The sequence below is a fragment of the Streptacidiphilus neutrinimicus genome (assembly GCF_000787815.1).
GTDB classification, from domain to species: domain Bacteria; phylum Actinomycetota; class Actinomycetes; order Streptomycetales; family Streptomycetaceae; genus Streptacidiphilus; species Streptacidiphilus neutrinimicus.
This window is the reverse complement of the sequence record NZ_BBPO01000036.1, coordinates 12539-69966: the sequence shown is the minus strand read 5'-3', so window position 1 is coordinate 69966 and position 57428 is coordinate 12539. Positions and strand designations below refer to the sequence as shown.

The window sequence follows — 57428 nt, the reverse complement described above, 5'->3', positions numbered from 1 at the left end:
GCTTCGATGGTGCTGGGGAGAACACGTGAGCGTCCAGATTCCGCCTGTGACATCAAACTGCCGGGTAGTGGCATGAGATGCACGGTCACTCGAGCTCTGAGCTTGTGAGCAGCCCCAACTGTGCCGCTTTGACCCCCGCCTCGAACCGGCTCTCCGCGCCGAGCTCCTGCATGATGGAGGCGATGTGACGGCGGCAGGTGCGCACGGACATGCCGAGCCGCTTGGCCACCACCTCGTCCTTGAGGCCCTGCGCCAGCAGGCCGAGCAGGGCGACCCGGAGCTCGCTGGAGACGTTCTGGTAGCCGGGGCCGTCGGTGATGAAGGGCATGGCGTTCGCCCAGAACTGGTCGAAGAGGGTGCACAGGAAAGAGATGAGCACCGGCTCGCGGACCACGACGGCGCCCGGCGGCTGACCGGGCTGGCTGCGTCGCGGGATGAACGCGAGCTCGCGGTCGAATATGAACATGCGCTCGGCGAGCTGGTCGGCGGTGCGTATCTGGGCGCCGGCCTCGGCCATCGCGGAGACGTAGGAGCGGATGCTGAGCTGGGTGCGGGTGGTGTGCTGGTAGAGCGAGCGCACCCGGACCCCGCGGTGCACGGCCTCCAGGTCGCGCGGGAGGGCCTGCTGCAGCGCTATCGGGTCCCGGGCGCCCCCGGGCTGAACGGAGAGCCACTCCTTGCTGCAGGTGTCGACGGCGTGGTTGACCAGGAGCTGGACCTCGGCCGCCTCGGTGATGATCTCCAGGCCGCCGGAGGCGGAGCCGGACGCGGTCCGTCCGAGGTAGGCGGGCATGAGCAGCAGGAGCCGTTCCCGGGTGCTCTCCATGGCCTGGCGGTAGGAGCGGATCGTGCTCTCGATAGGCTCCGCCAATCGTGCTATGGCGAGCTCGGGATTGACGGGCACCAAGGTCCCGGGGCTCTCGGAGGACGGCTGGAGCAGCTGGCTGGCCACGAGGGCGTCCCGGCACTCGGCGACCTGGTCACGGGGCAGACCGGACACCGCCACGGCGTCCTCGAAGCGGAACTCTCCCTCCTCGAGGGCCCGCCGGTAGACGTTCACCGCGGCCGGACTGAGCTCCGGGGGAAGCAGTTCACTGGGCGACCTTGATTCGTCCACTTTGATCCCGGAATCTCCTCTGGCCATTTCAAGACCTGCCACTTGTTGCCACTGACCCGCAGCCCGTCCTGTCACGTTCGTGCCCCATTGTGATGGATGACGGTCTCGGGGGAGCAGCTTTGGTCAAGCATCGTAAGATCCGGTGACCTGCGCTCGGAAGGAAGTTGTGTCATGCGTTCCACGCGTCGCGGTTTGAGATTTGCTGTTGTGGCGTTGTCCCTCAGTGCTGCGGTGTTGTTCGGCGGCGTCGCCACGGCCTCTGCGGACAGCGTGTGGGACGGCGGCCACATGACCGCCACCGCATCTCGCTAGAACCTTAAAGTCTCCCCGGTCGATCCTCCTCGACGACCGGGGTCTGCAAAGACCGAGGGACCGTGCCTCCCCGGACACGGTCCCTCGGTTCTGCATGCCTGTCGCCTGCATGTCTAGCGTGCGCCGCCGTCCGGGCGCGGCTTGGGCCGCCAGACGACCAGAGCGGAGCTCTGCTGGTACGGCACCAGGTCACGACGGTACGAGGCGTGCACCGCGGCGGCCGCGGCCTCCGCCGCGCCCTGCAGCTCAGCCACCCGCGCCTGGAGCGCGGCGACCTGGTTCTCCAGCTCGATGATGCGCTTGATGCCCGCGAGGTTGATGCCCTCTTCCTGAGAGAGACGCTGAACCTCGCGCAGCTGCTCGATGTCCCGGGCCGAGTAGCGCCGCCCGCGACCGGCCGTGCGGTCGGGGGAGACGAGGCCGAGCCGGTCGTACTGCCGCAGGGTCTGCGGGTGCAGACCGCTCAGCTCCGCAGCCACGGAGATGACGTACACCGGGGTGTACTCCGTCAGCTGGTACGCCGCCCTCCGGCCGCCGCCGGGCCCGTCCGTCATGCCTGGCATCTCACGCCTCCTCCGCCGCCTTGAACAACGCCGCCCGCGGGTCCTCCGCGGAGGTCGCGTCGCGGTACTTCTCCAGGGCCTCCTTGGCCTCGCCCTCCGTCTTCGGGGGGACGGCCACCTCGACCGTCACCAGCAGATCGCCACGCGTGCCGTCCTTGCGCACGGCGCCCTTGCCGCGGGCCCGCATGGTGAGGCCGTTGGACGTGCCGGAGGGGAGCTTCATGGTCACCGGCGGGCCGCCGAGCGTCGGTACCCGGATCGTGCCGCCGAGCGCCGCCTCCGGGAAGGAGACCGGCACGGTCACCGTGAGGTTGTCCCCACGGCGCCCGAAGACCGGGTGCGCGGTGACGTGGACCGTGACGTACAGGTCGCCCGCGGGGCCGCCGCGCTCGCCCTGGGCGCCCTTGCCCTTGAGCCGGATCCGCTGGTCGTCCCCGACACCGGCCGGGATGCGCACCTGCATGGTGCGCGCCGAGGTGGCCCGCCCGCTGCCGTGGCAGACCTCGCACGGGTCATCGACCAGCAGCCCGCGGCCCTTGCAGTCCCGGCAGGGCTCGCTGAGCGCGAAGTTGCCCTGGCCGCGGCTGACGTAGCCGGTGCCGACGCAGGTCGGACAGACGCGCGGGGTGGTGCCCGCCTTCGCGCCGGTGCCCGAGCAGACCTTGCAAGCCGCCTGACTGGTCATCCGGATCGGGACGGTGGCGCCCTCGACCGCCTCGACGAAGCTGAGCGTCACCTCGGACTCCACGTCCGCGCCGCGTCGCGGCTGCGTCGTGGTGCCGCGCCCGCGGCCGCCGAAGAGGCCGCCGAACAGGTCCCCCACGCCGCCGCCGAAACCCCCGCCGCTCTGGGTCGTGGTCTGGCCGGTGCCGCCGAAGAGGTCGCCGAGGTCGAAGTTGAAGCCGCCGCCGGCGCCGCCGGGACGGAAGCCGCCGTTGGCGAAGAGGGCGCGCGCCTCGTCGTAGTCCTTGCGGCGCTTGGGGTCGGACAGGACGTCGTTGGCCTCGGAGATCTCCTTGAAGCGCTCCTCGGCGGCCTTGTCGCCCTTGTTGGCGTCGGGGTGGTTCTCCCGGGCCAGCTTCCGATAGGCCTTCTTGATCTCAGCGATGGAGGCGTCCTTGGGCACGCCCAGGATCTTGTAGTAGTCCTTCTCCACGTAGTCCTTGCCGCTCAACGCGCTCCCTCCTCACCGCTGCTGATCGTGATCGTACGGTCCGGGGCCGGCCGGGACGCCCGCTCTCGCGCGCCCGCGGCCGACCCCGGTCGGCTACTTCTCTGCGTCACTCTCGTCCTTGGAGCCCTTGGCGCTCTTGGCGCCCTCGGAGTCCTTGGCTGCACCGACGGAGTTGTCGCTCTTGGCGTCCGTCTTCTCCTCCTTGGCGCCCTCCGAGACGGAGGAGCCGCCCGGCTCCGGCTCGGCCACGGCCACCCGCGCGGGGCGGATGATCCGATCGCCGATCTTGTACCCGGGCTGGAGGATCTGCACGCACGTCGTCTCCTCGACGTCCGGCGAGTAGCTGTGCATCAGCGCCTCGTGCAGCTGGGGGTCGAAGGCCTCCCCCTGCTTGCCGAACTGCTGCAGGCCCAGCTTGGCGACGACCGTCTCCAGCGACTCGCCGACGGACTTGAAGCCGCCCGTCAGCTCGTCGTGGTCGCGGGCGCGGCCGATGTCGTCCAGGACGGGAAGGAGGTTCTCCAGGATCGCCGCGACGGCGATCTCACGGACCGTCACCCGGTCGCGCTCGACGCGCTTGCGGTAGTTCTGGTATTCCGCCTGGAGCCGCTGCAGGTCAGCGGTGCGCTCGGTCAGCTGCTTGCGCAGGTCGGCGACGGACTCGGTGCCCGCCTCCGTCTCCTCCGCCGCGGCCGGGGCCGCGGCGGGCTTTTCGCCCGCCGCGCCCCGACCCTTGGCGGCCTTGCCGGAAGCGGCGCCGGGCTCCTCAGCGTTGCCCCGCGTCTCTTCCGTCACTTGGCACCGCCCTCGCGCTTCTCGTCGTCGACGATCTCGGCGTCCACGACGTCGTCCTCGACGTGGGCGTCGGCGTGCGGCGCGTCCTGCGGGCCGCCGGCCGCGGCGGAAGCCTCGCCGGCCTGGGCGTAGAGCGCCTGGCCGAGCTTCTGGGAGACGGTGGACAGCTTCTCGGAGGCCTCGCGGATGGCCGCGCTGTCCTCGCCCTTCAGCTTGTCCTTCAGGTCGACGACAGCCGCGTTGACCTCGTCCTTGATGTCGCCGGGGACCTTGTCCTCGTTGTCCTTGATGAACTTCTCGGTCGTGTAGACGAGCTGCTCGGCGGTGTTGCGGGTCTCGGCGGACTCGCGGCGACGGTGGTCGTCCTCCGCGAACTGCTCGGCCTCGCGCATCATCCGCTCGATGTCCTCCTTGGGGAGGGCCGAGCCGCCGGTGACGGCCATGCGCTGCTCCTTGCCGGTACCGAGGTCCTTGGCGGAGACGTGCATGATGCCGTTGGCGTCGATGTCGAAGGTGACCTCGATCTGCGGGACACCGCGGGGCGCCGGCGGCAGACCGGTCAGCTCGAACATGCCGAGCTTCTTGTTGTACGCCGCGATCTCGCGCTCGCCCTGGTAGACCTGGATCTGCACGGACGGCTGGTTGTCCTCGGCCGTGGTGAAGATCTCGGAGCGCTTGGTCGGGATCGTGGTGTTGCGCTCGATCAGCTTGGTCATGATGCCGCCCTTGGTCTCGATACCGAGGGACAGCGGGGTGACGTCGAGCAGCAGGACGTCCTTGACCTCGCCCTTGAGGACACCGGCCTGGAGGGACGCGCCGATGGCGACGACCTCGTCCGGGTTGACGCCCTTGTTGGGCTCCTTGCCGCCGGTCAGCTCGCGAACGAGCTCGGCGACGGCCGGCATACGGGTGGAACCGCCGACCATGACCACGTGGTCGATCTCGGACAGCGCGATGCCGGCGTCCTTGATGACGTTGTGGAACGGAGTCTTGCAGCGGTCCAGCAGGTCCGAGGTCAGCTGCTGGAACTGGGAGCGGGAGAGCTTCTCGTCCAGGTGCAGCGGGCCCTCGGCGGAGGCCGTGATGTAGGGCAGGTTGATCGAGGTCTCGCTGGACGAGGAGAGCTCGATCTTGGCCTTCTCCGCCGCCTCGCGCAGACGCTGGAGCGCCATCTTGTCCTTGGACAGGTCGACGCCGTGGCCGTTCTGGAACTGCTTGACCAGGTGGTCGACGACGCGCTGGTCCCAGTCGTCACCACCGAGGTGGTTGTCACCGTTGGTGGCCTTCACCTCGACGACGCCGTCGCCGATCTCCAGCAGCGAGACGTCGAAGGTGCCACCACCGAGGTCGAAGACCAGAATGGTCTGGTCGTCCTTGTCGAGGCCGTAGGCCAGGGCGGCGGCGGTCGGCTCGTTGACGATGCGCAGGACGTTGAGGCCCGCGATCTCACCGGCCTCCTTCGTCGCCTGACGCTCGGAGTCGTTGAAGTACGCCGGCACGGTGATCACCGCGTCGGTGACCTTCTCGCCCAGGTAGGACTCGGCGTCGCGCTTCAGCTTCTGCAGCACGAAGGCCGAGATCTGCTGCGGCGTGAAGTCCTTGCCGTCGAGGTTGATCTTCCAGTCGGTGCCCATGTGGCGCTTCACCGAGCGGATGGTGCGGTCAACGTTGGTGACCGCCTGTCGCTTGGCGACCTCGCCGACGAGGACCTCGCCGTTCTTCGCGAAGGCGACGACGGACGGTGTGGTCCGGGCGCCCTCGGCGTTGGTGATGACGGTGGGCTCACCGCCTTCGAGGACGCTGACGACAGAGTTCGTCGTACCGAGGTCGATTCCGACCGCACGAGCCATCGTGGAACCCTCCAAGAGAGGAAGTTGAGCTGAACAGACTCAAGAGTGCCTGACGCCTCGCGGTTCGTCAACAGACATGAGTGGGAACGGCTCAAGTTTATGTCGCCCCTACGCCGCATGGGCGGTGGTGCGCTATGTCACCTCTGGTTCGACTGGGGATTGGGTACCTGAATCGCTACGCTCAGCTTGAACTGAGATAAGTTACTGCTGGGTAGTTGTCGCTCCGTGGTCCTTTGAGGAGCCCGCATGCAAATCGCCGCGATCATCGTGTCGCTGGTCCTGGCCGTGGTCGGCGTGGCGCTCTTCGCGCGCGCGTTCCTCCAGATCTACGGTTTCGTCCGGCTCGGACAGAACGTGCCCGCCGGCTCGCGCACCAACGACTGGAAGGACCGCACGGTCACCGTCGTACGCGAGTTCCTCGGCCACACCAGGATGAACCAGTGGGGCATCGTCGGTGTCGCCCACTGGTTCGTCGCCGTCGGCTTCTACACGCTGGTGCTGACCCTGGTGAACGCCTTCGGCCAGCTCTTCTCGGCCGACTTCACCCTCCCGGTCATCGGCAAGTGGGCGCCCTACGAGGTCTTCACCGAGCTGATCGGCGTGCTGACCACGCTCGGCATCATCGTGCTGATCGTGATCCGCCAGCTCAGCAAGGCGAACAAGCCGGGCCGCAAGTCCCGCTTCGCCGGCTCCAACGCCGGTCAGGCCTACTTCGTCGAGTCGGTCGTCCTGATCATCGGCCTCGCCATCCTGACCCTGCGCGGACTGGAGGGCGTGCTCCGCGGCGTGCACTCCTACGAGGTCAACTTCCTCTTCTCCTACCCGCTGACGGTCGCCTTCCGCGGCCTGTCCACGGGCACGGTCGAGAACCTGGTCTACCTGGTGGCGATGATCAAGATCGCCACCTCGTTCATCTGGATGATCGTCGTCTCGCTCAAGACCAACATGGGCGTCGCCTGGCACCGCTTCCTCGGCTTCCCGAACATCTGGTTCAAGCGCAACGCCAAGGGCGAGGTCGCGCTCGGCGCGCTGCTGCCGATGCACTCCGGCGGCCAGCCGATCGACTTCGAGGACCCGGCCGACGACGCCGTCTTCGGTGTCTCCCAGGTCGAGGAGTTCTCCTGGAAGGGCATCCTCGACTTCTCCACCTGCACCGAGTGCGGTCGCTGCCAGTCACAGTGCCCCGCGTGGAACACCGGCAAGCCGCTGTCGCCGAAGCTGCTGATCATGAACCTGCGCGAGCACGCCTACGCCAAGGCGCCCTACCTGCTCGCCGGTGAGGACAAGTCGAACGTCCCGGCCGCCGCCGCTGCCGAGGCCGAGCGCCCGCTGATCGGCACCGCCGAGGAGAACGGCGTCATCGACCCGGACGTGCTGTGGTCCTGCACCACCTGCGGCGCCTGCGTCGAGCAGTGCCCGGTCGACATCGAGCACATCGACCACATCGTCGACATGCGCCGCTACCAGGTGATGATCGAGAGCAACTTCCCGACCGAGGCCGGGACGATGCTCAAGAACCTGGAGAACAAGGGCAACCCCTGGGGCCTGGCCACCAAGGCGCGCCTGGACTGGGTCAAGGAGCTCAAGAAGGAGACCGGCATCGAGGTGCCGGTCATCGGCGAGGACATCGACCCGGCCGAGGTCGAGTACCTCTACTGGGTCGGCTGCGCCGGCGCCCTGGAGGACCGGGCCAAGAAGACCACCAAGGCCTTCGCCGAGCTGCTGCACACCGCGGGCGTGAAGTTCGCGATCCTCGGCAAGGAGGAGACCTGCACCGGTGACTCCCCGCGCCGTCTGGGCAACGAGTTCCTCTTCCAGATGCTCGGCGCGCAGAACGTCGAGACGCTGAACGCCGCGCCGGTCAAGCGGATCGTCGCCACCTGCCCGCACTGCTTCAACACCCTCGCCAACGAGTACCCGCAGCTGGGCGGCCACTTCGAGGTCATCCACCACACCCAGCTGCTGCAGCACCTGATCGACGAGGGCAAGCTGCTGCCGGTCAACCCGGTCGAGGGCCTGATCACCTACCACGACCCGTGCTACCTGGGCCGCCACAACAAGGTCTACACGCCGCCGCGCGAGATCATCGAGAAGGTGCCGGGGCTCCGCAACGAGGAGATGCACCGCCACAAGGAGCGCGGCTTCTGCTGTGGCGCCGGTGGCGCGCGGATGTGGATGGAGGAGCGCATCGGCAAGCGCATCAACACCGAGCGCGTGGACGAGGCGCTGTCGCTCAACCCCGACATCGTCTCCACCGCCTGCCCGTTCTGCCTGGTGATGCTCTCCGACTCGGTCAACGGCAAGAAGAACGAGGGCGCGGCCAAGGAGACCCTGCGCGTCGTCGACGTCGCCCAGCTGCTGCTGGAGTCCGTCAAGGCCGACCCGGCCGCGCCGGAGGCCGAGGCCGAGGCACCGGAGCCGGTCTCGTCCTGAGCCCGGAGCGCCCTGCTCGCACCATGGACGGCCCCCGATCGCTCGAGCGGTCGGGGGCCGTCGGTGCGTTCGTGACTGCTCATTAGGATCTTCCCCATGAGTTACGGCGGTTATCAGCCCCCTCCGTCCGTCCGGCCCCCGGAGCCGGACTGGAACGCGCTCGCGGACCGGCACGACGAGGAGCGGCGGCGCAACCGTCTGCGCCTGATCGGCGGCGTCGGCGGTGCGTTCCTGCTCGGCGCGGTGGTCGGCGGGGCGGGGATGAAGGCCGTGGACGGCAGCGGCGGCAGCACACCCGTGGCGTCGGCGTCCCAGGCCCCGGTGCGCGCGTCCGGGTCGGCCGGCGCCGCACCCAGCGCGTCGGCGAGCGCGGCTCCCGCCGCCACCGTCCTCGAGGACTCGCTCGGCGGGGTGCCGCTGACGTACGCCGCCGGCGCGCAGGTGCGTCCGGGCAACGGCAGCAAGGTGCTGTGGCTGGACGGCTCCCCGGACGCCTACGCGACCGCGCCGGGGCCCGTGGTGGACACCACCCGCAGCTTCACCGTCTCCGCGTGGGTGCTGCTGAAGCAGGCGCAGGGGGCGGCCATGGTGCTCAGCCAGGGCGCGGGCGGCTACTACACCTTCGCGCTCGGCCGCGACTACTGGCCCGGCCACCACGGCTGGGTCTTCAAGGTCCAGACGCGGGCGGGCAATTCGGACGCGTACACGCGCGCCGCCTACAGCCCCGGCGAGGCGAAGCTCGACTCCTGGGTCTTCCTGACCGGGACGTTCGACGCCGTTCACCACGCGCTCGACCTGTACGTGAACGGCAAGCTCGCCGACACGAGCCCGGCGCCGGGCGTCTGGCAGAACGACGGGGCTCTCCAGCTGGGCCGGATCCGCTACAAGAACGTGTGGGGCAACAACTGGGACGGGGCGATCGCCCACGTCCAGATCTGGGACAGGGCACTGAGTGCGAGCCAGGTGGCGGAGGCCGTGCACGACGCCTCCGGCGTGAAGCCGGTGCACTCCTGGTTGGTCAACTGAGGGCGCGGGCACACCGTCCCGCCCGTGTCACAGCTGTGTTCCGGGTGATCCCGCGATCGGTCGGCCGTCCCCCGGGCGGGTACCGTCGGATTGTGCGTCTACGAGGAATGAAGATCGGCGGGGGCGAGCGCCGGCGGCAGGCCGAGCCCGCCCCGCAGCCGGTCGCGGTCGATCCGGCCGACGAGCGCGGTCACACCCGTGCCTTCACCGTGCCCGAGATGCCGGCGGCCGGCTACGCCGGCTACGGCCCGGAGGGTTACGGGCCGGACGGGTACAGACGGGACGGTTACGGACCGGACGGCCGTGACGGGTACCGCGGCTTCGACGGTTACGGACCGGACGGCCGTGACGGGTACCGCGGCTTCGACGGTTACGCCGGTCCCGACGGACAGGGGGCCGACGAGCACGTCGCCGTCTACCAGGCGGGGCAGCCGCACCCGCAGGTCGGCTCGGAGCGGCTGCCGTGGCGGGAGCTGCTGCGCGGCATCGTGCGGCACCCCACCCGGACCTTCGCGCAGATGCGCACCCACCACGCGTGGGGCCCGGCGCTGGCGGTCTCCGCCGGCTACGGGCTGCTGGCCGGGTTCGCCTTCGGCGGCACCAGCGACGACGTGCTGCACTCGACGTTCACCGTCGCCCTGATGATCCTTTTCAGCAGCGCCGTCGGGTTCGTCCTGTGCGGGCTGATGCTCGGCTCCGTCACCCACGCCCTGGCCCGCCGCCTCGGCGGGGACGGCGCCTACGCGCCGACGGTCACCCTGGCCATGCTGATCTCCTGGCTCACGGACGTGCCGCGCCTGCTGCTCGCGCTCTTCCTGGGCACCGGCAACGGCGCGGTGCAGACGCTCGGCTGGGCGACCTGGGTGCTGTGCGCGTGGCTGCTGGCGGCCATGGTGCGCCAGTTGCACGACCTGCCCTGGGGCAAGGCGCTGACGGCGGGCTCGCTGCAGCTGATCATGCTGCTGTTGCTGATCAAGCTCCCGACCCTGGGCTGAGGCCGGAGCCGCCCGGTCGGCGCGGATTGTTGTTCAATGGTCGGCAGACCCTCGATCGTACGATCGCACGGCGGCGACCCCGCCGTGCGAGCCGCCGACCGTGCCACCCCGACCGTGCAACGGAGCCCGCTCATGACCGCGCCGTCCCTTCCCGCCGCCTCCACCCAGGTGACCTTCCCCGCCGGAGGCGTCGCGGACCGGTCCACGGTCGTGGCCTGCCTGGCGCTCCCCGACGGCCGCCACGGCGTCGTGGTCGAGCGCACGCCGTTCCACCCGCTCGACCACACCTGGCCGGACCAGCCCGCCGACACCGGCACCCTCGGCGGTCTGGCGGTGCTGGACTGCGTCACCGGCGGCGTCGGCCCCGAGGGCGAGTTCGCGGTCGGTGCGGACATCCCGGTGCGACGCGGCGACGCCGACTGGGCCTGGCTGGTCGTCCACGTGCTGGCCGAGCCGGTCGCGGTGGGCGAGGAGGTCGAGCTGCTCGTCGACGCCGACCGCAGGGCCGCGCTGAGCGCCTCCCACACCGGCTGCCACCTGCTGGCGCTGGCCCTCAACGCGGCGCTGGCGCCGCGCTGGCGCAAGGACCCGGGCCGCGCCGACTCGCACGGCAACCCGGACTTCGACTCGCTCGCCATGGACACCTCGCGGATGGACACCGCCGCAAGCTACGACGTGTACCGGATCGGCAAGTCGCTGCGGAAGAAGGGCTTCACGGCCGAGGGCCTCGCCGAGGACCTCCCGGCGATCACGGACGCCGTCAACGCCCGCCTGGCCGCCTGGGTCGCCGCCGACTCCTCCGTCCGCATCGAGGCGCCCGGCCCGGAGCTCACCGCGCGCCGCGAGTGGCACGCGGAGCTGCCCGAGGGCCACGCGTCGATCTTCTGCGGCGGCACCCACCTGCACCACCTGGGCGAACTGGCCGCACTGAGCGCGGAGCTGCGCCTGAACGAGGACGGCACCGAGCTGACCGTGACCACCACGCCGAAGCGAGCCTGAGGCGTCGGTCCTAGACCTTGGTCCGGTGGAAGTTCATGTACGACCGGGACGGGGTCGGGCCACGCTGGCCGAGGTAGCGCGAACCGTAGCGCTCCGACCCGTAAGGGAACTCGGCCGGCGAGGTCAGCCGGAACATGCACAGCTGGCCGATCTTCATGCCCGGGTAGAGCTTGATCGGCAGTGTGGCGACGTTCGACAGCTCCAGCGTCACGTGGCCGCTGAACCCCGGGTCGATGAAGCCCGCGGTGGAGTGCGTCAGCAGGCCCAGCCGGCCGAGGCTGGACTTGCCCTCCAGGCGCGACGCGATATCGTTCGGCAGCGTCACCACCTCGTAGGTGGAGGCCAGCGCGAACTCGCCGGGGTGCAGGATGAACGGCTCGTCCCCCTCCGGCTCGACGAGCCGGGTCAGGTCGGGCTGCTCGACCGCCGGGTCGATGTGGGGGTACTTGTGGTTCTCGAAGACCCGGAAGAGCCGGTCGAGACGCACGTCGATGCTGGACGGCTGGATCATCTCCGGGTCGAAGGGGTCGATGACCACACGACCGGACTCGATCTCGTTCCGGATGTCCTTGTCTGAGAGCAGCACGGGTCGAGCCTACGTGCATGGCAGGACCCCCGCCCAATCCGGCACGGGGGTCCGTTTCTCGTTTCCCTCTCGCCACGCGCGCTACGCGAGGAAGTCCACAGCCTCCCGCCGCAGCGCCTGCGTGATCTGCTCCGTCGACAGCACCGCCAGGTCCGCGGGTACCGCGCTGCGCAGTCGTGCGCACTGAGGACACCGCATCAGCCGTCCAGGGCCGATTCGCGCGGGTCGCAGATTCTGCAGCGGGAAACTCGCGGTGCTGAACAGGTGCCCTTCGGCACAACGGACGACAGTGCGCTCCATTGCATCCTCTCCCCAAGCCGTAGGCCAGCCATGCCACATTAGGGGATCTTCCGGACATACCGCCCACAGGCTCGCCGACCCGTCCCCCGGCCGCCCAGGGCGTCACAGTACGCCCACGGCACACGGAGACACCACCGCTGCACGTGAGGTACACGATGGGGTAGAGTGAAGATGGATCGACCGTTTCTGACGGGTGATCAGGCGGGCGTAGTTTAATGGTAGAACATGAGCTTCCCAAGCTTAGAGCGCGAGTTCGATTCTCGTCGCCCGCTCCAGCAGTAAAGGCCCAGGTCAGGGACATGATCCCCAGCCTGGGCCTTTGTCGTTCCGTGGGCCGCTCGCCCAGGGTCGGTTCATCTCGCCCAGGGTCGGTTCATTGGGCGGAGCGTTAGACTCCCCCGCGAAACGGAGATCCTGGGGGTTTTCTTGCGCACCACCCGTGCGGCGTTGCTCGCGCTGCTGCTCCTGTTCTGTGCGGGCTGTGCCCAGTCCGCGGACGGGGCGGCTCGTGGCGGGGGCCGGGGATGGGGCGCCGGTGGCGCGGCCAGTGCGACGGCGGCGAAGCCGGACGTGCCGACGGTGGCGCAGCTGTTGCGTCCGGACGGGGACTACTTCGGGGTGAGCACGGTGGGCTCGCCGCAGCCGCAGGAGACGGCGTCGGTGGCCGCCGCTGCCGGGCAGCATCCGACGATCCTGGAATACTTCCGGAACTGGACACAGCCCTTCGACGCCGACGCCGTGCGGGAGAGCTGGAACGAGGGCGCGGTACCGCTGCTGACGTGGGAGCCCGCGTCGGAGTCCAAGGCGTCGGACCAGCCGCAGTACGCGCTCAAGCGGATCGCCGACGGCGCGTTCGACCCCTACATCACCCAGTACGCGCTGGCCGTGAAGGCGGTCGGACTGCCCGTCATCATCCGTTTCGCGCACGAGATGAACGGCAACTGGTACCCCTGGGCCGAGCAGAACAGCGGAAACGCCCCGGGCGACTTCGTCAAGGCATGGCGCCACGTGCACGACGTCTTCACCAACGCCGGTGTCACCAACGCGATCTGGTTGTGGAGTCCGAACACCGTCCGGGGCACCCCGGAGCAGTCGGTGGAGCCGTACTTCCCGGGCGTCGGCTACGTCGACATGGTCGGCGTCGACGCGTACGGGTTCGGCGAGAAGACCGCGCAGGAGGTGCTCGACCCGACGGTGGTGCAGCTGGAACAGCTCACCCGCAGGCCGATCCTGATCGCCGAGACCGGGGCGCAGCCCGGTGCGGAGCAGGCGGGTTGGACGGCCAGTCTGTTCACCTGGCTGCACCGGCATCAGCAGGTCATCGGGTTCGTCTGGTTCGAGCACAGCGTCGCCGAGGGCGCCTGGCACGACTACCGCTTCACCGTCGACCCGGCCACGAAGTCGGCGTTCCGGGCCGGCTTGGCGGGGATGGCACTGCGCACGTGGCCGGTGGCCTCCGTGCTCCCCTCCGCCGCCGCGTCGAGCGGCTGAGGGGGGCATCGGGCGTCAGCGCTTGGCCGCGGCGCGGGCCTTCTTGACCGTCGGCGGCCTGACCGTAGGGGGCTTGTGTGCCGGTGGGCGGCGCTCCAGCAGTACCACCCGCAGCTCGCCGGTGAAGCGCTGCTCGCTCACCACCCGGAACTGCTGGGTCAGCACGGCCCGTTGCTTGTCCGGCAGGCCGTCGTAGAAGGAGGCGGTGGTCGACGTGGAGACCAGCCAGATCCGCTGCATCCCCAGCGCGCAGGAGGCTGGGACCGCGCACGGCTTGCCCTCGTACGTGCCCGAGGCGGCCGGGGACTGCTGCAGGAAGACGTCCCGGGGCTGGGCGCCGGACCCGCGCACGTCGTAGGCCATGGTGCGGATCGGCACGCCACGGGTGCCCGCGAAGGCGATCCCGTCGCCCGGTCGCTGCTGGCCCAGCAGCCAGGCGGCCGCGGTCCTGAAGTCCGGCTGCCCCGCGAGCGGGTCCGCCCGGACGGCGCGCTGGTCCGGCAGGCAGACCGCCACGAGCGCGCCGACCAGCGCCACCCCGGCGACCAACTGGCGGACGGTCAGGCCCCTCTGCCGCGGACCGACCAGACCGGCCAGCCCGCAGACGCCCACGGCCGCGAGCAACGCCCAGGCCGGCAGCGTGAAGAGCAGGTAGCGGGGCAGGAACAGGTTCAGCACCGACCGGGACAGGAACAGCAGCACCGGCGGCACCAGCGTCCAGGTCAGCAGTACGAACGTGTACCGCCGCGCGAAGAACACGCCCAGCATCGCCGCGCCCACCGTCACGTACATCCCGAAGGTGGACAGGAAGAACTGGCCGGGGAACTGCGGGAGGTCCTTCAGATCGGTGGAGATCCAGGAGACCTGCGCGGACTGGCTGTGTCCGAGCAGCGCGATCAGCAGCACCGGGACGACGCAGAAGCCGACCACCGCCGCCCACGCGCCCCAGCGCTTCCTGGCGACCACCAGGACCAGCATCAGATGGGCCACTAGGACGAGCGCGGCCACCAGGTGGAACATGCCCGTGAACGGCAGGGACAGGGCGTAACCGCCCCACCGGTCCGCGCGCGGGTCGTCGAGCGCGCGGTAGAGCAGCAGCGTCGCCGCGAGCACGGCGAGCACGGTCAGCGCGTAGGGACGCGCCTCCTGCCCGTACCGGCTGGTCACCGGCAGCACTGCGAAGATCAGGCCGGCCACCATGCCGACCCGGGAGTTGAACATCCGGCGGCCCAGGAGGGCGAGCAGTCCGGCCGAGAGGCCCATGGCCACCAGCGACGGGATCCGCAGCGCGACCACCGAGGTGCCCGCGACGGAGACCCACAGGTGCATCAGCGCGTAGTAGGGCGCCAGCACGATGTCGATGTTGCCGAGCAGGTGCAGCAGTTGGGACCAGGAGAGGGTGGCGGCCCACCAGGACGCGGACTCGTCCTGCCACAGCTGCCGGTGCCCTAGCTGATAGCCGGCCACGACGAGGGTGACCGCCGAGGGGACGAGCAGCAGCGCGGCGGTGCGCCGGGCACGGGCGGCACCGCCTGTGGCGCCTTGCTCCGCGGCGTCGTTCTCGTCGAGCGGTTCTGGCTCCGGTTCCGACTCCGAGACGGGATAGAGCGGTTCCTCGTCCGGGTGGGTCCACATGTACGCGTCGTCGCCCGCGACAGCCTCGGTGGCCACGGCGCCGCTGCCGACGGTCTCCGCGCCGCCGATCGCGCGGGAGGGGCCGGAGTTCTGTTCCTGCTCGGGGTACGGCTGCTGCGGGGGGATGTGGTCCGTGCGGGTGCGGGTGAACCAGCCGTCCTCGGACTCGGGGGTCATCGGGTGCTCCCGCTCGAAGGTTGGGTGAGGCTGCCCAGACCGGTCACCAGCGGCGCGGTGCTTATACCGGCCTGGAACGCGTCCTCGCTCTGCGGGTCGCCGTTGAAGCGCCAGTCGGACAGGGCTCCCGAGGTCTTGGTCTTCTCCGTCCACACGAAGCCGATGATGTCGTGGTTCTGCTCGAGCCACGGGAAGAACGACTGCACCCAGGAGACCTTGTCGCGGTCGGGCTCGGCGCCGGTCTCGGTGATCAGGACCGGCTTCTTCGTCAGCGCCCGGACCTGACGCAGCGTCGGGTCGAACGTGGTCGCGGGGGTGCTCTCGCGCACGCCGTAGCCGGTCAGGCCGACCCAGTCGACGTAAGCGTCACCGGGGTAGAGGCTGCTGAGCTTCGTGTGCGGCGCCGGCCGGATGATGTTCGGGCTCCACACCCAGATGACGTTGGTGGCCCCGGCCTTCTCGAACAGGTCATGGACGTGCCGCCAGGCGGCGGCGTACTGGCCGGCCTTGTTGCCGTTGGTCTTCTCCGACCACGGGTACCAGGTGCCGTTCATCTCGTGCGCGAAACGCAGCGCGACGGGCCACTTGGCGGCGGCGACACCCTGCGCGAAGGCGGTGATGTAGGAGTCGAAGGAGCCGTCGATGATGTTCGCGAGCCGGTACGTGGGCTGGTCCGCGTTGTTCTTGGGGACCTGGCCGACCCCGATGTTGTTCTCCCTGCCGCCGGCCCAGGGCTCCCAGGAGATCACCGGAAGGGTCCCGTGGTCGTAGGCCGAGGTGACCATCGCCGGACGGAAGGACTGGGTCCAGTTGACGAAGAACTCGGTCATCGTCGGACGCACCCCGCCGGCTGCCTCGGCCACGTCGGAGACCTCGGTGGAGCTGTACGGCGCACCCGGCGTCGCCGCCCCGAAGTACACGCCCTTGGGGTCGAGGAAGACGGACTTGTCCGGGACGGTGTTCTGGGGCTTGGCTCCGCCGCCGCCCAGCCGCTGGAGCAGACCGGGCGCGGTGGGGGTGACGCCGAGGCCGGCGAAGGACGTTCCCTCTGCCTTGGTCTGGACGGCGGCGTAGACGCCGTAGCTGATGGTGGCCAGCAGTAGCACGTTGACCGCCATCCAGACCCGGAGGCGGATGCCGCTGCCGCGGTTCCACCAGTGCAGTCGCTTGCTGCGGCGCTGGGCGGACCTAGACACTCATCACCACCGAGCCCGCCAGCATGACGGCTCCGATCAGATAGGGCACGAGAACGAGGGGGCTGCGGCTCTTCTCACCGGCGAAACTGTCCTGCCGGGTACCCCAACTCGCGTTGTGCGCGCAGCGGAAGAACCCGAGCAGGCGCACCGGGAGCAGCAGCAGGGTATTGATGATCATGAATGTCGGCAGGAACAGCAGGTCCTGCGGCCGGTAGGCGAAGTGGCGCCCGAACCGGATGGCGATCGACAGCAGCGACATCACCGCGGCCAGCACGATGACCAGCACCAGGGATCTGGTCGGGTCCCCGGGCAGCGGCAGCGCGTTGTAGATGCCGGGCCGGGAGCGGTGGAAGGCCGCGGCCACCCAGGAGCCGAACGTGCCCAGCAGGACGAACGGCACGGCGATGTCGGTCAGGTAGAAGAGGCAGAGCACCTTTGCGTGCCGCAGCATCCAGGGAAGCATGCGCAGCGTGTTGTACTGCGAACCACGCGCCCAGCGGTACTGCTGCTTGGCGAGCTTGGTCACTCGCAGCGGGGCGTCGGTGTAGACCAGGGAGGTGGACTGGTAAACCGTCCGATATCCCCGCTTCAGTGTGTAGTTGGTCAGCGTTCTGTCGTCGCTCACTTCGAGGAAGACGCCGAGGAACTTCTCGGAGAGGAAATCGTCGAGGCAGTCGAAGAGAATGCTGCTGCGAAAGGCGATGGTCCGGCCGGGCAGGCACCCGACGGTGCCGAGGACGCTCATCGCGGGCATCGAGTACTGGCAACGAACGCTCTCGAGCCAGTCGGCCCAACGGGTCAGCACCGCTCGGCTCGGTTCGAGGATGCGCTGGCGGGTCGTCACCCCGCCGACCTCCGCGTCGCGGAAGGGCTTGATGAGCTCGCTCAGGGTGTTGTCGGTCCAGATCGTGTCGGAGTCGACGAGGACGGCGATCTCGCCGCTGGACTCCTCGAGGCCGATCTTCAGCGCGTTGCGTTTTCCGGGGATCTCCGTCCAGACCCAGTGGACGCCGACATCCGCGCAGATCTTCTCCAGTGCGGGATTGCGGCGGCCGTTGATGACCACGATGATCTCGGTCGGACGCTGGACCAGGATCCGTCGTAGGACGTCGCGGAAGAGCTCCTCCGGCTCGTCCACCACCGGGATGATCACCGAGGTGGTCGCGGAGTACGGCTGCTTCCACGGCTTGTAACGGCGTGCCAGCACGATCCTGACGACCCATAGGAACCAGATGAGCGCCATGAACAAGGCAAACGGGTAGACCGAGCCGTCGGTCCACCACCTGCCGAGCTCGAGCAGGAAGGCCAGCATGTCCGTCCGTTCTTGCCTGCGGCTGACCGCATTGAGTCCGAAGCCGCGACCGGCGGCCCTCAGGATGGTATGACGGTGACGTGTGGCAAACTTGGACAAATCTGTGCAGATCAAAGGTCATTCAGCGAACTGTTATGCATCGGTGATGAAGGGTCAGGGCATGATTTCGGAATGAAGACGGTGGGATTGGGGTCCCTGCCGCTCTTTCCTGCCAATTCACCTCCGACGCGGACGCGTCGTCAGTGCGGGTACCCGGGAGACTCGTTGGACGGAGCGGGCGAGGGCGACGGGTGACAGGGGTTCGCTGCAAGCCCGATCGCTCCCCGATCGCCTTCATCAGGACCGGTATCAGTCAGACTCGTCCTGGCACCGAATGTCATCGATGGAGGAACCGCCATGTCCGAAGCCTCGTCAGGCTCGTCCTCTCCGCCGGATCCGCGGCTCTACCAGCAGCCGCCGGTGCCGGCGCAGCCCCAGCAGCCCCAGCCCGTTCCGCCGCCGGTGCCGCCGCAGCAGTACGTACAGCCGGCGCCGCAGCAGCCGATACCCACGCAGCGGGTCCAGCCGGCCGCGCCCGCCCAGCCCGCGCCGCACGGCGCCCCGACGCAGCCGGGAGCCCCGGCGCAGCAGTTCGGCGCGTCCGGTTACGGCTATCCGCAGCCCCAGCAGTCCAACAACCCGCCATCGCAGCAGATGTACGCGCCACCGCAGGGCGGGGCCGCCTTCGGCGGTCCTGGCGGTCCTGGCGGTCCTGGCGGTCCCGGGGTGCACGGAGAGCCGGACTGGGCCGGTATGGCCGCCGACTACGAGCGCACCGGCAAGCGCAAGCGCCTGGTGATCCTCTCCGGAGCGCTCGTCGCGGGCCTGGCCGTGATCGGCGGCGTGGTCTGGTACGGCCTCTCGGGCTCCAAGGGTCCCACCGATGCCGGGTCGTCCACCTCGCCCGCCCCCGTGGCTTCGGCGAGCTCCTCCCCCTCCGCCCCGGGCTCGGCCTCGTCGGACCCGTCGCCCAGTCACACGCCCCCGCTCGCCCCGGCCGACGTCTTCACCAAGAAGACGCTGACGATCGACGGCAAGACCTTCACGAAGACCAGTGACGACAACGCCGACCCGTGCTGGAAGGCCAGCATGGACGGCCTCGGCACGGTGCTGACCAAGAACGGGTGCGCCCAGGTGCTGCGCAGCACCTACGCTTTGGGCAACCACGCGGTCACCGTGGCGGTGGTGGTCTTCCACAGCAAGTCGGACGCGCAGGCCGCAGGCGCGTCGTTCGTCGGCAAGGTAACCCCGCTCTACGGCGACAACGTGGACTCGTTCTGCGTCGGCAAGGCGGGCTGTGCCGTGACGCACGCGGTCAGCGGCCGCTTCGTGTACATCGCCGAGTCCGGCTTGACCGGCACCTCGGCGAGCAAGCCGGACGCCCTGGCGAACACCGCGGGGCACGCCGCCGCGAGCTACGTGCTCAGTTCGCTGCTCAAGATCGAGCAGAACAGCTGACCGGCCGGCCGCGGCCGGGGCGCGTCGTCGCCCCGGCCCGGCGCTTCGGTCAAGGCCGAGGTCAGGGGCGGCCGAGGGGGCGGACGGTCCAGCCGGCGGCTCGCCAGGACGGGGCGTCCAGGGCGTTGCGGCCGTCGATGAGCCGCGGGGCGGAGACGACCTCGGCCACCGCGTGCGGGTCCAGGGTGCGGTACTCGGCCCACTCGGTCAGGTGGACGACCAAGTCCGCGCCCTGGGCCGCCGCCAACGCCCCGGTGGCGTAGTCGAGTTCCGGGTAGCGCTTGCGCGCGTTGTCCAGCGCCCTGGGGTCGTGGACGCTGACCTGCGCGCCGCGGCGTCGCAGCCGGGCGGCGACGTCCAGCGCGGGCGAGTCGCGGATGTCGTCCGACTCCGGCTTGAACGCCGCGCCCCAGACGGCCACCCGGCGTCCGGTCACTTCGCCGCCGCAGAGCTCCTCCGCGAGCGCGACCACGCGGTCGCGTCGGCGCAGGTTGATCGCGTCGACTTCGCCCAGGAAGGCGAGCGCTCGGCCCGCGCCCAACTCCTCGGCCCGCGCCCGGAACGCTCGGATGTCCTTGGGGAGGCAGCCGCCGCCGAAGCCGACGCCGGCGTTCAGGAAGCGCCCCCCGATACGGGTGTCGAAGGAGAGCGCCCGGGAGAGCTCGGTGACGTCGGCGTCGGTCGCCTCGCAGACCTCGGCCATGGCGTTGATGAACGAGATCTTGGTGGCGAGGAAGGCGTTGGCGGCGGTCTTCACCAGCTCGGCGGTGGGGAAGTCGGTCACGACGACCGGCACGCCCTCGGCGAGCGGCGTGGCGTAGACCTCGCGCAGCACCGCCTCCGTCCCGGGCGCGGCCGGGTCGATGCCGAAGACCAGCCGGTCCGGGCGCAGGGTGTCCTCCACCGCGTAGCCCTCGCGCAGGAATTCGGGGTTCCAGGCGATCCGGGCCGCCGCGCCCGCCGGCGCCAGCTCGGCGAGGCGTGCGGAGAGCCTGGCCGCGGTGCCGACCGGGACCGTGGACTTGCCGACGACGATCGCCGGGCGCTCCAGGAACGGTGCGAGGGTCTCCACGACGGCGTCGACGTACCGCAGGTCCGCGCCGTCGCCGTCCGCGCGCTGCGGGGTGCCCACGCAGCAGAAGTGGACGTCGGCGAAGGCCGCGGCCTCCTGGTAGGAGGTGGTGAAGCGCAGTCGGCCGGAGGCGACGTGCTTGGCGACCAGCTCGTCCAGCCCGGGCTCGTAGAAGGGGAGCCTGCCTGAGCGGAGGGCGGCGATCCGGTCGGGTTCGACGTCGACCCCGAGGACCTCGTGCCCCAGTTCGGCCATGCACGCCGCGTGGGTGGCGCCGAGGTAGCCGGTGCCGATCACCGTGAGCCGCATGCGACAGGTCCTTCACAGCTCGTTGGTCATTTCATATGAGTTTGGTGAGCCTAGTCGACCGGCCTGGGGAGGGCGGCGGTGGGTGGGCCAGGCTCGCGACCCGGCGGGAGTCTTGGCATCGCCCGCGCCGTGAATGGTACGTTCGCGCATATCGTTCATAGCTAGAATGATTCATGTGGGGATTCAGTGGCGGTTCTGATGGTCGCCAACGCGCTCGCGTCGCTGGCGCCGGGTCAGCGTCGCCGGGGTGGTCCGGCCCGGGCTGCTGCTGGCGCAGGGGGAGCCGGTTACCGTGGGGACAGGGGCTGTGCGCGCAGGCCCACGCGGCGCGGGCCGTTCCCCTCGGCCTGGCCATGGCGGTGATGCTGCTGGCGGGCACGCCCGACGCGCCCTGGCCGGCGCCTTGGTCTCCCGGTGAACGCGGCCGTCCGACAGACCTTCACCTCCCAGCCCGGCCACGCGTCCGCGTCGCTCCTGTGGGCGGCGCTGCTGGAGGCGGGCGTGCTGCGGGCGTTCTGCGGCGCGCTCGCGATCCGGTCCGAGCGCGGGTAGTCGGCGCCTTCGAAGATCACACCCCTGGGCGGGGTTACACCCCCCCGGTCGGGGGGTGGTGGGATCAGCCGGCCATGCGGCAGCATCGTCCGCACTGTTGCGGCGGCGCCGCGGCTCGGGGGTGGGGGTGACGTGCTTTCAGCAGCTTTCGGTTTTCCAGGCTTTCCCCCGGTGCTCGCGTGCACGCCACTGTGAGCCTGAGGAGAAGCATGGGTCGTTCCATCGCACGTTCGCGCACTCTCCGTGCGGCCTCCGCGGTGACCGCGGGAGCCGCAGCACTGCTCACCTTTGCCGGCGCTGCCCCCGGCACCGCCGACGCCTCGGCGGCTCCGGCCGCGCTGCCGAAGCCGGTCCCCGCCTCGCAGGGGCACCTGCTTGCGTCGGGCATGAGCTCCGTCCTGCCGACGAGCACCTGCCTCACCAAGATCCACATCCGCTGTTACACCCCGCTGCAGTACCGCAAGGCCTACGACCTGTCGCCGCTCTACAAGTCCGGCGTCACGGGCAAGGGCCGCACCATCGTCATCGTCGACTCCTTCGGGTCGCCGACGATCCAGAAGGACCTGACCGCCTTCGACAAGAACTTCGGCCTGCCCGACACCAAGGTCGACGTGAAGCAGTGGGGCAGCGTCCCGAAGTTCACCGGGACCCCCGACCAGCTCGGCTGGGCCGGCGAGACCACGCTGGACGTCGAGTACGCGCACGCGATCGCCCCCGGTGCGAAGATCGTGCTGGTCGAGACCGGCGTCGCCGAGACCGAGGGCACCACCGGCTTCCCGGAGATGATGGCCGCCGAGAAGTACGCGGTCGACCACCACTGGGGTGACGTCATATCCCAGAGCTTCGGCGCCACCGAGAACACCTTCCCCGGCTACGGCAAGAACGGCACGCCCTCGCTGCAGGCGCTGCGCTACGCGTTCGCCGACGCCCTCAAGAGGGGCGTGACCGTCCTCGGCGCCTCGGGAGACGCGGGCGCCACCGACTCGGACGCGGCCGGAAGCCTCTACACCCAGCGGGTCGACTCCTGGCCCTCCGCGGATCCGATGGTCACCTCCGTCGGCGGCACCCAGCTGACCCTGGACGACAACGGCAACCGCCTCAAGCCCGACGTGGTGTGGAACGACGGCTACGGCGCGGGCGGCGGCGGCGTCTCCGGCGTCTTCAGCCGGCCGTTCTTCCAGAACGGCGAGGCCAAGGTCACCGGCGACCACCGCGGCACCCCGGACATCAGCATGACCGCGGCGGTCAACGGCGCGGCCTGGGTCTACCAGACCTTCGACCCGAACCCGAAGAACGACGGCTGGGGCCTGGTCGGCGGCACCAGCGAGGCGACCCCGATCTTCTCCGGCATCGTCGCGATGGCGGACCAGAAGGCGGGCCACGACCTCGGCCTGATCAACCCGAAGCTGTACCGGATGGGCCAGGTTGACGCGGCTCGCAACGGCATCGTGGACGTGACCTCCGGCAACAACTCCTTCAACAAGGTCACCGGCTACAACGCCACCAAGGGCTACGACCTGGCGAGCGGCTGGGGCACCATCAACGGCCCGCTCTTCGTCGACGCGCTGGCGCGTCGCTAGGCGGCTCCAGCAGCCGTGCTGAGCACATGAGCTGACGGGGCGCAAGGGTGACTGTCCACCCCTCGCGCCTCGTCCTTTTCTGTCCGGGTCCTTTCTGTCCGGCTCTGCCGTTCTCGTTGCCGCTCAGCCCGACTGGTCGGCGAAGCCGGTGCGTCAGGACGGCCGTCGCGGCGTCCAACCTCGGCTGCGGGCCAGCGAGTTCGACGCGCCCCGCTCTCAGGCGGCGGGCGCGGCGGGCGAGGCTGCGGGAGCGGGCGCGTGCAGGGCCGCGGCGAGCACCGGCAGCCAGGCGGCGGCCGGCGCGGGCTCGTCGTCGACGATGTTGACCGGGCCGCCGGCCAGTCCAGCGCGACGAGGACCGCCGCGGCCGCGTCGTCGACGTGCACGAAGGAGCTCACGCCCGCGGTGGCGGTGAGCCCGGCCAGGTAGGGGCCGCCCTCCTCGCCGCGCAGCGCGGCGGCGACCGGACCGCCCGCCGCCCGAGGGCCCCGCCCGCCCCGGCAAGAAAGATCTTCATGCGGCCACCGTAGGCAGCCCGCCGCTACGCAGGCCGCCGGTATGCGCCGCTGCGGGCAGGCGGCGCAGGGGGCGGGCAGGCGGCGCAGGCGGCGGGCAGGTGGCGGGCCCGAGGCACAGGGGAGGACACCGGGTGGATGGGCGCCTCCGCGCCGGGCCGGTGGAGCAGACTGGGAGCCATGGGAGCGATCACCAACTGGCTGGCCGGCCTGTCCGGGCCGGTCGTGTACGCGGTCGTGGGCGCGCTGGTCTTCTTCGAGGACGCGATCTTCGTCGGCTTCGTGCTGCCGGGCGAGACCGCCGCCGTCCTCGGCGGGGTGCTGGCCAACCAGGGCCACGTGACGTACTGGGGCATCGCGCTGGTGGTGGTCGTCGCCGCCATTCTCGGCGACAGCGTGGGGTACGAGATCGGCCACCACTTCGGGGACCGGATCCTGGGCATCCGGCCGCTCCAGCGGCACCGCGAGCGGCTCGGCGCGGCGCAGGAGATGATCCGGGAACGCGGCGCTGCCGCGGTCTTCTTCGGCCGGTTCATCGCCTTCTTCCGCGCGGTGATGCCGGCCCTCGCGGGCATCTCGAAGATGCCGTACCGCAAGTTCCTCCTCTTCAACGCGTTGGGCGGGATCACCTGGGGGATCGGCTTCACGCTGCTGGGATACCTGGCCGGGCAGGCCTACCAGCGGGTGGAGAAGCAGGCCGGTCAGGTGGTGGCCGGCGTGATCGCGGGAATCGTGCTGCTGGTCGTCGGGGTGTGGGCCTGGCGGCGTCACAAGCGCCAGGGGTAGGCGGCGGACCCCGGGCTTATGGTGGTAGCTGAGGGGGGCGTCCTCCGGCGGCCCGGGAGGCCAGGATGAGCACGCGGCACCACTACCACCTCGACCTCGACGGCCACTCCGTCTCCCTCGACGTGCGCACCGGCTTCACCTGGCGCACCGAGGACCTGCTCCTGCTCGTCGACGGCAAGGAGGTCGGCTACCACCACCAGCGCGGCACCGGCACGACCGTGCTGGAAGCGGAGTTGCCCGGTGACCCGCCGACGCCGATCAGCGTGCGGATCGACCACCCCCACCACGGCGGCAACCGCCCGCACACGCCCGTGTGCACGCTGCTGACCGGCGGACAGCGGCTGCCGATGCCCGAGAGCGTGCCCGCCTGAGCGCGACAACAAGTCGTCAAGAACGGGACTGCGCGCGCTAAGAGCGCGTCAGGGCGACGCCGTGTACCCGTGTGCGGCGGGAGAGTTGACGCCCGAGGCCGACAGGCCGAAAACGGGGAGAAGGCTCGGCGGGGATGACGACGGTGGGGGAACGGGTCGCGGTTCTCGAGCGGCCGCAGGAGCAGGAGTCCTCGGGGGCGGGGGCCGCCGCGGAGGTGGGAGGCCCGGCGCGGTCACCCGGGCGCGGTCGCGTCCGGAAGCCGCTCACGACGCCCGCCCGGCTGCGCTGGGCCGCCGCCGGGTGCGCGGTGCTCGCGCTGCTGCTGGGCTGGGCGCTCGTCGGGGCCTCGACCGGGGCGAGTGACGCCTGGGACCGGATCACCCGGCACGAGGCGCCGCAGGTCACCGATGCCGGCGCGCTCTACCAGTCGCTGACCGACCTGGACGCCCAGGCGGCGAACCAGCTGATGTTCGGCGACGACCCGAAGCTCGCCGCGAACCTCGCCACCGCGCGGCAGCAGTACGCCACCGACCGCACCGACGCCGACAAGGATCTGCAGCAGGCCACCCTCGACGCCTCCGGCAACACCGCCGCGCAGACGGCGCTGGCCGCGATCCTCGACGGGATGGGCCGCTACCAGGACCTTGCGGCCCGCGCCCTGGAGCTCGACAGCCACGCGAACGCCCCGGCCGGCCACCCGGACCCGTCGGCGCTCGCCGAGTACCGTCAGGCCGAGGACCTGATGCGCGGCGGGCTGCTCCCCGCCGCGCACTCCCTCGTCCAGGCCAACGACCAGGCCTTCGAGCAGAGTTACACGGACGAGCGCGGCGCGCTCGGCACCGCGGCCCTGTGGTTGACGCTCCTCGGCGGCGGCCTGCTGGCAGCCCTGGTCGCCACGCAGGTCTGGCTGGCGATCCGGTTCCGACGCGTCGTCAACCCCGCGCTGGCGGCGGCGAGCGTGCTGGTCGCGGTGCTGCTCTCGGTGGCCGGCTCGTTCCTCGACGGGGAGCGGCAGGACCTGTTCACCGCGCGCAAGGACGCGTACGACTCGGTGGTCGCCCTGACGCAGGCCCGCGCGATCGTGGCCGACTCGAACGCCGCGGAGAGCCGCTACGTCCTCGACGTGGAGCGCCGCGCCCAGTACCAGTCGGACTTCGTCGCGGACACCGACCAGATCCTCTCCCTCGACGGCGCGCAGCTGGGCGCGTACGACACCGCGCTGGCGTCCGCGGTGGCGGCGGTCAAGCAGAACCCCGCGGACATCCGCTTCGGCGGGGAGTACGGGCGGGAGTTCCACAACATCACCTTCCCCGGCGAGGGCGCGGCGGCGATGAACACGCTGCTGGCGTTCCAGGCATACCAGGCTGACGACCGCAGGATCCGCGCCCTGGTCGCCTCGGGCCGCCTGGAGGACGCGATCGCCTACTGCACCAGCCTCGCCCCGGGCGGCTCGAACGCGGATTTCGACGCGCACGACGCCGCGCTGCGGCGGTTGATCGGCATCAACGAGCAGGCCTACGTCTCCGCCTCGACGACGGGCGCGAAGCGCGCGGACACGGCGCTGTGGGTGCAGTTGGGCTGCGTGGCCGGAGCGCTGGTCCTGTTGGGAGCGGGCGTGCGGCCGCGCCTGCGGGAGTTCCGGTAGGCGCGGCCTGTCGCTCAGTGGGCCAGGGCCCGGGGGTGCCGGCGGCCGAGGCGGGCGCGCAGGGTGGGCCGGGCCGCCGGGGCGAACACCTGGTCCGTGGGGGCGGTCGCCGTCGCGGTGACGGCGTCGGCCAGGGAGGCGGCGCGGACGGTGACCGGGCGGACCGCGGTCGGCAGCTGCTCCGACCCGAGCGTCTCCGAGACGACGGCGTCGAGCTTGGCGCAGGCGCGCCGCTCCCAGGCGTGGGCCAGCTCGGGGCAGGGGCGGGTGCGGTACAGCGGCTCGCCGCCGGCGGGGGACCAGGCGAGGACCGGGACCAGGACCGCGCCCTTGCGGCGGGCCTCCGCCGCGGCCCGGCGCAGCTGCGCGCGGCCCTTCGCGGAGTCGCGGACACCGACGACGACACGGGCGGTCACTGCTGCGGTGGCGGTCTCGGACATGGCGTATCGGTTCTTTCCGTGAATCCCAGGCCCCGGTGGCCTCGACGCCTTCAGATTAGCAACTCGCATGCCATTCTTGCATCTGTTTTGACGGCATCCATGCGCTGTTCACCTGGGGATCGACGGAAGTCGGCGTCTCGGGAAGAGGCGTCAAGATTGCGTATGGGAGGCGGTCCGGACCGGTAAGGAGCCGTCAAGGCCGTCCGTGGCCGGGTCGGCTTGCGCTTGTGTGAACGGTGGACGCCGGGCAGAGCGGCAAGGAGGCACGGCGCGATGGCGGGAAGCACTGGTACGGGTCGCGGGAGACTGAAGGTCTTCCTCGGCGCGGCACCCGGGGTCGGCAAGACCTACAAGATGCTGGACGAGGCCCACCGGCGGGTGGAGCGCGGCCAGGACGTCGTCGTGGGGTTCGTCGAGTGCCACCGGCGCCGGCACACCGAGGAACGGGTCGAGGGCCTGCCCGTGCTGCCGCTCGTCGAACGCGAGTACCGGGGCGGCCGCTACGGCGAGCTGGACGTCGACGCGGTGCTGGCCCGGCGGCCGGAGGTCGTGCTCGTCGACGAGCTCGCGCACACCAACATCCCCGGCGGCCGCAACGCCAAGCGCTGGCAGGACGTCCAGGAGCTGCTCGACGCCGGGGTCGACGTGCTGACCACCGTCAACGTGCAGCACCTCGAGTCGCTCAACGACGTCGTCAGGAAGATCACCGGCGTGCCGCAGCGCGAGACCGTGCCCGACGAGGTCGTGCGCCGCGCCGACCAGATCGAGCTCGTCGACATGGCCCCCGAGGGCCTGCGCCGGCGCATGGCCCACGGCAACGTCTACGCCGCCGAGAAGGTCGACGCCGCGCTCTCCAACTACTTCCGGGTCGGGAACCTCACCGCCCTGCGCGAGCTCGCGCTGCTGTGGCTGGCCGGACGCGTCGACGAGGGCCTGCGCCGCTACCGGGCCGAGCACGAGATCAGCCAGGTCTGGGAGACCCGCGAGACCGTCGTCGTGGCGCTGACCGGCGGGCCGGAGGGCGAGACGCTGGTCCGCCGCGCCGCGCGCATCGCCGACCGGGCGGGCAGTGGCGCGCTGCTGGCCGTGCACGTCGCCCGCAGCGACGGCCTCGCCGACGCCGACCCCGCCGCGCTCGCCTCCCAGCGCCAGCTGGTCGAGTCGCTCGGCGGCAGCTACCACTCCGTCGTCGGCGACGACGTGCCCACCGCCCTGCTGGACTTCGCCCGCGCGGCCAACGCCACCCAGCTGGTGCTCGGCACCAGCCGACGCGGCGTGCTGCGCCGCGCGCTGACCGGCGGGCGCGGCATCGGCGAGACCACGATCGAGCTCTCCGGCGACATCGACGTCCACATGGTCACCCACGAGGGGTCCGGTCGCGGGCGTCACGTCCCCGACGGTCTCGGCGGGCGGCCCCGCTCCGGCCGGTCGACGACGCGCCGCCGGGCCGGGCTGGCCTGCGGCCTCGTGCTGCCCTTCGTGCTGACCGCGATCCTGTGCCAGACCAGGGGCGCCATCAACCTCACCAGCGAGACGCTGCTCTTCCTGGCCCTCGTGGTCGGCATCTCCACCCTCGGCGGCCTGGTCTCCGCGCTGGTGGCCTCGGTCACCGCCTCCGTGCTGCTGAACTACTACTTCATCCCGCCGATCCACCGGTTCACCATCGCCGAGCCCAACAACGTGCTGGCGCTGGCCGTCTTCGCGCTGGTGGGCCTGCTCGTCGCCGGGATCGTCGACACGGCGACCAAGCTCTCCGGCCGGGCCGCGCGGGCCACCGCCGAGGCCGAGACCCTCTCCGCCCTGACGGGCAGCGTGCTCCGCGGCGACCAGGCGGTACCCGCGCTGCTCGCACGGTTGCGGGAGACCTTCGGCCAGGACAGCGTCGAGCTGGTCACGGGGGCGCTGCCGGACGAGGGCTGGGGGAGGGCCGTCACCTCCGAGGAGCCGGCGCACCGGCCCGGCGCGGAGGTCGTCCCCGTCGGCGGTGGAGCCTCGCTCGTGCTGCGCGGTCGGCCTCTGCCCGCCTCCGACCGACGCGTGCTCGCGGCCTTCGCCGCGCACGTCGCCGTCGCCCTGGAACGGGCCAGGCTGGCCGAGGCGGCCGCCGAGGTCGAGCCCGTCAAGGCCGCCGACCGGCTGCGCACCGCACTGCTCGCCGCCGTCAGCCACGACCTGCGCACCCCGCTCGCGGTGGCCCTCGCCTCGGTCTCCTCGCTGCTCAGCGACGACGTCGAGTTCAGCCCGGAGGACCAGCGCGAGCTGCTCGGCACCGCCGAGGTCTCGCTGGAGCGGCTGACCCGCCTGGTGGAGAACCTGCTCGACATGTCCCGCCTGCAGGCGGGCGCGCTCTCGCTCCAGTTGCACCCGACCGCGCTGGAGGACGTGGTGGTGACCGCCCTCGACTCGCTCGGCCCCGACGCCGCGGAGGCGGAGACGCCGGTCGCGACCCGGGGCCTGGACGGGATCCCCGACGTGGTCGTGGACGGCCCGCTGCTGGAGCGCGTCGTGGCCAACCTCGTCGGCAACGCCCTGCGGCACGCCTCTGGCCATCCGGTGCTGCTCAGCGCGAGCGCGCTCGGCGACCGGGTCGAACTGCGCGTCGTCGACCGCGGTCCCGGTCTGCCCGAGCAGGACCGCGAACAGATCTTCCAGCCGTTCCAACGGCTGGGCGACACCGACAACGCGACCGGCGTCGGACTCGGCCTGGCGCTGGCGCGCGGGCTCACCGAGGCGATGGGCGGCACGCTGCAGCCCGAGGACACCCCCGGTGGCGGTCTGACCATGGTGCTTTCGCTCCCCGCCGCGGCGGCAGAGCTGCTGGAACACGAGGACGACGCGGAGCCGGCGGTGCGAAGCGAGAGGGAGGACGAGCCGGTATGAGCCGGATCCTGGTCGTCGACGACGAACCGCAGATGCTGAAGGCCCTGCAGATCAACCTCCGGGCCCGCCACTACGAGGTGTCCACCGCCTCCGACGGCCGCCGCGCGCTCCAGGAGGCCACCCACAACCCTCCGGACGCCGTCGTCCTCGACCTCGGCCTCCCCGGGCTCGACGGCATGGAGGTGCTGCGCTCGCTGCGCACCTGGACCTCGGCCCCCGTCATCGTCCTGTCCGGTCGCGCCGACTCCCGCGAGAAAGTCGCCGCGCTCGACGCCGGCGCGGACGACTACGTCACCAAGCCGTTCGCGATGAACGAGCTCCTCGCCCGGATCCGGGCGGCGCTGCGCCGGCCCACCAGCGAGGAGCCGTCCTCCGCGCCGATCCGCGTCGGCGACCACCTCGTGGATCTCGAACGGTGCGTGGTCGACCCGGCCGAAAAGGGCGGTCCGTCGGTCCGGCTGACGCCGACGGAGTGGCGGATCCTCGCGGTGCTGCTGCAGCACCCGGGCCGACTGGTGACGGGCGGGCACATCCTGCGCCAGGTCTGGGGGCCGGGCCACGAGGAGAACACCAACTACCTCCGGGTCTACTTCGCGGGGCTGCGACGGAAGCTGGAGCGCGAACCGGCCCGCCCCCGGCACCTCCTGACGGAGCCGGGGATGGGCTACCGCTTCGAGCCGTGAACGGGAGTTGGACACGGCATGAGGTCCGGGGGGCCGCGCGGACGCAATCGCGTCACAGTGCCCGCCGAGGCCCCCGCAGGCCGCTGGGAGATCACGCCGGCGTCCTAGACTCCCCGCCGGAAGACTGCAATGCCTGCGAGGACGAGGGACCTGCGGATGCGGGAAGTCACGAGACGCGGCCTGCTGCGCGGGATGGGTCGTGCCGCCGCGGCGACCGCGGGGGTGGCCGCCGGTGCGGCCGGACTGGGAAGCCTGGCGGGCTGCGCCGGGGACAGCCAGGGCGTCGGCGGCGGCGCGGCGACGGCGCGGCCGGCCGACGTCCGCACCGGGAACCCGGTCACCCGTGAGAACAACGAGGCCGGCAGCCGGGCCTGGAGGTCGAACGACCGCGGGGCGACCCCGGTCGACGACGCCCTGAGCCAGATCAAGGCGTTCGCCGACACCACCAGCGTCGCCCACGGCGAGCGGATCACCTTCCACGTCGCCACCGCCGTGCCGCGGTCGTACTCCGTCGCGGTGTTCCGGATGGGCCACTACAACGGCGCGGGCGGGCGGTTGCTGACCACCAGCCCCACCCAGCGCGGGGTCCCGCAGTCCGCTCCGCAGGTGGACGGGCCCACCGCCACCGTCCGCACCCAGTGGGAGCCGGGCTGGTCCCTGGAGATCCCGCAGGACTGGGTCAGCGGCCTGTACCTCGCCTCGTTCACCACCGAGCACGGCGAGCGCACCGCCGTGCCGTTCGCCGTGCGCGACGACAGCCGGGCGAGCGCCTTCCTGGTGGTGCTGCCCTTCAACACCTACCAGGCCTACAACCAGTACCCGTTCGACGGCGTGCTGGGCCGCAGCCTCTACTACGGCTTCCTGCCCTCGGCCGCGGACCCCGCGGCGAGCGCCAAGTCGCCCGACGGGCACGCCTACCCGGCCGAGCCGGTCTCCCACGAGCAGTACGTCCGCCACTATCCCCAGCGCTCGCGGGCCGTCAGTTTCCAGCGGCCCTACCAGCACGACGGCATGCCGGCGGAGTTCGCGCTCGACCTGGCCTTCGTCACCTGGGCCGAGCGGGAGGGCCTGGACGTCACCTACGCCACCAACCTCGACCTGCACGAGGGCCGGGTGGCGCCGACGCGGCACCAGGCCCTGCTGTTCAGCGGCCACGACGAGTACTGGTCCGCCGAGATGCGGCAGACCGTCGAGCAGGCGGTCGCCGGGGGCCTCTCGCTCGCGACGTTCGCGGCCAACGACTGCTACTGGAAGGTCCGCATCGACCGGGACCCGTCCGGCTTCCCGCTGATGACCTGCTACAAGACCGACCCCGACCCGGTCCGCGACCCCACCGGCCCGAGCACGTTCTGGCGCCGCGCCGCGCCGAACTCGGCGCGGGCCGAGCAGCGGCTGCTCGGCGGTCAGTACACCGGCGCGGTGGTCGGCACGTCCCCGCTCGTGGTGAGCGAGAGCGCGCACTGGTTCTGGCAGGGCACCGGCCTGATCGACGGGGACCTCATCCCCGACCTGATCAGCGGCGAGGCCGACGGCCGGCAGAAGGGCGTGGCCCTGCCCGCGGCGAGCCAGTACCTGCTGCTGTCGGACTCCCCGTTCCGCGCGGCCGGACGCGACCGCCCGCAGCAGCAGAACACCACGCTGTACCGGTCCACGGCGGGCGGCTGGGTCTTCAACGCCGGCACCTTCGGCTGGGCGCTGGCCCTGGGCGGCGGCCCGGCGCTGGAGAAGCCGCAGGTGCAGCTGGTGACGCGGAACCTCGTCACCCGCTTGAAGGCCTGACTTCCCCTCCTGGTCACCGGAAGGCCGTACGGTCGGCGCATGAACGCACGCGTCCAACCCACGGCCCAGGTCGACCCGACGGCGGATCTCGGCGACGGCACCACTGTCTGGGAGCTGGCCCAGATCCGCGAGAAGGCCCGGCTCGGCACCGGCTGCGTGATCGGCCGCGGCGCGTACGTCGGCCCCGGCGTCCGCATCGGCGACAACGTGAAGCTGCAGAACCACGCCCTGGTCTACGAGCCCGCGGAACTGGGCGACGGCGTCTTCGTCGGCCCGGCGGTCGTGCTCACCAACGACCACTACCCGCGCTCGGTGGACCCCGAGGGCAAGCTGAAGCGCGGCGGCGACTGGGAGCCGGTGGGCGTCACCGTCGCCGAGGGCGCGTCGCTCGGCGCGCGCTCGGTCTGCGTGGCGCCCGTCCGCGTGGGCCGCTGGGCCCTCGTCGCCGCGGGCGCGGTCGTCACCCGCGACGTCCCCGACTTCGCCCTCGTCGCGGGCGTCCCGGCCCGCCGCATCGGCTGGGTCGGCCGCGCCGGCCTCCGCCTGGAGCAGGACGCGGCCACGGGCGAGTGGGTCTGCCCCCGGACGGCCTCCCGCTACGCGGAGCGCGACGGATCGCTCGTCGAGCTCTGAGCGACGACCCTCGAGGGGCGCGGGGAACTGCGCGAGAAACCACCCGTGTGCGGATGGCCCGGAACGTTGAGGACCCTCCGGGCGCGGGTGGCTCGTCCGCGCAGTTCCCCCCGCCCCTCAGTAGGGCAACCGCGGGAGGGCCACGCGCTACTGCAGGAAGGTGCTCAGCGCCGCCGCGGTCCTGCGGCCGTCGTGGTTGTCGCGGACGAAGGCGAGGGACTCCGCGCCGATGCGGGCGCCCGCGGCGCGGTCGTCGAGGAGGGACTCCACCGCGTCGCGGAGCGTCGCGCTGGTGGCGTTGACGATCGGGAGCGGGCCGGTGAGCGCGGAGACCTCCTCGGAGATGTAGCAGAGGACCGGCCGGCCGGCCGCCATCGCCTCGCAGGAGAACGTGCCGTAGGCGCCGATCGCGAACTGGTCGACCACGATGTCGGCAGTCTTGATGCGGCGGCGGACCTCCTCCCACGGGACGCCCTCCAGCAGCTGGAAGTCGATCGCGCCCTTGTCGTGCATCTCCTGAAGGACGGGGAGGATGCGGCCGCTGCCCTTGGTCCAGCGCTTGGACGGCGCGTGCACCACGACCGGGCGCCTGCGCTCCAGCACGGGAGCGCCGCTCGCCCAGGACTCGACGTCGACGACCAGCGGGGCCCACGTCGCCCACGGGAGGTCGACCAGCAGGTCGGGGGTGGTGACGAAGACGGGGAGGCCGCTGTCCGCGGCCGTCCTGCGGTTGCGCTCCGCGATCGTGGTCATCAGGGCGACCTGGTCGGCGGGGGCGTCGAGGAAGAGCGACTCGGTGTGGCGTGCCAGGTGGCGGCCGGGGTGCCGGATCTCGCTACCGTGGGCCAGCAGGGCCACCTTCAGACCGGCGGACCGCAGGGCGGGAAGATCCGCGCCGATGTGGTCGCCGTTGAGGGTGCCGAGGACGGGGCGGAAGGCGTCCGCCAGGAGGTGGGTGTAGCGGCCGGACAGGACCCTGCGGACCTGCTCGACCTGGACGTCGACCGAGCCCAGCCGGCCGTTGTCGAGGTACGCGTCGGCGGGGTAGCCGAAGCCGGTCGCGCTGCTGGCCATCACCACCTCGCAGGAGACGTCCTCCCGCTCGCGGCTGACCGCCGAGGCGAACGCGGCCAGCTGGCCCGCGTAGTTGGCGATGCCCATGCCCAGCCGGACGCCCTCCGCGCCCGCGGGCGCGAGCGGGCGCCAGCGGTTGAAGGAGGCCGTCGTGCCGTCCTCGCTCTGCGCGGGGCGCTGCACCTGCTCGGTGACGGTCCACGGGACGTCGGGGCGGGCCACCTCGGGGCCGGCGCCGGCCAGCCTGCGGTAGAGGTCGAGCAGCGCGCCGGACTGGGCCTCCCAGGAGAGCTCGGCGAGCAGCGGCTCGGTGATCCGCTCCGCGAGGGTGTCCCGGGAGGCGACGGCCTTGGCTGCCGCCTCGGCGAAGGAGACCGCGTCGCCGGCGGTGAAGATCTCGCCGATGCCGTGCTCCTCGGTGAAGGCCTGGACCGTCTTCACGTCGCTGGCCAGCACCGGCAGGCCCGCGTGCAGGTACTCGGCCATCTTCGTCGGCAGCGACAGCTCACAGTTGGGCGTGCGCCGGAACGGGATCAGACCGAGGTCGGCCGAGGCGAGGTAGTCCGCGACGGCGTGCTGCGGCACGTAGGGGAGGACGTGCACGCGGTCCGCCGCGCCCACCTCCGCCGCCTGGTCCAGCAGCTCCTGCACGAAAGGGTTCTGCCGGTTGGTCACCAGGGCGAGATGCACCTCCGGCAGCTCGCCGAGGCCCGCGACGACGGTCTCCAGGCCGCGCTGCCGGTCCACCCAGCCCGCGTAGACGAGCAGCGGGACGCTCTCGTCGAGCCCGCACAGCCCGCGTACGCCGGTGCCGGGCACGTCCACGCCGACCGCCTCGCGGACCGGGGTGTTGGCCACGACCATCGGCGTCTCGGACAGGCCGTGCGCCTCGCGCAACAGCTCGGCGATCTCCGGGGAGACGGTGACGACCGCGTCGGCCCGGCCGATGAACTCCGACTCCAGCGCCGGGTAGGCGGCTTGGCGCAGCGGGTTGCCCCACTCGACGCCGGCCACGTACTCGTGCGAGTCGTAGAGCCAGGAGCAGCGGTGTCCGGAGGCCCACAGACGGGCGGCGCTGTGTGCGGCCGGGACCAGCATGGTGACGTCGTTGGCGTGGATGACGTGCGGGCGGAAGTTCTCGATCGCAGGGCCGAAGGCCAGGTCCAGGTCGAGCAGTTCGGGCCAGTCCAGGCGCCACTCGCCGACCGGCTCGGCCGGGTCGGCCTGGTGGCGGCCCTCCCAGCGGTAGGCCCAGTTGCGGGCCCGGTAGACGGTGCGGCGGGCGCGCAGCACGGCCTTGAGGGTGCTGCGGCGCAGCCCCGCGCGGCCCTCTCGGACGAGGGTGCCGACCTCGGCGCTCTGCGCGCGGTCCCAGGTGCGGTGCGCGGCCTGGTAGCGCTTGAGCGCGTCGCCGTCGTCGAGGCGGAAGCGGGTGACCAGGCTGCGCAGGCTGCGCCCCCGGTCGTGGGCGACCTGGCGGCGCACGTTGTGCCAGACCGGCACCCGGACCACCTCGATGGGACCCATCCAGGAACGCTCCACGCGTCCGCTGCGGCTGCGTCCGAGCAGCAGGACCCGCCAGCCCTCCCGGGCGGCGGCGATCGCCGTCTTCTGCACCCGGGAGTCGCCGGTGATGCCGTTGCCCACGATGACGGCCAGCCTCGGCCGGTCGTCGAGGTCTTCCACCTCGTCCTGCTGCTCCGCGTTCACCTGCGGTCGAGCCTCTCGCTTGATGTCACAGCCTGTCCCCCCTGCCGGCGGAGCCGGTGTCAGCCGCCTCGGGCTCAGCCGCCGATGACGACGCGGCGCACGCCTTCCCAGCGCGCGGGGTCGGTGGTGCGGCGGCCGTCGACCAGCGCCCGGACGCCGGGCAGGTCGGCGGCGCCGAGCATCTGGTACTCGGCGTGGTCCGCCTGGATCACAGCCGCCGTCACCGGCTCGCCGCGGTGCGGCGGCAGGCCGAGGGCGACCAGTTCGGTCTCGGTGTAGAGCGGGTCGCTGACGTAGGGGACCGCGCCGCGCTCGCGCAGCGCCGCCACCGTCGGGAAGACGCCGGAGAACGCCGTCTCCTTGACCCCGCCGCGGTAGGCCGCGCCGAGGACCAGCACGTGCGCCCCCTCCAGGTCGCCGTACGCCTCGGCCAGCAGGTCGACCGCGTAGGCGGGCATCGCGGCGTTGGCCGCGCGCGCGGAGGAGACGACCGTCGCCTCCGGGTCGTTCCACAGGTACAGCCGCGGGTAGACCGGGATGCAGTGCCCGCCGACGGCGATGCCGGGGGTGTGGATATGGCTGTACGGCTGGCTGTTGCAGGCCGCGATGACCTGGGCGATGTCCACGCCCACCCGGTCGGCGAAGCGCGCGAACTGGTTCGCCAGGCCGATGTTGACGTCGCGGTAGGTGGTCTCGGCGAGCTTGGCCAGCTCGGCGGCCTCGGCCGAGCCGAGGTCCCAGACGCCGTTGGGACGCCCCAGTTCCGGGCGCTCGTCGAAGTCCAGGGCGGCCTCGTAGAAGGCGCGGCCGGCCGCCGCCGATGCGGCGTCGATGCCGCCGATCAGCTTGGGGTAGCGGCGCAGGTCCGCGAAGACCCGGCCGGTGAGCACCCGCTCGGGGCTGAAGACCAGGTGGAAGTCGCGCCCCGCGGTCAGCCCGGAGCCGCGCTCGAGCAGCGGCGCCCAGCGGTCACGGGTGGTGCCGACCGGCAGCGTGGTCTCGTAACAGACCAGGGTGCCCGGCCTCAGCCCGGCGGCGACGGCCTCCGTGGCGGCGTCGAGCAGCGAGAAGTCCGGGGTGCCCTCGCCGTCGACGAAGAGCGGCACGACGAGCACCACGACCTCGCTCGCTGCCACGGCGGCGGCCGTGTCCGTGGTCGCGGTCAGCAGGCCGGCGGTGACCGCCTGCTTGAGGCGCAGGTCGAGCTCCGCCTCGCCGGGGAAGGGCTCGGTCCCGGCGTTGACCTGCTCGACCACGGCCGGGTTCACGTCCGCGCCGACGACCCGGTGGCCCTTGGCTGCGAACTGCACCGCCAGCGGGAGGCCGATCTTGCCGAGGGCGACTACGCAGACGTTCACGCGGTTGTTCCTTCCTGGGCGGCGCGCGGGGTGGGGCGCAGCCGTCGTTTCAACGAGCGGACCAGGCTCAGCGCGCCGACCGAGAGCTGCAACTCGCCCTCGGCGCCGACGTTCGCGGAGACCCGGAACAGGTGGGGACCGCGCCAGGCCCGCAGCTTGACGGGCTTGGCGCAGCGGACGGGCTGGATCTCGTGCGTGCGGCCGCCCGTACTGGCCCGGCCGTGCAGCCGCAGCCGCACCGACCACGGTCCGCTGGCCGCACCGAGGTGGGCCTGGCGCAGCAGCAGGCCGAGCGGGACCCGCGCGGTGAGCACGGTCCCGCCGTCGGGAGCGGCGGCGTAGGAGACCAGGGCCTGGTGGGCGACGAACTGCTCGCCCGCGGTTCCGGCGCCGCCGGAGCGGAAGGTCTCCACCCAGACGCGGGCGACCGGCCCGCCGTACCCGGGGAGCGGGCTGTGCGCGGTGAGGGTCAGGCAGGGACGGCGGCGGGCGTCCAGCGCCAGTTCGGCGGTCAGGCCGTCGAGGCGGGTCAGCGAGTCGTCCGTCTCGAAGAACCGCTCGTCGATGCCGAGCCGGGCGTCGCCCAGGGCCGGGTGGTCCAGCAGGGCGCGCTCGCCGCGGACGAGCAGCGGCGGCCGCCGGTCGGCCTGCTCGAAGCGCAGTGCCGCGAGCACGGCGTCCACCTCGCCGGCGCGGGCCAGCAGCAGCCGGATCCGGGCCGCCACGGGCACCCTGAGCAGCAGGTCGTCGCTCGCGTGCGCCGCGACCAGCACCCCGACGCGGGAGACGATCCGCTCCTGCGCCTCGCGGTCCAGCTCCAGCAGCGCCGGGCCGAGGATGTCCGCGAGCTCGCCCTCCAGGTGGCGGCGGTGCACCCGCTCAAGGGCCTCGGGGGAGTCGGCGAGCCTGCCGGTCAGCGCCATGATGCGCTCGGTGCCGAGCAGGCGCGGCTCCGGGCCGCCCCGGTAGGTGATGTTCCCGGCGTTGTAGCGGCGGACCGCGTAGTAGTAGTCGTAGTCGTTCAGGATCGACACCGGCCCGGCCGCGAAGAGGGCGGCCAGGGTGAACGGCTGATCGCTGAGGACGGGCAGGTCCTCGTCGTAGCGCAGCCCGAGCCGCTCGATCAGCGCGCGGCGGAACAGCTTGGTGTTCGACAGCGCCCAGGCCAGCGGGGAGTTGCCGAGGGTGGCGTCGTGCCGCTGCCGCTGGAACGCGGCCTTGGGCACCCAGCGCCCGTTGAGGCCGACCATCCGGCCGACCACGACGTCGGTGCCGTGCGTGTCGGCGGCGGCGACGAGGCGTTCGAGCGCCTCCGGGCCCAGGTGGTCGTCGGCGCCCAGGAAGAAGACGTAGCGCCCGCGGGCCAGCTCCAGCCCGCGATTGCTCGGGGCGGCCGGGCCGCCGGAGTTGGCCTGGTGGACGACGTCGACCAGGCCGGGGTGCTCGGCGGCGAAGGCGTCCAGCGCCTCGCCGCTGCCGTCGGTCGAGCCGTCGTCGACGGTCACGATCTGCATCCGAGCGGTGCCGAGCGTCTGCGCGAGCAGGGACTCCAGGCAGGTGCTGAGGTACGGCATGGTGTTGTACACCGCGACGATGACCGTGACGTCGGGCTGCCCGGGCCCGGCCGGGCCCGCCTGCGCGGGCACCAGGGCGGCCGCGCCGGCCGCCGCCCCGGTTCCGGCGTTCGGCAGGGCCGTCGGGGCCGGAGCGCTCCCAGCTGCCGGTCCGACCGCCCGGCCGACCGCCGGTCCCGAGGCCGCGCCGGGCGCCCGTTCGGGCGCGGGGCGGCCCTCGGCCGCCGTCGCGCCCTCCTCGGCGACCTTCGTCCGCGCGTTCACGCGGCCGGGGTCCGGGACGAGGGTATGCGGATCGTCCCGCCGGACTCGGCCGAGGCCAGGACGGCGGCGGAGACCTCCACCGTGCGCAGGCCCTGGCGCAGCGTCACGATGTCGGCGTCCTTGCCCGAGACCGCGTCGCGGAAGCTCTCGTGCTCCACCAGCAGCGGCTCGCGCTTGGGGATCGCGAAGCGGATCATGTCGCCCTCGGCGACGCCGCGGAAGGCGCGCAGCGCCTCCCACTCGGTGTCGATGGCGCCGTTGGCGTAGAAGGTCAGGTCGGCCGTCAGGGTGTCGGCGACGAAGCAGCCCTTGTCGCCGGTGACGACGGTGCGCCGCTCCTTGAGCGGGCTCAGCCAGTTGACCAGGTGGTTCACCATGGTGCCGTCGGCGAGCCGACCGACCACGGCGACCATGTCCTCGTGCCGACGGCCGCTGCGGGAGACCGTGTGCGCGGCCACCGACTCGTACTCCTGGCCGGTCACCCAGCCGGTGAGGTCGATGTCGTGGGTGGCCAGGTCCTTGACCACGCCGACATCGGCGATCCGGTGCGGGAACGGACCCTGGCGGTGGGTCACCACCTGGTAGACCTCGCCCAGCTCGCCCGCCTCCAGGCGCCCGCGCAGGTTCTGCAGGGCCGGGTTGAACCGCTCGATGTGGCCGACCGCGCCGACCAGCCCCCGCGACTCGAAGGCCTCCACCACGCGGCGCGCGCCCTCGACCGTGTCGGCCAGCGGCTTCTCGATCAGCACGTGCACGTCCGCCTCGGCGAACGCGAGGGCTACCTCCTCGTGCAGCGCGGTCGGGCAGGCCACCACCGCGTAGTCGACGCCGAGGGCGATCAGCTGGTGCACGTCCGGCACGACCGGGACGCCGCGCACCACGCCGGCCGGGTCGGCCGCCGGGTCCACCACGCCGACCAGCTCCACGCCGGCCAGGCCGCTGAGCACCCGGTAGTGGTGACGTCCCATGGCGCCGACGCCGACCAGTCCGGCGCGCAGCGGCCGGTCCCCGGTGGTGGTCACTTCTCGGCTCCCGTCGTGGTGTCCAGCGCGTTGCAGGCGGCGACGATCCGGTCCAGGTCGGCCTCGGTCAGCGACGGGTGCACCGGCAGCGACAGCACCTCGGCCGCCGCGCGCTCGGTCTCCGGCAGGTCCCAGGTCCGCTCGCTCGCGGGGCCCTGGGTCGCGTACGGGACGAGCCGGTGGATCGGCGTCGGGTAGTAGACGGCGCTGCCCACGCCGGCCGCCGCGAGCGCCTGCTGAGCCTCGGCGCGGCCGACGGCCTCGGGCACGCGCACCGTGTACTGGTGGTAGGCGTGCTCGGCGCCCGCGGCGAGCACCGGGGTCACCAGCGTGGTGATGCCCGCGTCCAGCGCCTTGGCGTTGGCCCGGCGGCGCTCGGTCCACTCGGGGAGCCGGCCCAGCTGCACCCGGCCGATCGCGGCGGCGACGTCCGTCATGCGCATGTTGGCGCCGACGATCTCGTTGGCGTAGCGCTGCTCCATGCCCTGGTTGCGCAGCAGCCGCACCCTGCGGGCCAGCTCCGCGTCGGCCGTGGTGACCATGCCGCCCTCGAGGGCGTGCATGTTCTTGGTGGGATAGAAGCTGAAGCAGCCGGCCGTGCCGAAGGCGCCCGCGGGCGTGCCGCCGAGCGAGGCCATGTGGGCCTGGGCGGCGTCCTCGACCAGTGCCAGGCCGTGGCGCTCGGCGAGAGCGCCGATGCGGTCCATGGCGGCCGGGTGGCCGTAGAGGTGCACCGGCATGATGGCGGCGGTGCGCGGCGAGATCGCGGCGGCGGCGGCCTCGGGGTCGAGGCAGAAGCTGTCGCGCTCGATGTCCGCGAAGACGGGCTCCGCGCCGACGAGCCGCACCGCGTTGGCGGTGGCGGCGAAGGAGAAGGACGGCACCACGACCTCGTCGCCGGGACCGATGCCCATCGCGAGCAACGTCAATTGCAGCGCGGAGGTGCCGGAGTTCACTGCCACACAGTGACGGCCGTCCACCAGTCGGGAGAACTCCTCCTCGAATCCGGCGACTTCCGGTCCTTGTACGACGTTCCCGCTGCGCAGGACTCGGACTGCGGCCTCGATCTCGGCTTCGCCGATCACCGGTTTGGCCACGGCGATCTGGATCATTTCTTGCTCCGGCACCTGTGCTTCCTCTCCAGAAAGCATGAAGTAACAGGCGTTTCCGCATGCCAATCAAGATTTTTCTGCAATGCGGTCACGGCGGGCACAGCATATAAGAGCGACCCGGCCGGGCAAGAGGGGTGTAAGAATTTCTTTGACCCCATCTGACCTGCGTGTTTGTTTGGATTAAACCTGGAATTCAGCGAAAAAGGCTTCATTCTTCAGAGGGCCAACAACAGCTCACCGGGAGCCGTACGCGGGGAGCGGCGGCGCGCTCGCGGCGAGCAGCGCACGGGTCGCCTCACCGGCCGCGGACGGCGACCAACGTGCGGAGATGTCCGCGGTGGGGCCCGGCCGCCAGCCGTCCATGACGGTGATCCGGCCGCCCTCCGCCTCGAAGACCCGGCCGGTCACCCCGGCCGACGCGGCGGAGCCGAGCCAGACCACGAGCGGCGAGACGTTCTCCGGCGCCATGGCGTCGAACGCGTCCGGGCCGTCCGGCGCGGCCATGGCGGCGGCGAAGGCCTGCTCGGTCATCCGGGTGCGGGCGGCCGGCGCGATCGCGTTGACCTGCACGCCGTAGCCCGCCAGCTCCGCCGCGGCGACGAGCGTCAGGCCGAGGACGCCCGCCTTCGCCGCGCTGTAGTTGCCCTGGCCCACGCTGCCCAGCAGGCCCGCGCCGGAGCTGGTGTTGACCACGCGGGCGTCGGGCCTGCGGCCCGCCTTGGCCTCCGCCCGCCAGTGTGCGGCGGCGTGACGCAGCGGCAGGAAGTGGCCCTTCAGGTGCACGCGCATGACGGCGTCCCAGTCGTCCTCGTCGAGGTTGACCAGCATCCGGTCGCGCAGGAAGCCCGCGTTGTTGACCAGGGTGTCCAGTCGGCCGAAGGCGTCCAGCGCGGCGGCGACCAGGGAGGCCGCGCCGTCGGTGGTGGCGATGTCCCCGCCGTGGGCGACGGCCTCGCCGCCGTTCGCGCGGATCTCGGCGACGACCTCCTGTGCGGGGCCGGTCGAGGATCCGGCGCCGTCGCGTGCCACCCCTAGGTCGTTGACCACGACCCTCGCGCCCTCGGCGGCGAAGGCGAGCGCGTGCGCGCGGCCGAGGCCCCGGCCCGCGCCGGTGACCACGACCACGCGACCGGCGCACAGGCCGTCGGGGGTTCGGGAGTTGCTCATGGCGGTGCTCCTTCGCTGGTCAGTGCTCCGTGGCGGTGCTCGGCGCGCCCGACGCGCCGTCAGCCCCGCTCGGCGGGCGGTTCACGTCTGCGGCAGCCAGGAAGGCGGGGCGTTCCCCGCCGCCGTGGACGGCCAGGGCGGCGCCGGTGATGTAGCCGGCCTGCGGGGAGGCGAGAAAGACGCAGGCAGCGCCGATCTCCCCGGGCTCGGCCAGACGTCCCAGCGGGACCGTCGCGCCGACGGCGGCGACTCCGGCCTCGTCGCCGTAGTGCAGGTGGGAGAGCTCGGTGCGGACCATGCCGGGGACGACGGTGTTCACTCGCACGTCCGGGGCCCACTCGACGGCCATCGAGGCGGCCAGGTTGGCGAGTCCGGCCTTGGCCGCGCCGTAGGCGGCGGTGCCGGGGGAGGGGCGGGTGCCGCTGACGCTCCCGATCATGATCACGGAGCCCCGGCTGCGCCGCAGATGGGGGAGGGCGGCGAGCGAGGCCGTGAGCGGGGCCAGCAGGTTGAGTTCGAGGACGCACAGATGGCGTGCGGTGTCCGCGGCGGCGCCGAGCGGCCGGAAGGGGGTGCCGCCCGCGTTGTTCACCAGGACGTCGAGGCGGCCGTGCCGCTCAGCCGCCGCGTCGAAGAAGGCCGCGACGGCCCCCGCGTCGCGCAGGTTCACGGCGGTGAACTCGGCTGTGCGGCCCGCCTCCTGGACCGGCTCCGCCGGGGGACGGCGGGCGCAGACCAGCACCTGGGCCCCGGCCCGCAGGAAGGCGCGGGCGATCCCGGCGCCGACGCCGCGCGTGCCGCCGGTCACGGCGACCACCCGTCCGTCGAGATCCAGAGTGATGCTCATACCGTCACACCCCTCCGCGTTTTCCCGTGCTCTCCCGCGGCCCGGCTCGCGCTGCTACCGTCAATCCCAGGATGAACCTAACAAACGTTTGGTGAAAAGAGGCCGATTCGCCGATGAGTGTCTCCACCTCACGTCCCGAGAAGTCGATCGCCGTGGTGACCGTCTCCTATCCGCCCGTCAACGCCCTTCCCGTGCAGGGCTGGAGAGACCTCGCCGAGGCGGTGCGCGCGGCCGGACGGGACCAGGAGGTGCGCTGCGTCGTCCTCGCCGCCGAGGGACGCGGGTTCAACGCGGGCGTGGACATCAAGGAGGTCCGGCGCGACCCGGGCCGCACGGCCATCATCGGCGCCAACCGCGGCTGCTACGAGGCCTTCGCGGCCGTCTACGAGTGCGAGGTGCCCGTCGTTGCGGCGGTGCAGGGCCACTGCCTGGGCGGTGGCGTCGGCCTGGTCGGCAACGCCGACGCCATCGTGGCCGCCGACGACGCCTACTTCGGGCTGCCGGAGCTGGACCGCGGCGCGCTCGGCGCGGCCACGCACCTGGCCCGGCTCGTCCCGCAGCACCTGATGCGCACGCTCTACTACACCTCCCGCACCGTCACCGCCGCCGAGCTGCACCGCCACGGCTCGGTGTGGGAGGTCGTCCCGCGGGCCGAACTCGTTCCGGCCGCGCTGCGGTTGGCGGGGGAGATGGCGGCGAAGGACGGAGCGCTGATCCGGATGGCCAAGGCGGCGATCAACGGCATCGACCCGGTGGACGTGCGGCGCAGCTACCGCTTCGAGCAGGGCTTCACCTTCGAGGCGAACCTGAGCGGTCTCGCCGACCGGCTTCGTGACGGCTTCGGCAGTGAGGACGGCGACTGACGTGACGAACCCAGGGGTTCACGACAAGACGATGAGTGCCGAGGAGGTCGTCGCCCGGCTGCGCAGCGGCATGACCATCGGCATCGGCGGCTGGGGCTCGCGGCGCAAGCCCATGGCGCTGGTCCGCGCGCTGCTGCGGTCCGAGGTGACGGACCTGACCGTGGTCTCCTACGGCGGCCCCGACGTCGGCATGCTGGCGGCGGCGGGCCGGATCCGCACCCTGGTCACCGCCTTCGGCACGCTCGACTCGATCCCGCTGGAGCCCCACTACCGCGCCGCGCGCGAACGCGGGGCCTTCGAACTGGTCGAGCTGGACGAGGCGATGCTGATGTGGGGTCTCACCGCCGCCGTCCACCGGCTCCCCTTCCTGCCGATCCGGTCCGGCCTCGGCTCGGACGTCATGCGCGTCAACCCGTTCCTGCGGACGGTGCGTTCGCCGTACGAGGACGGCGAGGAGCTGGTCGCGATGCCCGCGCTGCGGCTGGACGCCGCGCTCGTGCACCTCAACCGTGCCGACCGGCACGGCAACGCCCAGTACCTCGGCCCGGACCCGTACTTCGACGACCTGTACTGCGAGGCCGCCGATCACGCCTACGTCTCGTGCGAGCGCGTCGTCGACACCGAGGAGCTGGCCAAGGCCGGCGGCCCGCAGACGCTGCTCGTCAAGCGGCTGTCGGTGGCGGGCGTCGTGGAAGCCCCGAACGGCGCCCACTTCACCTCCTGCACCTCCGACTACGAGCGGGACGAGGCCTTCCAGCGCCACTACGCGACCACCGAGTGGTCCGCCTTCGCAGAGCGCTACCTCGCCGGGGGCGAGCTCGACTACCGGTCCGCCGTGGCCGCCTGGCACGAGGAGCAGCAGTGACCGTCACCAGCGTCGTCACCCGGGCCGAGTACTGCGTCGTCGCCTGCGCGGAGGCCTGGCGCGGCGACGGCGAGGTCCTGGCCAGCCCCATGGGCACGGTCCCGGCCATCGGCGCCCGGCTGGCCAAGCTGACCTTCGCCCCCGAGCTGCTGCTCACCGACGGCGAGGCGCTGCTCGTCGCCGACGTCGCGCCGATGGGCGCGCGCCCGCAGACCGTGGAGGGCTGGCTGCCCTACCGCCAGCACCTGAGCCTGGCCATGGGCGGCCGCCGCCACGTGATGATGGGCGCGAGCCAGATCGACCGCTACGGCAACCAGAACATCTCCTGCATCGGCGACTGGGCCCGTCCCACCCGCCAGCTCCTCGGTTTCCGCGGCGCGCCCACCAACACGCTCAACAACCCGACCAGTTACTGGATCCCCAGGCACAGCGCCCGCGTCTTCGTGGAGCGCGTGGACGTGGTCTGCGGCGTCGGCAACGACCGCGCGGCCGGGCCCTACCACGCGCTGCGGCGGGTGGTCAGCGATCTGGGCGTCTTCGACTTCGCGACGACGGACGGCTCGATGCGTCTGGTCTCGGTCCACCCGGGCGTCAGCGTGGAACAGGTCGTCGCGGCGACGGGCTTCCCGCTCGCCGTCGGCGACGACGTGGCGGTCACGCGTGAACCGACGCCGGAGGAGCGGCGGCTGCTCCACGAGGTGATCGACCCGCGTGGCTGGCGCGAGAAGGAGGTGCGGTCGTGACGACGCCGTCCCTGGAGACCTCGCTGACGAAGCTCGTCGGCGTCCGCCATCCGCTCGTGCAGACCGGCATGGGCTGGGTCGCCGGCCCGCGCCTGGTCTCGGCGACCGCCGAGGCCGGGGCGCTCGGCATCCTCGCTTCGGCCACCATGTCCCCCGAGCAACTGCGCTCGGCCGTACGGGAGGTCAAGTCCCGCACCGAGGCCCCCTTCGGGGTCAACCTGCGTGCTGACGCGGGGGACGCGGACGAGCGGGTCCGGATCATCGTCGAGGAGGGCGTCCGCGTGGCCTCCTTCGCCCTGGCCCCCTCGCGCGAGCTGATCGCGCGCCTCAAGGACGCGGGCGTCGTCGTGATCCCGTCGATCGGCGCGCGCCGCCACGCGGAGAAGGTCGCCGCCTGGGGCGCGGACGCGGTCGTCGTCCAGGGCGGCGAGGGTGGCGGTCACACCGGCGAGGTGGCGACGACGGTGCTGCTTCCCCAGGTCGTGGACGCGGTCGACATCCCGGTGGTCGCGGCGGGCGGCTTCTTCGACGGGCGTGGGCTGGTCGCCGCCCTCGCCTACGGAGCGGCGGGCGCGGCGATGGGGACCCGCTTCCTGCTGACCTCCGACTCGACCGTCCCCGAGGCGGTGAAGGCGAAGTACCTGGCGGCGCAGGTGAAGGACGTCACGGTGACCCGGGCCGTGGACGGCCTGCCGCACCGCATGTTGCGCACGGATCTCGTCTCGTCACTGGAGAACGCGGGCCGTGCCCGCGCGTTGGCACGGGCCGCCCGTCACGCCGCGGGCTTCCGCAGGCTCTCCGGGCTGAGCTGGTCGAGGATGATCCGTGACGGCCTCGCCATGAGGCACGGCAGGGAGCTCTCCTGGAGCCAGGTCCTCCTCGCCGCCAACACGCCCATGCTGCTGCGGGCCTCGATGGTGGAGGGCAGGACGGACCTCGGCGTGATGGCCTCGGGCCAGGTGGCCGGAGTCATCGAGGACCTCCCGAGCTGCGCGGAGCTGGTGGAGCGGGTGATGGCGGAGGCGGTCGAGGTGCTGGGCCGCCTGTCCGGTCACTGACCCCCGGCGCCCGGGGCGGGACCGTCGGAGGCCGGGGCGGGCTTGGTGTCGAGGACGTCGCGGACCTGTTCGGCGGCGCGGAGCACGCTGACGAAGTCGCTGAAGGGGGCGACGTTCTCCAGGCGGGCGGCGGCCGGGCTGTCGCGGCCGAGGACGGTGACGCCCTGCCGCGCGGTCCCCTCGGCGATGAACGAGCAGGTCAGCACGCGGGCGGCAACCTGGGCAGCCGCGGCGACGAGCAGGAGCGGATCCGCACCAGCCTCGACGCCGTGACCGTCCGCAACGACAACATCCGCAGCACGAAGGTCGCCGGCAACCACGGCGCGATCCTCAGGAAGGACTTCGCGGCCGTCGCGGCGGCCGTACGCGAGGTCGCCGCCCCCGGGACGGGAGGCCGCGCTGACCGCGGCAGGCTCAGGAGAGCCGCTCGACGACCGTGACGTTGGCCTGGCCGCCGCCCTCGCACATCGTCTGGAGGCCGTAGTGGCCGCCCGTGCGCTCCAGTTCGTGCAGGAGCGTGGTCATCAGCTTCACCCCCGTCGCGCCGAGCGGGTGGCCCAACGCGATGGCTCCGCCGTTGACGTTCACCCGCTCCGGGTCCGCGCCCGTCTCCTTGAGCCAGGCCAGCACGACGGGGGCGAAGGCCTCGTTGATCTCGACCAGATCGATCTCGCCGATCGACATCCCGGCCTTCTTCAGCGCGTACGCCGTCGCCGGGATCGGCGCGGACAGCATGCGGATCGGGTCCTCGCCGCGGACGGAGAGGTGGTGGACCCGGGCGCGGGGGGTCAGTCCGTGCTCGCGGACGGCCCGTTCGCTCGCGAGCAGCATCGCGGCCGCGCCGTCGGAGACCTGGGAGGAGCAGGCCGCCGTGATCGTCCCGCCCTCCACGACGGGCTTCAGCGCGGCCATCTTCGCGAGCGAGGTGTCGCGCCGGGGCCCCTCGTCGACCGTGACGTCCCCGTACGCGACGACCTCCCGCGCGAAGCGCCCCTCGTCGATCGCGCGGACGGCCCGCTGGTGCGACCGGAGTGCGAACTCCTCCATGTCCTGCCGCGAGACGCCCCACTTGGCCGCGATCAGCTCCGCGCCGTGGAACTGGTTGACCGGGGCGTCGCCGTACCGGGCGCGCCAGCCGGCGCTGCCGAGGAACGGGCCGTCCGTCAGCCCCAGCGGCTCGCCGGCCTGACGGCTGGCGAAGGCGATCGGGACCATGCTCATGTTCTGCACGCCGCCCGCGACGACCAGGTCCTGCGTGCCGGACAGGACGCCCTGCGCGGCGAAGTGCAGCGCCTGCTGGGACGATCCGCACTGTCGGTCGACGGTGACGCCGGGCACCTCCTCGGGCAGTCCCGCCGCGAGCCAGCAGGTGCGGGCGATGTCGCCCGCCTGCGGGCCGACCGCGTCGAGGCAGCCGAAGACGACGTCCTCGACGGCCGCCGGGTCGACGCCGGTGCGCGCCATGAGCGCGGTGAGCACGTGCGCGCCGAGGTCGGCCGGGTGGACGGCGGCGAGGCCGCCGCCCTTGCGTCCCACGGGGGTGCGGACCGCGTCGATGATGTAGGCCTCGGCCATGGTGGACGGAACTCCCTTCAGCGGTGGGGCTCTAGGCAGCGGTGGGGCTCTAGGCAGCTGTGGGGCTCTAGGCGTGCTGGCTGCTCACCGAGACGGTCTCGCCGGTCATGTAGGAGGAGTAGTCGCTGGCCAGGAAGACGACGACGTTGGCCACCTCCCACGGCTCCGCGTAACGGCCGTACGCCTCACGCTCGGTGAGCTCGGCGAGCAGTTCGCCGGTGGTGACCTTCGCCAGGTGCGGGTGCATGGCCAGGCTCGGCGCGACCGCGTTGACGCGGACGCCGAACGCGGCGGCCTCCAGGGCCGCGCAGCGGGTCAGCGCCATCACGCCGGCCTTGGCCGCGGCGTAGTGCGACTGCCCGGCCTGAGCGCGCCAGCCGATCACCGAGGCGTTGTTGACGACGACGCCGCCCTGGCCACCCGCCTTCATCGCCCGCAGGGCGGCGCGCGTACAGCGGAAGGTGCCGCCGAGGGTCACGTCGATGACGCGGTCCCACTGGTCGTCGGTCATGTCGACCAGCTCGGCGGTGCCGCCGAGCCCGGCGTTGTTGACCACGACGTCGAGCCGCCCGTGGGCGCTTTCGGCGGTGGCGAACAGCTCCCGGACCTGGGCCTCGTCGGTGACGTCGCAGGGGAGCGCGGTGACGCGCTCGGCGCCGAACTCGGCCACGAGCGCCTGGGCGGACTCCTTCAGCCGACGCGCGTGCGCGTCGCTGACCAGCACGTTCGCCCCCTCCTCCAGGAAGCGGCGGGCGGTCGCGCCGCCGATCCCGGCGCCCGCGGCGGCGGTGACGACCGCGCTGCGTCCGACCAGCAGGCCGTGCGCGGGCAGGTAGGGAGGAGGTGTGCGGAGACCGTCGACGTCACCCATGTGGGTACGTTAACCTACCAAACACTTGTTAGGGAAGGAGTCCCGAGATGAGTGCCGCCCCCGAACCCTCCGGTGCCGTCGACGACGAGCCCCCGGTTCTCTACGAGCGGCGCGGCGCGGTCGCGTGGGTGACCATGAACCGCCCCCGGTACCGCAACGCGCAGAACTCGGCGATGACATATGCCCTCGACGCCGCCTTCTACCGGGCCGCAGAGGACGGCGAGGTCAAAGTCGTCGTCCTGGCCGGGGCGGGCGAGCACTTCTCCGCCGGGCACGACATCGGCACCCCAGGACGCGACGCGCACCTGCCCTTCGAGCGGCGCGCCGGCCTGTGGTGGGACCACTCCGACAAGCGGGGCGCGGAGAGCCGCTACGCCCGTGAGTCCGAGGTCTACCTCGGCATGTGCCGGCGGTGGCGTGAGCTGCCCAAGCCGGTGGTCGCCTCCGTCCAGGGCGCCTGCGTCGCAGGGGGGTTGATGCTGGCCTGGGTCTGCGACCTGATCGTCGCGTCCGAGGACGCCTTCTTCGCCGACCCGGTCGTGCGGATGGGCATCCCGGGCGTCGAGTACTTCGCCCACCCCTGGGTGATGCCGCCGCGCGTCGCCAAGGAGTTCCTCTTCACCGGCGACCGCATCGACGCACGCCGCGCCTACGAGGTCGGCATGGTCAACCGCGTGGTCCCGCGCGCCGAGTTGGAGACGCGGACCCGCGAACTCGTCGAGCGCATCGCGCAGATGCCGCGCCTAGGGCTCGCCCTCGCCAAGCGCGCCGTCAACCAGGCCGAGGACCTGCAGGGCCTGCACGCCGGCATGGACTCCGTGTTCGGCCTGCACCACCTCGCCCACGCCCACAACGCCGAGGTCGCCGCCGACCCCCTCGGCGGCATGGACGTCGCCGCGATGAAGAAGCAGGCGGGGGCCTAGACCGTGGATCTCACCCACGACGCGGAGACCGAGGCCTTCCGTGACGAAGCCCGCGCCTGGCTCGCCGCCCACGTCCCGCCGACGCCGCCGCCCTCGCTGGAGACCCGTGAGGGATTCGCCGCACACCGCGCCTGGGAGGCCGAGCTCGCCGCCGACCGCTGGTCGGTGGTCTCCTGGCCGGAGCCCTACGGAGGCCGCGGCGTCGACATCCTGCGCTGGCTGGTCTTCGAGGAGGAGTACTACGCGGCGGGCGCCCCCGGCCGGGTCTCCCAGAACGGCATCAGTCTTCTCGCGCCCACCCTCTTCGACCACGGCACAGAGGAGCAGCGCGCTCGCGTGCTGCCGCCGATGGCGCGCGGCGAGGTGATCTGGGCGCAGGCCTGGTCCGAGCCCGCCTCCGGCTCCGACCTCGCCTCGCTCCGGTCCCGCGCGGTCCGCACGGACGGCGGCTGGCTGCTCAGCGGCCAGAAGACCTGGTCGTCCCGCGCGGCCTTCGCAGACCGGGCGTTCGGCCTCTTCCGCAGCGAACCCGGCCTGGACAGGCCGCACCTCGGCCTCACCTACCTGATGTTCGACCTGCGCGCACCGGGCGTGACGGTACGTCCGATCGGGCGGCTGGACGGCAAGCCCGCCTTCGCGGAGCTCTTCCTCGACGAGGTCTTCGTGCCGGACGAGGACGTCGTCGGCGCCCCGGGCGAGGGCTGGCGCGTCGCGATGAGCACGGCGGGCAACGAACGCGGTCTGACGCTGCGCTCACCCGGCCGTTTCCTCGCCTCCGCGTGCAGGCTGGCCGCGCTGTGGGACTCCGCCGGCCGCGACCGGGCCCTCGCCGACCGCGTCGCGGACGCACTGATCGGCGCCCGCGCCTACCAGCTGTTCACCTACGCGGGCGCCTCCCGCTTCGCGGCGGGCGGCGTGATCGGCGCGGAGTCCAGCCTGAACAAGGTCTTCTGGTCCGAGTACGACATCGCCCTCCACGAGACCGCGCTCGACCTGCTCGGCCCCGACGCGGAACGCGCCGACGGCCCGTGGGCGGAGGGCTGGGTCTTCTCCCTGGCCGGGCCGATCTACGCCGGCACCAACGAGATCCAGCGCGACATCATCGCCGAGCGGCTGCTCGGCCTGCCCAAGGGACGGCGGTAACGGTGCGCTTCCTCCTCGACGCGGAGCAGCGGGAGTTCGCCCGCACCCTGGAGGCCCTGCTCGCGGCCGCCGACGCCCCGTCCGCCGCCCGCGCCTGGGCACGCGGGGACCACGCGCCCGGCCGCGCGTTGTGGGACCGGTTCGCCAAGGCGGGTGTCTTCGCGCTCGCCGTTCCGGACGAGTCCGAGGGTGCGGGGCGGCTCCCGCTGGAGCTGACGCTCGCCTTCGAGGCCCTGGGCCGCCACGCCGTTCCTGGCCCGGCGGTGGAGACCGTCGCCGCGTCGGTACTGCTCGCCGGGCTCGGCGACGCCGCGCCCGCCCAGGCGTGGCTGCCGCGCCTCGCCTCCGGCGGTGCGCTGGCCACCCTCCGCGGCGACGGCGGCTACGCGCTGGACGCCGACGTCGCCGACGCCGTCCTCGTCGTCGCCGGGGACACGGGCGAGGAGCTCTGGCTCGTCGACGAGCCCGGCCCGGCCGTCCCCTCCCACGACCCCGTCCGGCGTCTCTTCGCCCCGGCCGCGCGGGGCGACCTGCTCGCCCGCGGGCCGCACGTCGCGGCGGCCGCCGGGGAGGCCCGGGCGTGGGCGGCCCTCGCCACGGCCGCGCAGGCGCTGGGCGTCGGCCGCGCGCTGCTCGACCGGACCGTGGCCTACGTGCGGGAACGGCGGCAGTTCGGCGTCGCCGTCGGCTCCTTCCAGGCGGTCAAGCACCGCCTTGCGGACGTGCTGGTCGCGCTGGAGTTCGCGCGGCCGCTGGTTCACGCGGCGGCGCTGTCCCTGGATCCGGTCGACATCGCCATGGCCAAGGTCGCCTCGGGGGAGGCGGCCTGCGCGTCGGCGCGGGCGGCCCTCCAACTGCACGGGGCGATCGGCTACACGGACGAGCTGGAGCTGTCCCTCTGGCTGCGCAAGGCGCGTCCGCTCCGGGACGCGTGGGGGACGCCCGCTTCCTGCCGGGCGCGGATCGTCGGCGCGAGCTGACCTCTTCGCCGCTTGCGGCTCAGTTCCAGGCCGAGGGGTGCTTCCGCTCCGGCATCTCCGGCTCGAACCACTCCAGCGACGCCCGCCGGAACCGCGTCCGCGCGGTCCAGAGCCCCTGGGCCCCGCGCACGACCAGCGGCAGCAGCGCCGACCCCAACAGCGCGGCGAGCCGCCACGCCTCCGTCCAGCCGCCCCAGCCGAGCACGCCGTCCCGGTGCTCGACGAACCCGTCGAAGCAGAGCCAGAAGACCGGCGCCACGATCAGCGCCGCCCGTACGTCCTTGCCGCGCCGCGCCACGCCGACACAGGCGGCGCCGACCAGCACCAGGCCCACCACGGCGTGCTTGGGCGTCGTCACGGCACCCACGAACACGGACGCCGCCAACGCGACGCCGAAGGCGACGACGAAAAGCAGGGGCGTCGGCATCGACGCGGGAGCGGAGTCCTCGAACACCCCGCCATCACACCCGCGCCGGGCGGGTGGGCTGTGCAGTCTTGACGGGTTCCATACGCGGGTCGGCCGCATCCATACGGCCCCCTAGCGCAGACGCCCCGGGGGGCGGAGGATCCGCGCCCCGGGGCGTCTGCGGGCCGGTGGGCCCGGGCTCGGCTCAGCCCGGCGTAGCGCTCCCAGGCGTTGCCGCCGACCGCGCCGCTCGCGGTGAAACCGCCATGCCCATTCCTGAGCGTGCGCCGCCTGCGCCCAAGCGTCAGATTCGTGCGTCACGTCCGCTCTTGGGCGGTCATCTACCCGTTCAGCCGCAGCCGCAGCCGGCAGACCGTCGCGTCCGTGCCGCGCCGTACCGCACGACTGATCAGCGCGCCGCGCTGGTTGTGGAGGGGCCAGGTCCACCAGTGCTCCGGTTCGACCTCGGGCACCAGCACCGTCACGCGGTCGTAGGCGTGGCCGCCGTCCTCCGCGCGCAGCTCGCGCAGGTACCGCACCAGCGGCCGGGCCAGTTCGCGGCGGGCCGAGGGGATCTCGACCAGCGGGACGCCTGGCTGCCACAGGTCCCAGTCGCGCCGCAGCGACGCCGCCGCCGCGCGCTCCTCCTCGTCCGCCTCACCGGGGACGACGGTGACGGCCAGGACCTCGTCGCCCAGCGAGACCGCCGCCGACAGCGCCTCGCGGGTCAGCCGGGACAGCGCGCCGACGGGGACGACGACCAGCGAGTGCCGGGGCTCCGGGGCGTCGGGGACGACGCCCAGCTCCAGCTTCTCGCCGATCCTGGCGTAGCCGTGCCGGACGGCGGTGAAGAGCAGGACCAACAGCGGCAGCAGGGTGACGACCAGCCAGGCGCCCTCGGTGAACTTGGTCAGCGTCTCGACCACCGTCGCCGCCGCGGTCAGCAGCGCGCCGAAGCCGTTGACGGCCGCCTTGCCGCGCCAGCCGGCGCAGCCGGAGAGCCACCAGTGCCGGACCATGCCCACCTGGGCGATGGTGAAGCCGACGAAGACGCCGATCGCGAACAGCGGGACGAGGTTGTCCACGTCGCCGCCGGAGGCGACCAGCAGCACGGCCGAGGCGCCGGCCAGCGCCAGCACGCCGTGGCGGTAGACCTGGTGGTCGGCGCGGAGCGCGAAGACGTGCGGCAGGTGGTGGTCACGGGCCAGCAGCCGCAGCAGCACCGGCAGGCCGCCGAAGGAGGTGTTCGCGGCGAGGGCCAGCAGCACCATGGTGGCGAACTGCACCAGGTAGAAGAAGAAGCCGTGGCCGAAGGAGGCGTCGGTCAGCTGGGCCAGCACGGTGACGCCCTCGACCGGCTGCAGGTGGAAGCGGCCGATGAGCACCGCCAGCCCGATGAGCATCACGCCGAGCAGTCCGCCCAGGGCGATCTCGGTGTGCTGCGCCCGCTTGACGCGCGGGACGCGGAACGACGGGACCGCGTTGGCGATCGCCTCGACGCCGGTCAGCGCGGAGCAGCCGGAGGCGAACGCGCGGAGCAGCAGCAGGACGCCGACGGACGTCGCGTCGGAGGCGACGTCCGAGGCGTGCCCGGTGGCCAGCAGCGCGACCGGGTGGGCACGGAAGAGGCCGACCACGACGACGCCCAGGATGGACGCCACGAAGACCGCCGTCGGGATCATGAAGGCGCGTGCCGACTCGGCGATACCGCGCAGGTTGATCGCGGTGATCAGCACGAGCACGGCCAGGCAGATCCACACGCGCTGCCCGTAGAGCGAGGGGAACGCCGAGGTCAGCGCCGCGACGCCGGCCGTCACGGAGACGGCGACGTTCAGCACGTAGTCGACGACCAGGGACGCCGCCGCGACCAGCGCGGTGCGCCGGCCGAGGTGGGTCTTGGCGACGGCGTAGGAGCCGCCGCCGTCCGGGAAGGCGGCGATGACCTGACGGTAGGAGAAGGTCAGCACGGCCAGCAGCGCGGCGATCGCGAGGGTGACCGGGAGGGTGAAGCCGAGCCCGTGCGCACCGGCGGTGGCCAGCACCAGCACGATCGCCTCGGGCCCGTACGCCACGGACGCCATGGCGTCCAGGGAGAGCGCGGCCAGGCCGCCGAGCGCGGAGAGGCGGTGCTTCTCCGCGGGGTCGGCGGCCGGGGGTATCGGATGCGGCGCGGACTCCTCGGTGGCGGCTGTGGCTGCCGACATGGCCCCTCCCCGGGGATGTGCTGCGTGGTGGTCGTCGCTCTGACGGATCCCCATGCTGGCGCGCCCGGGCGCCACGGCAGGGACGTCCTGATGATCTCTTAACGTCGCCGGGCGGCGCCGCTACGCGATCCTGATGCGGACCGCCACCGCCTCCGGCCGCGTGCCGGAAAGGTGCATGATGTCTGTTTTCGCCTAGTCTCGGTCCGTGGTGAACATCCCTCAGGCGGTGAAGCGGCTGATCATCGGCCGGGCGATGCGGAGCGAGGAGCTCGGCGAGACCCTGCTGCCCAAACGCGTCGCGCTGCCGATCTTCGCCTCCGACCCGCTCTCCTCGGTCGCCTACGCCACCCAGGAGATCCTGCTGGTCCTGACCGTCGGCGGCACGGCCTTCCTCTACCTGACCCCCTGGATCGGGCTGGGCGTCGTCCTGCTGATGGCGGTGGTGGTCCTGTCCTACCGTCAGGTCGTCTACGCCTACCCGAGCGGCGGCGGCTCCTACGAGGTGGTCTCCTCGAACCTCGGGCCCAACGCGGGCCTGGTCGTCGCGGCCGCGCTGCTCGTCGACTACGTGATGACCGTCGCGGTCTCCGTCGCCTCCGGCGTCGACAACATCATCTCGGCCTTCACCGGGCTGGCGCCCTACCGCGTGCTGATGGCCGTGCTCTTCGTCGTGCTGCTGGCGGCGGTGAACCTGCGCGGTGTGCGCGAGTCCGGCAAGGCCTTCGCCGCCCCGACCTACCTGTTCATCGCGGGCATCCTGCTCATGGTGATCACGGGCTTCGTCAAGATGGCCTTCGGCCACACCCCGGTCGCGTCCAGCGCGAAGTACCCGATCACGCCGACCGACCACAACAACACGCTCACCGGCTTCGCCCTGCTGATGCTCGCGCTACGCGCCTTCGCCTCCGGCTGCACCGCGCTGACGGGCGTGGAGGCGATCTCCAACGGGGTCCCGGCCTTCCGCAGGCCGAAGAGCAGGAACGCGGCGCAGACCATGGCCGCCATGGGCATCACGGCCGTGGTGATGTTCGCCGGGATCACCGTCCTGTCGCTGACCTCGAAGATCCACATCACCAACGACGGCTGCCAGCTCGTCGGCTTCCCCGACTGCTCCACCGCGCCGCAGCAGACCGTCATCGCCCAGCTAGCCGCCGCGATCTTCGGCGGCGACCACAGCGTGCTCTTCTACTACATCCAGGCCGCCACCGCCCTGGTCCTCGTCCTGGCCGCGAACACCGCCTTCAACGGATTCCCGCTGCTGTCCTCGATCCTCGCCCAGCACCGCTACCTGCCGCGCCAGCTGCACACCCGCGGCGACCGGCTCGCCTTCTCCAACGGCATCCTGGCGCTGGCCCTGGTGAACGTCGCCCTGCTGGTCGCCTACCGGGCCAACGTCACCAACCTGATCCACCTCTACATCCTCGGCGTCTTCACCTCCTTCACGCTCTCCCAGATCGGCATGGTCCGGCACTGGAACGAGCTGCTGCGCGGGGAACCGGACCAGCGGACGCGGGCGGCGGCCCAACGCTCCCGGATCATCAACGGCTTCGGCGCGTGCGTCACCGCGCTGGTCCTGGTCATCGTCATGGCCACCAAGTTCACCCAGGGCGCCTGGCTGGCCGTGGTCGCGGCGGTCTTCCTCTTCGTCAACATGAAGGCCATCCACCGCCACTACGACGACGTCGCGGACGAGCTCGCCGTCGACCTCCCGGCCGAGGAGTTCACCCGCCCGGGCCGCGTCCACGGCGTGGTGCTGGTCTCCAAGCTGCACAAGGCCACGCTGCGCGCCATCGGCTACGCCGAGGCGCTCCGCCCCGACGTGCTGGAGGCCGTCACGGCGGCCGTCGACCGCGACGAGGCGATCGAGCTGGAGCGGCAGTGGGACGAGTTCGACATCGACATCCCGCTCAAGGTCCTCGACTCACCCTTCAGGGAGATCACCAAGCCCGTGGTGGCGTACGTGCGCGGCCTGCGCAAGGAGTCCCCCAGGGACGCGGTCGCGGTCTTCATCCCCGAGTACGTCGTGGGCCACTGGTGGGAGCAGCCGCTGCACAACCAGTCCGCGCTGTGGCTCAAGAGCCGGCTGCTGTTCATGCCGGGCGTGATGGTCATCAGCGTCCCCTGGCAGCTCGCCTCCTCCCGCCGCGGCGGCGGTCCGGCCCGCCGCGCGCCCGGCGCCGTCCGGCGCGGTGAGCCCAGCCCGCTCACTCCTCCCCAGCGCTGACCCCGCCGACACGCAGGTGCGCGACGTGGTAGACCGCCTGGTCCAGCAGCGCGGAGACGTGGTCGTCGTAGAGCGCGTACACCACCGACCGCCCCTGGCGCTCCCGCACCACGAGCCCGAGGTTGCGCAGCAGCCGCAGCTGGTGGGAGCAGGACGACTGCTCCATGTCCACGTCGGCGGCAAGCTCGCCCGCCGTGCAGGGGCCCTGCCGCAGCCGCGACAGGATCCGCAGCCGCGACGGCGTCGCCAGCGCCTGCAAGGTCCCGGCCACCCGCTCGGCCTCCACCGCGTCGAGCGCGGGCGCTGCGGGGGCGTCGTGCGCGGACGCGGCGGCTCTGGAGACCATGGTTTTCATCGTACTCACGCCCACCCCGCCCGCCCGTTCACGCCCACACGCGGCTTGCCCCACCAGGTACGCGAGATCGAGTGGGATGTGCTCCCGACAGGCGGCAGCACCCTCCTGGGGCTCAGGGAACTGTGCGACAACCCACCGAGCTGCGGATGGTCCCCGACGTGCAGGGCCATCCGCAGCTCGGTGGTTCATCGCGCCCACGCGACGAAGCCGCAGATCAGCAGAGCCCCGCGCCCCTGGGCGGAGTGCGACTGCCCGTCAGCAGTAATGGGTGCCAAGCTGACGGCATGACAGATGAGCGCGCGCTGACCGACTCCCTCACCGATGTCCCCGGGTTTCGGGTCGGGCACGCCCACCGCGTAGGTGACGGCGCGCTGACCGGGGTGACG

At 72.1% G+C, this 57428-nt stretch carries 47 protein-coding genes, 1 tRNA gene and 1 pseudogene; 24 read left to right on the top strand and 25 right to left on the bottom strand.

The features are described 5' to 3' along the window. Positions 1-85: 85 nt before the first annotated feature. The 5 genes from TR48_RS22525 to dnaK form a co-directional block, all read right to left on the bottom strand. On the bottom strand, positions 86-1117 hold the full coding sequence (locus TR48_RS22525; RefSeq protein WP_161789884.1) for a LuxR C-terminal-related transcriptional regulator: 1032 nt from the start codon (positions 1115-1117) through the stop codon (positions 86-88). A gap of 425 nt (positions 1118-1542) precedes the next feature. Then, a complete protein-coding gene (locus TR48_RS22520; RefSeq protein ID WP_439654489.1) occupies positions 1543-1992 on the bottom strand; it encodes a heat shock protein transcriptional repressor HspR in 450 nt (149 codons plus the stop codon). A 1-nt stretch (position 1993) separates the two neighbouring features. Beyond that, the gene (gene dnaJ / locus TR48_RS22515) at positions 1994-3166 is read right to left on the bottom strand and encodes a molecular chaperone DnaJ (protein WP_042370214.1); all 1173 of its coding nucleotides are present in this window, start codon (positions 3164-3166) and stop codon (positions 1994-1996) included. 93 nt (positions 3167-3259) lie between these two features. After that, the gene (grpE, locus tag TR48_RS22510; protein ID WP_042370212.1) at positions 3260-3961 is read right to left on the bottom strand and encodes a nucleotide exchange factor GrpE; all 702 of its coding nucleotides are present in this window, start codon (positions 3959-3961) and stop codon (positions 3260-3262) included. Then, positions 3958-5811: a molecular chaperone DnaK gene (gene dnaK / locus TR48_RS22505; protein WP_042370211.1), complete on the bottom strand. Its 1854-nt coding sequence runs from the start codon at positions 5809-5811 to the stop codon at positions 3958-3960. The genes grpE and dnaK overlap by 4 nt, the downstream gene beginning before the upstream one ends. Before the next feature lie 246 nt (positions 5812-6057). Between dnaK and TR48_RS22500 the strand changes: the two genes are divergently transcribed. The 4 genes from TR48_RS22500 to TR48_RS22485 all read left to right on the top strand — a co-directional run bounded on the left by TR48_RS22500 (position 6058) and on the right by TR48_RS22485 (position 11264). Further along, on the top strand, positions 6058-8244 hold the full coding sequence (locus TR48_RS22500) for a (Fe-S)-binding protein (protein ID WP_042370209.1): 2187 nt from the start codon (positions 6058-6060) through the stop codon (positions 8242-8244). 96 nt (positions 8245-8340) lie between these two features. After that, on the top strand, positions 8341-9270 hold the full coding sequence (locus tag TR48_RS22495) for a LamG domain-containing protein (RefSeq protein WP_042370207.1): 930 nt from the start codon (positions 8341-8343) through the stop codon (positions 9268-9270). A 92-nt stretch (positions 9271-9362) separates the two neighbouring features. Next, positions 9363-10265, top strand: a complete 903-nt coding sequence (locus TR48_RS22490; RefSeq protein ID WP_152628108.1) for a Yip1 family protein — start codon at positions 9363-9365, stop codon at positions 10263-10265. Positions 10266-10397: 132 nt separating this feature from the next. Next, a complete protein-coding gene (locus TR48_RS22485) occupies positions 10398-11264 on the top strand; it encodes an alanyl-tRNA editing protein (RefSeq protein ID WP_042370244.1) in 867 nt (288 codons plus the stop codon). Between the two features lie 10 nt (positions 11265-11274). Here the strand turns inward: TR48_RS22485 and dcd are convergent, their stop codons facing one another. Both dcd and TR48_RS22475 read right to left on the bottom strand, forming a co-directional pair. Further along, on the bottom strand, positions 11275-11850 hold the full coding sequence (gene dcd / locus TR48_RS22480; protein ID WP_042370203.1) for a dCTP deaminase: 576 nt from the start codon (positions 11848-11850) through the stop codon (positions 11275-11277). Between the two features lie 81 nt (positions 11851-11931). Then, positions 11932-12150: a hypothetical protein gene (locus TR48_RS22475; protein ID WP_042370202.1), complete on the bottom strand. Its 219-nt coding sequence runs from the start codon at positions 12148-12150 to the stop codon at positions 11932-11934. Between the two features lie 201 nt (positions 12151-12351). On the opposite strand from TR48_RS22475, the gene TR48_RS22470 reads away from it, so the two are divergent. Beyond that, positions 12352-12425, top strand: a tRNA-Gly gene (locus TR48_RS22470). A gap of 151 nt (positions 12426-12576) precedes the next feature. Beyond that, positions 12577-13641: a glycoside hydrolase family 26 protein gene (locus TR48_RS22465; protein WP_052442890.1), complete on the top strand. Its 1065-nt coding sequence runs from the start codon at positions 12577-12579 to the stop codon at positions 13639-13641. Positions 13642-13656: 15 nt separating this feature from the next. On the opposite strand, the gene TR48_RS22460 is transcribed toward TR48_RS22465, so the two are convergent. From TR48_RS22460 to TR48_RS22450, 3 genes are read right to left on the bottom strand one after another with little or no spacing between them, the layout of a single operon-like run. Next, positions 13657-15453, bottom strand: coding sequence for a glycosyltransferase family 39 protein (locus tag TR48_RS22460; protein ID WP_052442889.1), 1797 nt, complete (start codon positions 15451-15453; stop codon positions 13657-13659). Next, a complete protein-coding gene (locus tag TR48_RS22455) occupies positions 15450-16649 on the bottom strand; it encodes a glycoside hydrolase family 26 protein (protein ID WP_152628107.1) in 1200 nt (399 codons plus the stop codon). The genes TR48_RS22460 and TR48_RS22455 overlap by 4 nt, the downstream gene beginning before the upstream one ends. Further along, a complete protein-coding gene (locus TR48_RS22450; protein WP_042370199.1) occupies positions 16642-17961 on the bottom strand; it encodes a glycosyltransferase family 2 protein in 1320 nt (439 codons plus the stop codon). Before TR48_RS22450 ends, TR48_RS22455 begins: the two co-directional genes overlap by 8 nt. A 396-nt stretch (positions 17962-18357) precedes the next feature. On the opposite strand from TR48_RS22450, the gene TR48_RS22445 reads away from it, so the two are divergent. Further along, entirely contained in the window at positions 18358-19458 is a 1101-nt protein-coding gene (locus TR48_RS22445; RefSeq protein WP_042370198.1) for a hypothetical protein, read from the top strand. Between the two features lie 61 nt (positions 19459-19519). Here the strand turns inward: TR48_RS22445 and TR48_RS22440 are convergent, their stop codons facing one another. Next, positions 19520-20839, bottom strand: a complete 1320-nt coding sequence (locus TR48_RS22440) for a UDP-glucose dehydrogenase family protein (protein WP_042370195.1) — start codon at positions 20837-20839, stop codon at positions 19520-19522. Between the two features lie 414 nt (positions 20840-21253). On the opposite strand from TR48_RS22440, the gene TR48_RS43450 reads away from it, so the two are divergent. The 5 genes from TR48_RS43450 (at position 21254) to TR48_RS22420 (ending at position 26289) form a co-directional block, all read left to right on the top strand. Next, positions 21254-21391 (top strand): hypothetical protein, encoded by a 138-nt coding sequence (locus TR48_RS43450; protein ID WP_161789883.1) that lies wholly within the window; start codon positions 21254-21256, stop codon positions 21389-21391. A gap of 209 nt (positions 21392-21600) precedes the next feature. After that, positions 21601-22971 carry a S53 family peptidase gene (locus tag TR48_RS22435; protein ID WP_042370193.1) on the top strand — a complete coding sequence of 457 codons (1371 nt, stop codon included), beginning with the start codon at positions 21601-21603 and terminating at the stop codon, positions 22969-22971. A gap of 695 nt (positions 22972-23666) precedes the next feature. Further along, positions 23667-24272, top strand: a complete 606-nt coding sequence (locus tag TR48_RS22430) for a DedA family protein (protein WP_042370190.1) — start codon at positions 23667-23669, stop codon at positions 24270-24272. 65 nt (positions 24273-24337) lie between these two features. Next, entirely contained in the window at positions 24338-24643 is a 306-nt protein-coding gene (locus tag TR48_RS22425; RefSeq protein ID WP_042370188.1) for a hypothetical protein, read from the top strand. Positions 24644-24777: 134 nt separating this feature from the next. Continuing rightward, on the top strand, positions 24778-26289 hold the full coding sequence (locus tag TR48_RS22420; RefSeq protein ID WP_042370186.1) for a GlnX family signal transduction membrane protein: 1512 nt from the start codon (positions 24778-24780) through the stop codon (positions 26287-26289). Positions 26290-26303: 14 nt separating this feature from the next. Here the strand turns inward: TR48_RS22420 and TR48_RS39120 are convergent, their stop codons facing one another. Further along, a complete protein-coding gene (locus TR48_RS39120; RefSeq protein WP_052442887.1) occupies positions 26304-26729 on the bottom strand; it encodes a hypothetical protein in 426 nt (141 codons plus the stop codon). A gap of 273 nt (positions 26730-27002) precedes the next feature. Here TR48_RS39120 and TR48_RS22410 point away from each other — a divergent pair, with 273 nt between their 5' ends. The 4 genes from TR48_RS22410 (at position 27003) to TR48_RS22395 (ending at position 32704) form a co-directional block, all read left to right on the top strand. After that, positions 27003-29609, top strand: coding sequence for an ATP-binding protein (locus TR48_RS22410; protein WP_042370184.1), 2607 nt, complete (start codon positions 27003-27005; stop codon positions 29607-29609). Continuing rightward, on the top strand, positions 29606-30292 hold the full coding sequence (locus TR48_RS22405; protein WP_042370182.1) for a response regulator: 687 nt from the start codon (positions 29606-29608) through the stop codon (positions 30290-30292). The genes TR48_RS22410 and TR48_RS22405 overlap by 4 nt, the downstream gene beginning before the upstream one ends. 156 nt (positions 30293-30448) lie before the next feature. Beyond that, positions 30449-32071, top strand: a complete 1623-nt coding sequence (locus TR48_RS22400) for a N,N-dimethylformamidase beta subunit family domain-containing protein (RefSeq protein ID WP_052442886.1) — start codon at positions 30449-30451, stop codon at positions 32069-32071. 39 nt (positions 32072-32110) lie between these two features. After that, positions 32111-32704: an acyltransferase gene (locus TR48_RS22395; RefSeq protein ID WP_042370180.1), complete on the top strand. Its 594-nt coding sequence runs from the start codon at positions 32111-32113 to the stop codon at positions 32702-32704. Positions 32705-32851: 147 nt separating this feature from the next. On the opposite strand, the gene TR48_RS22390 is transcribed toward TR48_RS22395, so the two are convergent. The 7 genes from TR48_RS22390 to TR48_RS22360 form a co-directional block, all read right to left on the bottom strand. After that, a complete protein-coding gene (locus tag TR48_RS22390; RefSeq protein WP_084729654.1) occupies positions 32852-35488 on the bottom strand; it encodes a glycosyltransferase in 2637 nt (878 codons plus the stop codon). 74 nt (positions 35489-35562) lie between these two features. Continuing rightward, positions 35563-36846, bottom strand: coding sequence for a nucleotide sugar dehydrogenase (locus TR48_RS22385; protein WP_042370178.1), 1284 nt, complete (start codon positions 36844-36846; stop codon positions 35563-35565). Then, entirely contained in the window at positions 36843-38684 is a 1842-nt protein-coding gene (locus TR48_RS22380; protein ID WP_052442885.1) for a glycosyltransferase, read from the bottom strand. Before TR48_RS22380 ends, TR48_RS22385 begins: the two co-directional genes overlap by 4 nt. Continuing rightward, a complete protein-coding gene (locus TR48_RS22375; RefSeq protein ID WP_042370229.1) occupies positions 38681-39652 on the bottom strand; it encodes a Gfo/Idh/MocA family protein in 972 nt (323 codons plus the stop codon). Before TR48_RS22375 ends, TR48_RS22380 begins: the two co-directional genes overlap by 4 nt. Before the next feature lie 50 nt (positions 39653-39702). After that, positions 39703-40818, bottom strand: a complete 1116-nt coding sequence (locus tag TR48_RS22370) for a DegT/DnrJ/EryC1/StrS family aminotransferase (protein ID WP_042370177.1) — start codon at positions 40816-40818, stop codon at positions 39703-39705. Positions 40819-41052: 234 nt separating this feature from the next. Then, positions 41053-41985 carry an SDR family oxidoreductase gene (locus TR48_RS22365; RefSeq protein ID WP_042370176.1) on the bottom strand — a complete coding sequence of 311 codons (933 nt, stop codon included), beginning with the start codon at positions 41983-41985 and terminating at the stop codon, positions 41053-41055. Between the two features lie 19 nt (positions 41986-42004). Beyond that, on the bottom strand, positions 42005-42832 hold the full coding sequence (locus tag TR48_RS22360) for an SDR family oxidoreductase (protein ID WP_236652269.1): 828 nt from the start codon (positions 42830-42832) through the stop codon (positions 42005-42007). A gap of 113 nt (positions 42833-42945) precedes the next feature. Here TR48_RS22360 and TR48_RS22355 point away from each other — a divergent pair, with 113 nt between their 5' ends. The 4 genes from TR48_RS22355 to TR48_RS22340 are packed head-to-tail and all read left to right on the top strand — an operon-like array spanning position 42946 to position 46361. Next, on the top strand, positions 42946-43695 hold the full coding sequence (locus TR48_RS22355) for an enoyl-CoA hydratase family protein (protein WP_042370174.1): 750 nt from the start codon (positions 42946-42948) through the stop codon (positions 43693-43695). Between the two features lie 31 nt (positions 43696-43726). Next, entirely contained in the window at positions 43727-44560 is an 834-nt protein-coding gene (locus TR48_RS22350) for a CoA transferase subunit A (RefSeq protein WP_042370227.1), read from the top strand. After that, a complete protein-coding gene (locus tag TR48_RS22345; RefSeq protein ID WP_042370172.1) occupies positions 44557-45303 on the top strand; it encodes a CoA-transferase subunit beta in 747 nt (248 codons plus the stop codon). Before TR48_RS22350 ends, TR48_RS22345 begins: the two co-directional genes overlap by 4 nt. Positions 45304-45314: 11 nt before the next feature. Beyond that, positions 45315-46361, top strand: a complete 1047-nt coding sequence (locus tag TR48_RS22340; protein ID WP_042370225.1) for an NAD(P)H-dependent flavin oxidoreductase — start codon at positions 45315-45317, stop codon at positions 46359-46361. Here TR48_RS22340 and TR48_RS22335 read toward each other — a convergent pair. The 3 genes and pseudogenes from TR48_RS22335 to TR48_RS22325 all read right to left on the bottom strand — a co-directional run. Beyond that, positions 46355-46537 (bottom strand): annotated as a pseudogene (locus tag TR48_RS22335) (MarR family transcriptional regulator); the annotation flags it as partial. The gene TR48_RS22340 and the pseudogene TR48_RS22335 overlap by 7 nt on opposite strands. 238 nt (positions 46538-46775) lie before the next feature. Then, the gene (locus TR48_RS22330; RefSeq protein ID WP_042370169.1) at positions 46776-47936 is read right to left on the bottom strand and encodes an acetyl-CoA C-acetyltransferase; all 1161 of its coding nucleotides are present in this window, start codon (positions 47934-47936) and stop codon (positions 46776-46778) included. A 67-nt stretch (positions 47937-48003) separates the two neighbouring features. Beyond that, positions 48004-48807, bottom strand: coding sequence for an SDR family oxidoreductase (locus TR48_RS22325; protein ID WP_042370166.1), 804 nt, complete (start codon positions 48805-48807; stop codon positions 48004-48006). A gap of 47 nt (positions 48808-48854) precedes the next feature. Between TR48_RS22325 and TR48_RS22320 the strand changes: the two genes are divergently transcribed. Genes TR48_RS22320 through TR48_RS22310 form a run of 3 tightly spaced genes read left to right on the top strand, consistent with a single transcriptional unit; the run spans position 48855 to position 51853 of the window. Beyond that, a complete protein-coding gene (locus TR48_RS22320) occupies positions 48855-49730 on the top strand; it encodes an enoyl-CoA hydratase (RefSeq protein ID WP_042370164.1) in 876 nt (291 codons plus the stop codon). A 3-nt stretch (positions 49731-49733) separates the two neighbouring features. Further along, the gene (locus TR48_RS22315; protein WP_042370162.1) at positions 49734-50873 is read left to right on the top strand and encodes an acyl-CoA dehydrogenase family protein; all 1140 of its coding nucleotides are present in this window, start codon (positions 49734-49736) and stop codon (positions 50871-50873) included. A 2-nt stretch (positions 50874-50875) separates the two neighbouring features. Continuing rightward, on the top strand, positions 50876-51853 hold the full coding sequence (locus TR48_RS22310) for an acyl-CoA dehydrogenase family protein (protein WP_042370160.1): 978 nt from the start codon (positions 50876-50878) through the stop codon (positions 51851-51853). A gap of 19 nt (positions 51854-51872) precedes the next feature. Here TR48_RS22310 and TR48_RS22305 read toward each other — a convergent pair whose 3' ends face one another. Together TR48_RS22305 and TR48_RS22300 are read right to left on the bottom strand one after the other, a co-directional pair. Beyond that, a complete protein-coding gene (locus TR48_RS22305) occupies positions 51873-52307 on the bottom strand; it encodes a hypothetical protein (protein ID WP_042370158.1) in 435 nt (144 codons plus the stop codon). A gap of 293 nt (positions 52308-52600) precedes the next feature. Next, on the bottom strand, positions 52601-54463 hold the full coding sequence (locus TR48_RS22300; protein ID WP_042370156.1) for an APC family permease: 1863 nt from the start codon (positions 54461-54463) through the stop codon (positions 52601-52603). A 253-nt stretch (positions 54464-54716) separates the two neighbouring features. Between TR48_RS22300 and TR48_RS22295 the strand changes: the two genes are divergently transcribed. Then, positions 54717-56687, top strand: coding sequence for an APC family permease (locus TR48_RS22295; protein WP_152628109.1), 1971 nt, complete (start codon positions 54717-54719; stop codon positions 56685-56687). On the opposite strand, the gene TR48_RS22290 is transcribed toward TR48_RS22295, so the two are convergent. Then, the gene (locus TR48_RS22290) at positions 56668-57033 is read right to left on the bottom strand and encodes an ArsR/SmtB family transcription factor (RefSeq protein WP_042370152.1); all 366 of its coding nucleotides are present in this window, start codon (positions 57031-57033) and stop codon (positions 56668-56670) included. The genes TR48_RS22295 and TR48_RS22290 overlap by 20 nt on opposite strands. Positions 57034-57428 lie beyond the last annotated feature (395 nt).

Bases quoted from the DNA above. Each gene is read 5' to 3' on its own strand.
- TR48_RS22325 (WP_042370166.1), bottom strand. From the start codon at position 48,807: ATGGGTGACGTCGACGGTCTCCGCACACCTCCTCCCTACCTGCCCGCG.
- TR48_RS22460 (WP_052442889.1), bottom strand. From the start codon at position 15,453: ATGACCCCCGAGTCCGAGGACGGCTGGTTCACCCGCACCCGCACGGAC.
- TR48_RS22435 (WP_042370193.1), top strand. From the start codon at position 21,601: ATGGGTCGTTCCATCGCACGTTCGCGCACTCTCCGTGCGGCCTCCGCG.
- TR48_RS22400 (WP_052442886.1), top strand. From the start codon at position 30,449: ATGCGGGAAGTCACGAGACGCGGCCTGCTGCGCGGGATGGGTCGTGCC.
- TR48_RS22330 (WP_042370169.1), bottom strand. From the start codon at position 47,936: ATGGCCGAGGCCTACATCATCGACGCGGTCCGCACCCCCGTGGGACGC.
- TR48_RS22420 (WP_042370186.1), top strand. From the start codon at position 24,778: ATGACGACGGTGGGGGAACGGGTCGCGGTTCTCGAGCGGCCGCAGGAG.
- TR48_RS22440 (WP_042370195.1), bottom strand. From the start codon at position 20,839: ATGCGGCTCACGGTGATCGGCACCGGCTACCTCGGCGCCACCCACGCG.
- TR48_RS22320 (WP_042370164.1), top strand. From the start codon at position 48,855: ATGAGTGCCGCCCCCGAACCCTCCGGTGCCGTCGACGACGAGCCCCCG.
- TR48_RS22300 (WP_042370156.1), bottom strand. From the start codon at position 54,463: ATGTCGGCAGCCACAGCCGCCACCGAGGAGTCCGCGCCGCATCCGATA.
- TR48_RS22355 (WP_042370174.1), top strand. From the start codon at position 42,946: ATGAGTGTCTCCACCTCACGTCCCGAGAAGTCGATCGCCGTGGTGACC.
- TR48_RS39120 (WP_052442887.1), bottom strand. From the start codon at position 26,729: ATGTCCGAGACCGCCACCGCAGCAGTGACCGCCCGTGTCGTCGTCGGT.
- TR48_RS22425 (WP_042370188.1), top strand. From the start codon at position 24,338: ATGAGCACGCGGCACCACTACCACCTCGACCTCGACGGCCACTCCGTC.
- TR48_RS22350 (WP_042370227.1), top strand. From the start codon at position 43,727: ATGAGTGCCGAGGAGGTCGTCGCCCGGCTGCGCAGCGGCATGACCATC.
- TR48_RS22375 (WP_042370229.1), bottom strand. From the start codon at position 39,652: ATGGGACGTCACCACTACCGGGTGCTCAGCGGCCTGGCCGGCGTGGAG.
- TR48_RS22445 (WP_042370198.1), top strand. From the start codon at position 18,358: ATGTCCGAAGCCTCGTCAGGCTCGTCCTCTCCGCCGGATCCGCGGCTC.
- TR48_RS22410 (WP_042370184.1), top strand. From the start codon at position 27,003: ATGGCGGGAAGCACTGGTACGGGTCGCGGGAGACTGAAGGTCTTCCTC.
- TR48_RS22395 (WP_042370180.1), top strand. From the start codon at position 32,111: ATGAACGCACGCGTCCAACCCACGGCCCAGGTCGACCCGACGGCGGAT.
- TR48_RS22430 (WP_042370190.1), top strand. From the start codon at position 23,667: ATGGGAGCGATCACCAACTGGCTGGCCGGCCTGTCCGGGCCGGTCGTG.
- TR48_RS22500 (WP_042370209.1), top strand. From the start codon at position 6,058: ATGCAAATCGCCGCGATCATCGTGTCGCTGGTCCTGGCCGTGGTCGGC.
- TR48_RS22360 (WP_236652269.1), bottom strand. From the start codon at position 42,832: ATGAGCATCACTCTGGATCTCGACGGACGGGTGGTCGCCGTGACCGGC.
- TR48_RS22475 (WP_042370202.1), bottom strand. From the start codon at position 12,150: ATGGAGCGCACTGTCGTCCGTTGTGCCGAAGGGCACCTGTTCAGCACC.
- TR48_RS22370 (WP_042370177.1), bottom strand. From the start codon at position 40,818: ATGATCCAGATCGCCGTGGCCAAACCGGTGATCGGCGAAGCCGAGATC.
- TR48_RS22450 (WP_042370199.1), bottom strand. From the start codon at position 17,961: ATGCTGGCCTTCCTGCTCGAGCTCGGCAGGTGGTGGACCGACGGCTCG.
- TR48_RS22485 (WP_042370244.1), top strand. From the start codon at position 10,398: ATGACCGCGCCGTCCCTTCCCGCCGCCTCCACCCAGGTGACCTTCCCC.
- dnaK (WP_042370211.1), bottom strand. From the start codon at position 5,811: ATGGCTCGTGCGGTCGGAATCGACCTCGGTACGACGAACTCTGTCGTC.
- TR48_RS22365 (WP_042370176.1), bottom strand. From the start codon at position 41,985: ATGAGCAACTCCCGAACCCCCGACGGCCTGTGCGCCGGTCGCGTGGTC.
- TR48_RS22520 (WP_439654489.1), bottom strand. From the start codon at position 1,992: ATGCCAGGCATGACGGACGGGCCCGGCGGCGGCCGGAGGGCGGCGTAC.
- TR48_RS22405 (WP_042370182.1), top strand. From the start codon at position 29,606: ATGAGCCGGATCCTGGTCGTCGACGACGAACCGCAGATGCTGAAGGCC.
- TR48_RS22295 (WP_152628109.1), top strand. From the start codon at position 54,717: ATGCGGAGCGAGGAGCTCGGCGAGACCCTGCTGCCCAAACGCGTCGCG.
- TR48_RS22290 (WP_042370152.1), bottom strand. From the start codon at position 57,033: ATGGTCTCCAGAGCCGCCGCGTCCGCGCACGACGCCCCCGCAGCGCCC.
- TR48_RS22495 (WP_042370207.1), top strand. From the start codon at position 8,341: ATGAGTTACGGCGGTTATCAGCCCCCTCCGTCCGTCCGGCCCCCGGAG.